This is a genomic window from Hydrogenophaga sp. SNF1 (assembly GCF_034421675.1).
GTDB classification, from domain to species: Bacteria; Pseudomonadota; Gammaproteobacteria; order Burkholderiales; family Burkholderiaceae_C; genus Hydrogenophaga; species Hydrogenophaga borbori.
Genome location: NZ_CP139793.1, coordinates 4,450,348 through 4,504,756, shown reverse-complemented (window position 1 = coordinate 4,504,756; position 54,409 = coordinate 4,450,348). Strand labels below are relative to the sequence as shown.

Here is a 54,409-nt window from a genome sequence, read left to right as displayed (position 1 = left end):
CCTGCTGTTCGAAACCCTGCACGGCCTCAACCGCGCGCTCATCACCGACAGCCTGTTCGCGCGCGAACGCCTGGGGTCCACCGGCCTGGGTCATGGCGTGGCCATTCCGCATGGCCGCATCAAGGGTCTCAAGCAGCCGTTGGCGGCGGTGTTCCAGCTCGCCAGTCCCATTGGCTTCGACGCCCCGGACGAGTTGCCGGTGCAGCTCATGATCTTCCTGCTGGTGCCCGAGGCGGCCACGCAGAAACACCTGGAAATCCTGTCGGAGATCGCCGAGCTGCTCAGCGACAGCGCCTTGCGCGAGCGCATGAAGTTTTCGTCCGACGCCGGTGCGCTGCACGGGCTGATTTCCAACTGGCAGTCCGCGCACGCCGCGGCCTGAACCCCGTTCTCCATTGAAACCCACCGTCGTCAGCGCCGACGTCCTCTTCGAGGACCACCGGGACACGCTGAAGTGGCAGTGGATCGCCGGCCTGGGGGCCTCCGAGCGCCGCTTCGACGAGGTGGCGATCCGCGCGGCGCGCTCGGGCGCCGACCTGGTCGGCTACCTCAACTACATCCACCCCTACCGCCTGCAGGTCATCGGCGAGCGTGAGGTGGCCTACCTCACCAGCCCCAGCACCGAGGACAACAAGCGCCGCGTGGCGCGCATCGTGACGCTGGAGCCGCCGGTGCTGGTGGTGGCCGACGACAAGCCCGCGCCCGACGAACTGCTCGCGATGTGCGAGCGCGCGCAGATCCCGATGTTCGCGACCCACGAGTCCGCGGCCTTCGTGATCGACGTGCTGCGCGCCTACCTGTCGCGCCATTTCGCCGACCGCGCCACCATGCACGGCGTGTTCATGGACATCCTGGGCATGGGGGTCCTGATCACGGGCGAATCGGGCCTGGGCAAGAGCGAACTGGGGCTGGAGCTCATCTCGCGCGGCCACGGCCTGGTGGCCGACGACGCGGTGGACCTGTACCGAATCAACCAGACCAGCGTGGAAGGCCGCTGCCCCGAGCTGCTGCAGAACCTGCTGGAGGTGCGCGGCATCGGCCTGCTCGACATCAAGGCGATCTTTGGCGAGACGGCGGTGCGCCGCAAGATGCGGCTGCAGCTCATCGTGCACCTGGTGCGCCGCGAGACCATGGAGCGCGACTACGAGCGCATGCCCTATGAGCCGCTGTACCAGGATGTGTTGGGCGTGCCCGTGCGCAAGGCCGTGATTCAGGTGGTGGCGGGGCGCAACATCGCCGTGCTGGTGGAGGCCGCCGTGCGCAACACCATCCTGCAGCTGCGCGGCATCGACACCTACCAGGAGTTCGTGCAGCGCCACCGCGCCGCGATGTCGCGCGACGAGTGACGAACGCCGCGCCTAGCGGTGGCCGCCGGGGACCTTGCCGGCGCCGCGGTGCGGGCAGTCGCCCTTGGTGCAGTTCGCGTAGAGCGACAGCGCGTGCTCCTGCAGCGCGAAGCCGCGCGACTTGGCCACCATCTGCTGGCGCTTCTCGATCTCCGCATCGAAGAATTCCTCGACGCGCCCGCAGTCCAGGCAGACCAGGTGGTCGTGGTGCTGGCCCTCGTTGAGTTCGTAGACGGCCTTGCCCGACTCGAAATTGCTGCGCGTGAGCAGGCCAGCCTGTTCGAACTGCATCAGCACGCGGTAGACGGTGGCCAGGCCGATGTCGCTGCGCTCGTCGAGCAGCACGCGGAACACGTCCTCGGCCGTCATGTGGCGCTGCGTGGCGTTCTGAAAGACCTCCAGGATCTTCAGGCGCGGCAGCGTGGCCTTCAGGCCGGTGCTCTTGAGGTCTTCGATGTTGGACATGGCGCTCGCTTCGGGCTCACTACAATGGCCGACCGATTATCGTCCGCCTTGCGCCGGCCGCGCCAGTGCAGGGCCAGCAGGCCCCCACCCCGGGTTTTCGCCATGTCCTTCTCCAAGTTCCGAATCTCGCTCGCGCTGGTTGCCCTGCTGGCGCTGGGCGGTTGTGGCAGCGTGGCCAACTGGGTCACGCCATACAAGATCGACATCCTTCAAGGCAATGTGATCACCCGCGAGCAGGTCGAGGCGCTCAAGCCCGGCATGCCGCGCGAACAGGTGCGCGATATCCTGGGCTCGCCGCTGCTGGCCAGCGTGTTCCACGCCGACCGCTGGGACTACGTCTTCACCCTGCAGCGCCGGGGCCAGGAGCCGCTGCGCCGCCGAGTGACCGTGTTCTTCAAGGACGGCGTGCTCGAGCGCCACGAGGCCGACGAGCTGCCCACCGAGGCCGAGTTCGTGGCCTCGCTGGACGTACGCCGCGACAAAAAGGCCAAGCCGCCCGTGCTCGAGGCCACCGAGCAGCAGCTCAAGGACTTCGCCGAGCGCAACAAGCCGCAGGCCCCGCCGCTGCCCGCCAGCGCCGCGCCCGCACCCGCCACCACCAACTTCCCGCCGCTGGAGTCGGGCCGATGAGCGTTGCAACCACCCCCCACCGCGTCTGTGTCGCGGGGGCCAGCGGCCGCATGGGCCGCATGCTGATCGAGGCCGTGCGCGACAGCGGCGACTGCCGGCTCAGCGGCGCGCTCGACGTGGCCGCCAGCCCCGCCATCGGGCAGGACGCCGGCGCCTACGCCGGCCAGCCGACCGGTGTGCCGATCACCGCCGATCTCGCCCAGGGCCTGCAGGGCAGCGACTGCCTGATCGATTTCACCCGCCCCGAGGGCACCATGGACCACCTGGACGCCTGTGTGGCGCAGGGCGTCAATCTGGTCATCGGCACCACCGGCTTCAGCGAGGCGCAGAAGGCCCGCATCGCCGAGGCCTCCCAGCGCATCGCCATCGTGATGGCGCCCAACATGAGCGTGGGCGTGAACGTCACGCTCAAGCTGCTGGAAATGGCGGCCAAGGCCCTGTCCACCGGCTACGACATCGAGATCATCGAGGCCCACCACCGCCACAAGGTGGACGCGCCCAGCGGCACCGCGCTCAAGATGGGCGAGGTCATCGCCGATGCCCTGGGCCGCGACCTCAAGGACTGCGCGGTCTACGCGCGCGAGGGCGTCACCGGCGAGCGCGACCCGTCCAGCATTGGCTTCGCCACCATCCGCGGCGGTGACATCGTGGGCGACCACACCGTGCTGTTCGCGGGCACCGGCGAGCGCATCGAGATCACGCACAAGTCCGCCAGCCGCAGCACCTACGCCCAGGGCAGCCTGCGCGCGGTGCGCTTCCTCGCCGGCCGCCGCGCCGGGCTGTTCGACATGTTCGACGTGCTGGGGCTGCGCCAGACGTAGCCGGCCGGTGGCGGTTCACCGACGAGGGCGCGCGCCGGCGGCGCCCGCCGGGCGCGCGGCCTAAAATCCCCGCTCCCACGGGCGAGCCGCGCCCGTCCGGCTTCCCTGGTCTTCCCCGTTCCCATGCAAGACAAATACGCCCACCAAGACGTCGAGCGCGCCGCGCAGGCCCACTGGACCGCCCGCGACGCCTACCGCGTCACCGAAGACGCCGGCAAGCCCAAGTTCTATGCCTGCTCCATGCTGCCCTACCCGAGCGGCAAGCTGCACATGGGCCACGTGCGCAACTACACGATCAACGACATGCTCACGCGCCAGCTGCGCATGAAGGGCTACAACGTCCTCATGCCCATGGGCTGGGACGCCTTCGGCCTGCCGGCCGAGAACGCGGCGATCAAGAACAAGGTGCCGCCCGCGAAGTGGACCTACGACAACATCGCCTACATGAAGCGGCAGATGCAGGCCATGGGCCTGGCCATCGACTGGAGCCGCGAGGTCGCCACCTGCTCGCCCGACTACTACCACTGGAACCAGTGGCTGTTCCTCAAGATGCTGGAAAAGGGCATCGCCTACCGCAAGACCCAGGTGGTGAACTGGGACCCGGTGGACCACACCGTGCTCGCCAACGAACAGGTCATCGACGGCCGCGGTTGGCGCACCGGCGCGCTGGTCGAGAAGCGCGAGATCCCGGGCTACTACCTCAACATCACCTCGTACGCGGGCGAGCTGCTCGACCACGTGCAGATCGGCAACCCCAAGGCCACGCTCAGTGGCTGGCCCGACAAGGTGCGCCTGATGCAGGAGAACTGGATCGGCAGGAGCGAGGGCCTGCGTTTCGCCTTTCCGCACCAGATCCAGGACGCCAGCGGCGCCCTCATCGGCGACGGCCGCCTCTACGTCTTCACCACGCGCGCGGACACCATCATGGGCGTCACCTTCTGCGCCGTGGCGCCCGAGCACCCGCTGGCCACGCACGCGGCCGCCAGCGACCCGGCGCTCGCCGCCTTCATCGAGGAATGCAAGAAGGGCGGCACCACCGAGGCCGAGCTGGCGCTGAAAGACAAGGAAGGTCTGCCCACCGGCCTGAGCGTCACCCACCCCATCACCGGCGCGGCCGTGCCGGTGTGGGTCGGCAACTACGTGCTCATGGGCTACGGCGACGGCGCCGTCATGGGCGTGCCCGCCCACGATGAGCGCGACTTCGCCTTCGCCAGGAAGTACGGCCTGGCGATCCCGCAGGTGGTGGCGGTCGAAGGCGAAACCTTCAGCGCCGACGCCTGGCAGGAGTGGTACGGCGACAAGCAGCGCGGCGTCTGCGTCAACAGCGGCTTCCTCGATGGCCTGGGCCACCAGGCCGCCGTCGACAAGGTCGCCGAGGCGCTGGCCGCCCAGGGCCTGGGCGAGAAGAAAACCACCTGGCGCCTGCGCGACTGGGGCATCAGCCGCCAGCGCTACTGGGGCACGCCCATCCCCATCATTCACTGCCCCGAACACGGCGCCGTGCCCGTGCCCGAGAAAGACCTGCCCGTGGTCCTGCCCGAGGACTGCGTGCCCGATGGCAGTGGCAACCCGCTCAACCACCACGAGGGCTTCCACGCCGGCGTGGTCTGCCCGGTGTGCGGCGCGGCGGCGCGGCGCGAGACCGACACCATGGACACCTTCGTGGACTCGTCCTGGTACTTCATGCGCTACTGCGACCCGAAGAACAGCGAGCGCATGGTGGCCGAGGGCACGGCCTACTGGATGCGCGACCAGAAGCTGGCCACCGGCGGCAGCGGCATGGACCAGTACATCGGCGGCATCGAGCACGCCATCCTGCACCTGCTGTACGCGCGCTTCTGGACCAAGGTCATGCGCGACCTCGGCCTGGTCACGGTGGACGAGCCCTTCACCCACCTGCTCACGCAGGGCATGGTGCTCAACCACATCTACAGCCGCCGCACCGACAAGGGCGCCAAGGAGTACTTCTGGCCGCACGACGTGGACAACGTGCTCGACGAGGGCGGCAAGATCGTCGGCGCGAAGCTGAAGAACGCCGTCGGTGACCTGCCCGTGGGCACGCCCATCGACTACGAGGGCGTGGGCACCATGTCCAAGTCCAAGAACAACGGCGTCGACCCGCAGGACCTGATCGAGAAGTACGGCGCCGACACCGCGCGCCTGTACACCATGTTCACCGCGCCGCCCGAGGCCACGCTGGAGTGGAACGACGCCGCGGTGGAGGGCAGCTACCGCTTCCTGCGCCGGGTCTGGGGCTACGGCCACAAGCGCCGGGCGCAGGGCCCATCCGGTGCGTCGCAGGGCGCGCTGGCCGCGGGCGTGGGCCAGGCCACGCTGTCCCAGGCCGCCAAGGCGCTGCGACTGGAGATCCACACCGTGCTCAAGCAGGTGGACTACGACTACCAGCGCATGCAATACAACACCGTGGTCTCGGGCGCCATGAAGATGCTCAATGCGCTGGAGGGCTTCACGCCCGAGGGCGCGGGCGACGAGGCCGCCGCCGCCGAGGGCTTCGGCATCCTGCTGCGCTGCCTGTACCCGGCCACGCCGCACATCGCGCACACGCTCTGGAACGAGCTCGGCTACGCCGCGCAGGCCGGCGAGCTGCTGGACGCGCCCTGGCCGCAGGCCGACGCGTCCGCGCTGCAGCGCGATCAGATCGAACTGGTGCTGCAGATCAATGGCAAGCACCGCGGCAGCGTCACCGTGCCGGCCAGTGCCGACAAGGCCGCCATCGAGGCCGCCGCGCTCGCCAGCGAGGCCTTCGTCAAGCAGGCGGCCGGCGCCGCGCCCAAGAAGGTCGTGGTGGTGCCGGGCCGCCTCGTCAACGTGGTGGTGTGACCATGAACAGGCGTCTCCTGCTCGGCGGTGCGGCGGCCCTGGCCTTGCCGGCCTGCGGCTTCAAGCTGCGCGAGGCGCCGCACTTCGCGTTCGATGCCGTGCAGCTCACCGGCGTGGCCGGCTACGTGACCGTGCAGCTGCGCCGCGAGATGCAGGTCAACGGACTGCGTGTGGACGGCAACCCGCTGCCGCCGGTGATCCTCACCGCCCAGGTGGACCAGCGCGAGCGCGTGGTCGTGGGCCAGACGGCCGCCGGCCAGGTGCGCGAACTGCAGCTGCGCGTGCGCTTCCGCTTCAACCTGCGCACGCGCGAAGATCGCATGCTGATCGACGACAGCGAGCTGCTGCTCGAACGCGACCTGAGCTTCAACGAAACCGTGGTGCTCGCCAAGGACGCCGAAGAACAGATGCTCTACCGCGACATGACCACCGACATCGCGCAGCAGGTGATCCGCCGCCTCGCGTCGGTGCGCCAGCTCTGACGGCATGCAGCTCGCCGCGAACCAGCTCCAGGCCCAGCTCCAGAAGGGCCTGCGCAGCCTCTACACCCTGCACGGCGACGAGCCGCTGCTGATCCAGGAAGCGGGCGACGCCATCCGCGCCGCCGCGCGCGCCCAGGGCCACACCGAGCGCACCGTGCACACCATGGCCGGCGCGCACGCCGACTGGTCGGCCGTGCTGGCCAGTGGCGCCTCGTTGAGCCTGTTCGCCGACAAGCAGATCGTCGAGGTGCGCGTGCCCTCGGGCAAGCCCGGCAAAGACGGCTCGGCCGCCCTGCAGCAGCTGGCCGAGTCCGCCGACGGCAATGACAGCACGCTCACCCTGGTGGTGCTGCCGCGCCTGGACATGGCCACGCAGAAGAGCGCCTGGTTCGCCGCGCTCGACGCCCACGGCGTGACCGTGCGCGTCGACCCGGTGGACCGCAAGGCCCTGCCGCAGTGGATCGCCACGCGCCTGCAGGCCCAGGGCCAGCGCGTGGCCGCGGGCGAGGAAGGCCAGCGCACCCTGGCCTTCTTCGCCGACCGCGTGGAAGGCAACCTGCTGGCCGCGCACCAGGAGATCCAGAAGCTCGCGCTGCTGCACCCACAGGGCGAGCTGGGCTTCGAGCAGGTCGAGTCGGCCGTGCTCAACGTGGCGCGCTTCGACGCCTTCAAGCTGGCCGAGGCCGTGCTGGCCGGCCAGGTGGCGCGTGTGCAGCGCATGCTCGACGGTTTGCAGGCGGAGGGCGAGGCGCCCGTGCTGGTGCACTGGGCGCTGGCCGAGGACATCCGCACGCTCAACCGCGTGCGCGGCGCGGTGGACGACGGCCGCCCGCTGCCCATCGCCCTGCGCGAAAGCCGCGTCTGGGGCGTGAAGGAAAAGCTGGTCGAGCGCGTGCTGCCCACGCTGGGCACGGCGCAGCTGGCGCGCTGGCTGGACGACGCCCACACCGTGGACGGCATCGTCAAGGGCCTGAAGTTCCCCGACTGGCCCGCCGAGCCCTGGCAGGCCCTGCACCAGCTGGCGATGAAGGTGGCGCGCGCCTGCGCGGCGCGCTGAGGCCGCGGTTCGGGCCCCGGCGGCGCGAAGCCCGCTTCACCAGCGCGCGCTTCAGCGCGCCGCGCCGCCGGTCTGGGCCTGTTCCCGGTAGGCCGACGGCGTCTGCCCGGTGTGCTCGCGGAACACGCGGCTGAAGTGCGCGGTGTTGTTGAAGCCCCAGGAAAACGCGATCTCGGTGATGGTGCGCGTGGCGCTGGCCGCGTCGCCCAGCTCGCGCATGCAGCCCTGCAGGCGCTGGCGCAGGATGTACTGCGCCAGCGTGTCGTCCTCGGCGCTGAAGGCCTTGTGCAGGTGGCGCTTGCTGCAGTTCATGGCGCTGGCAATGTGGTCCAGCGACAGGCCGGGGTCGCGCAGGTGGCGGCCGATGTGCACGCGGATGCGGTCGCGGAACGCCTCCAGCTGCGTGCGCCCGTCGCCGCGCCCGGCCAGCTCCAGCAGCGACAGCCGCACCAGCTCCACGATGGCTTCGCCCGCGCCGCGCGCGGCCGACTCGCTCATGCCGGGCAGCTCCTGGTAGGTGGTGCGCATGGTCTCCAGCGCCACGCGCGCGATGCCCGAGACGCCGCCGATCTGCCGCGCCATCAGCGGCTCCAGCGCCAGGCCGCGCTCGGCCAGCTGGGCCTTGGGCAGCATCACGATCAGGTGCTCCACCTGCTCGGGGTTGGCCACGGCGTAAGCGTCGGTGGTGTCGTAGATGGCCCAGCCGCCGGGCCGCACCCAGGCCTCGCGGCCCGATTGCTGCACGCCCGCGCTGCCGCGCCAGGGCGCCACGATCTTGAGGTAGGGCCGCTCGCCCGCGCGCGCCTGGCGGTCGCTCTTGATCACACGGTGCCGGTTGGCCTCCAGCCGCGTCAGCACCACGTCGCCCGCCTGCGAGGCGCTCATGTGGCCCTCGAAGTCGGTGTCGCCGTAGAGGTCGGAGTCCAGGCCGCCGAAGTGCGTCCACACCCACTCGCGCCAGATCGCCGCGCGCTCGGCGGGCGCCACGGCGTCGGTGCTCATCGGGGTGGGCTTGCTCACGGGGCTTGGGGGGTGGCGGGGCGGGGCTGCCATTGTTGCGTGATGTCCCCGCCTGCGCGAGGGCGTGGCATTGCGGGTAAACCCGCATCGCCATGCGCGATTGGTCAAGCGGACCGTGCACCCACGGTACAGCGGCGCGCGGGGGCTTTTCCTACCATGGCCGCGTCCGAGGACACCCCCCAACACCAGGAGACGAGCATGGCCATGAGCAACCGCCGAGTGATGATCCAGCAGACCGCCGCCGCCGTGGGCGCCATGGCGGTCGCCCCGCAGCTGATGGCGCAGAGCGCGCCGGTGCGCGTGGGCTACAGCATGTCGCGCACCGGCCCGTGGACGGGCGGCGCCCAGACCAGCCAGGAGCCCAACTTCCTGCTCTGGGCCGAGCAGCAGAACGCCGCCGGCGGCCTGGACGTGAAAGGCGTGCGCCGCAAGATCGAGCTCATCAGCAGCGACGACCGCAGCGACGTCGAGACCGTGGTGCGCACCTACGAAAAACTCATGGGCAGCGACAAGGTCGACCTCATCCTGCCGCCCTGGGGCTCCAACGCCAACTTCGCCGTCGCGCCGCTGGCCAACCGCTTCGGTTACCCCTTCCTGGCGCCCACCGCGCTGTCCAAGCGGCTGGTGGACCTGAAGCTGCCCTACTTCTTCCTGCTGCTGCAGCAGCCCAAGCCCATGTGCGACGCCCTGGTCGACATGCTCAAGGCCAGCGGCGCCAAGACCGTGGCCTGCATCTACGTGGACGACCTGTTCGGCCTGGAGAACTACGCTGCCCTCAAGGTGGCGCTGCAGGGCAGCGGCATCAGCCTGGTGCAGGACACCAGCTACCCCGGCGGCGTGAAGGACCTCAGCCCCACGCTGCGCGCCATCAAGGACAAGAACCCCGACGCGTTCGTGGGCTTCACCTACCCGCCCGACACCATCCTCGCCAGCCGCCAGGCCAAGGAGATCGGCTTCAACCCGAAGTTCTTCTACGCCTCGGTGGGCACGGCCTTCCCGCTCTACAAGAACGTCATCACCGCGGCCGGCGCCGAAGGCGTGCTGGGCATGGGCTCCTGGAACAGCAAGACCAGCCCCGGCGCCAAGGCCTACTTCGACGCCCACGTGGCCAGCCAGAAGAAGGAGCCCGACCGCTGGGCCAGCGGCGCCTGCTGGGCCGGCATGGAGATCCTCACCAATGCCGTCAAGCAGCACGGCCTGGACCGCAAGGCCATCCGCGACTACGTGGCCAACACCACGCACAAAACCATCCTCGGCGACATCAGGTTCCAGGGCAGCGAGAACGTGGGCACGCCCGGCACCGTGGGCCAGTGGCAGAACGGTGAGTTCGAGGTGGTGTGGCCGCAGCAGGTGGCCACGGCCAAGCTGAACCCGAACAAGCCCGCCTGGAAGTGATGTCGTTTTCCGCCTGGATCGAGCTGATCGCCTCCGGTCTCATCACCGGGGGCATCTACGCGCTCGTCGCGCTGGGCCTGAACCTGCAGTACGGGCTCATGCGCATCCTCAACATCGCGCACGGCGAGTTCCTGATGGTGGGCGCCTTCATCACCTGGATGGCGGCCGCCACCTTCGGCCTCTCGCCGCTGTGGATGATCCCGGTGTCCTTCGCGCTGCTCATGGCTATCGGCGTGGCCGTGCACTGGCTGTGCTTTCGCCGCCTCACCGCCACCTCGCCCAACCTCGACGTGTTCGAGGCGCGCGGCCTCATGGTCGCCTTCGGCCTCATGTTCTTCGTGCAGAACGCCATCTCCTGGATCTGGGGCGGCGACCTGCGCGGCTACGACTATCTCACCCAGCCCTTCGCCATTCCCCTGCCTGGCGGGCAGGCGCAGTTCGCGGTGAACAAGCTGCTGGTCTTCGGTCTGGCCCTGCTGTTCGCGGGCGCGCTCATCGTGCTGCTGCGCACCACCCTGCTGGGCAAGGGCGTGCGCGCGCTCATGCAGTCGCCCACCGGCGCGATGCTCGTGGGCATCGACACCAAGCGCCTGCACCCGCTCATGTTCGGCATCGGCCTGGGCCTGTCGGGCGTGGCCGGCTGCCTGCTGTCCATGGCCTACACCATCAGCCCGTCCATGGGCGAGCCCTACACCGTGACGGCGCTCATCGTCATCACCCTCGGCGGCTTCGGCAGCATGGGCGGCGCGCTCGCGGGCGGCCTGCTGCTGGGCGTGATCGAAGCCATCGGCATGCACTTCACCAACCCCTCGCTCAAGGCCTTGCTGAGCTACATCGTGTTCATCGGCGTGCTGTTGCTGCGCCCCGAAGGGCTGTTCTCGCGCAAGACGCGAAAGGCCTGACCCGTCATGACCTCCCGACAGTTCCTCATCCGCGACCTGCTCGTGCTCTTCGGCCTGACCGGCTGGGCCGTGGCCCTGCCCGGCTTCGGCAGCGACTTCGTGATCTCCATGGCGCTCACCTGCCTGATGTACATCGCGCTGTCCTCGAGCTGGGCGCTGTTCTGCGGCAGCACGCGCTACCTCTCGCTCGCCACCTCGGCCTTCTTCGGCATCGGCGCCTACACCAGCGCCATCGGCCTGGAGACCTTGAGCTGGCCCGTGGCCATCGCGGCCGGTGCGGGTCTCGCGGCCGTGGTGGCGGTGGTCATGGGCCTGGCCGTTCTGCACCTGCGCGGCACCTACTTCGCCGTGCTCACCTTCGGCATGACGGAACTCATCCGCCACGCCATCAGCTACTTCGAGAAAAGCGTCACCGGCACCGTGGGCCGCGTGCTCATGGTGGTGCCCGAGCGCGACACCATCTACTTCACCGTGCTGCTGCTGGCGGTGCTGGCGGTGTTCCTGTCGATCGGGATCCGTCGCACGCGCTTCGGCCTGGCCATGCAAGGCATCGGCGCCGACGAGCAGCGCGCCCAGACCCTGGGCGTGAACACGCGCCTGGTCAAGACCGCCGGCTTCGCGCTCACCGCCGCCATCGCCGGCGCCGTGGGCGCGGCCATGAGCGTGCGCTGGACCTACATCGACCCGCACACGGTCTTCAACCCCTTCATCGGCTTCCAGACCGTGCTCATCGCGCTCATCGGCGGCGCCATGACCCTGTGGGGCCCGCTGATCGCGGCCATCGTCTTCAGTGTGCTGGCCGAAACCCTGCGCCTGCAGGTGCCGCAGGTTTACATGATGTCGCTGGGCCTCTTGCTCATTCTCTCGGTGCTCTACCTGCCGGGCGGGCTGGCCTCGGTGCGCGCCGACACCTTCAAGGGCTGGTGGCGTGACCTGAAGGCCTGGTGGAAGCAAACCAAAGACGACCTGAGTGGCGAGACCGCGCGCCGCAAGCGGCGCGAGAAGCAGCAGCGGGAGGCGCGCCATGTCTACTGAGGCCAACATGGAGCCCCCACGCGCCGCCGCTGCGCGGGTCGCTGCCCCCCAAGGGGGCGCGGCCGAGCTTGGGGCGGCCCGGCGCTCGACCCAGCCCCTGCTGGTGGCGCAGGACATCACCGTGCGCTTCGGCGGCCTCACCGCCGTCGACCAGGTCAGCGCCAGCTTCATGCCCGGCGAGCTGGTCGGCATCATCGGCCCCAACGGGGCCGGCAAGACGACCTTCTTCAACGCCATCTCCGGCGTCACCCAGCCCACCAGCGGCCGGCTGGCGCTGCACGGCCGCTCCCTCGCGGGCCAGGCGCCGCACCGCTTCGCGGCCCGGGGCCTGGCGCGCACCTTTCAAACGCCGCGCACCTTCGGCGACATGCGGGTGCGCGACAACATCGCCTTCGGCCTGAAGTTCGCCGGCCGGCGCCGGCGCGAGTACCTGTTCTGGGGCGACGAGGTCGGCGTGCCCTGGGTGCTGCGCACGGCCGACAGCATCCTCGGCCTCATCGGCCTGGGCGCGCAGGCCGAGCTGCCCGCCGCCGCCATCACGCCCTCGCAGCAGCGCCTGCTCGAAATCGGCATGGCCCTGGCCACGCGCCCGCAATTGCTGCTGCTCGACGAAGTGGCCGCCGGCCTCACCGAGAACGAGGTGGAGGACATGGCCCGCCTGATCCGCCGCCTGCGCGACGAGCTGGACCTTACCGTGGTCTGGATCGAACACGCCGTGAGCACCCTGCTGCGCCACGTGGAGCGCGTCATCGTGCTGCACCAGGGCCGCAAGATCGCCGACGACGTGCCGCGCGCCGTCATCCGAAACCCCGAGGTCATCGAGGCCTACCTGGGCGACGAGATGGGCGACGCCGAAGCCGAAGGGGCCGCCGCATGATGTGGTACCGCCAAGACCCCTTCCGCCTGGGTGGTGCGAACCAGGCCCAGCTCAAGATCGACGGCCTGAGCGCCGGCTACGGCGCCTTCCTGGTGCTGCGCGATTTGAAGCTCGAAGCCCGGCCCGGCCTCACCGTGGTGCTGGGCCCCAACGGCGCCGGCAAGACCACGCTGCTCAAGGCCATCAACGGCCTCATCCCGCGCCAGGGCGCGGTGCTGCTGAACGGCGAAGAGCTGCCCGAAAAAGCGCATGAGATCGTGCAGGCCGGCGTGGCTTTGGTGGCCGAGGGCCGCCAGCTCTTTCCGCAGATGAGCGTGACCGAGAACCTGGAACTCGGCGGCTGGCTGGTGCCCAAGGCCGAGCGCGCGCGCCGCATCGAACAGGCCTTCAGCGACTTTCCCAAGCTGCGCGAGCGCGCCCACCAGCTGGCCGGCACCATGAGCGGTGGCGAACAGCAGATGGTGGCCGTGGCGCGCGCCATGATGTGCGCGCCGCGCCTGCTCATGCTCGACGAGCCCTCGCTGGGCCTGGCGCCCAGGATGGTGGACGAGCTGCTCGGCATCGCGCGCCGCATCGCCGACGCCGGCACCACCGTGCTGATGGTGGAACAGAACGTGAAGAAGGCCCTGGCCGTGGCCGACCGCGGCTACGTGCTGGAGCGCGGCGCCATCGTCGCCAGCGGACCCGCGAAATTGCTGGCGCGCTCCACCGTCATCCGCGAGGCCTACCTGGGCGCCGACAAAGACCCGGCCACGGGCACCACCAACGCCGCCGACGCCGTGCAGCGCCGCAAGGCCGTCGCCGCCTGATCGAACCCCACACACGCCAACCCACGACCGCACACGCTCAAGGAGAACCCATGTCCGACCTGTCCATGCTCATCAACGGCCTGAAGGTCACCGCCGAAAAAGGCGCCACCTTCGAACGCCGCAACCCGCTCGACGGCAGCGTGGCCACGCGCGCGCCCGCCGCCAGCCCGGCCGACGCCGTGATGGCCGTTGAAGCCGCCGCCGAGGCCTTCAAGACCTGGAGCGAAACCGGCCCCGGCGAACGCCGCGCCCTGCTGCTGAAAGCCGCCGACGCGCTGGAGGCCAAGACGCCGAAGTTCATCGAAGCCGTGGCCGCCGAAACCGGCGGCACCGGTATGTGGGCCGGCTTCAACTGCATGCTCGCCGCCGGCATGATCCGCGAGGCCGCCGGCCTCACCACGCAGATCTCGGGCGAGCTGATTCCCTCCGACGTGCCCGGCTCGCTCGCCATGGGCGTGCGCCAGCCGGCCGGCGTGGTGCTCGGCATCGCGCCCTGGAACGCACCCATCATCCTGGGCGTGCGCGCCATCTGCGTGCCCCTGGCCTGCGGCAACACCGTGGTGTTCAAAGGCAGCGAGAACTGCCCGCGCACCCACCAGCTCATCGTCGAAGCCTTCCAGGACGCGGGCTTCCCGCCCGGCGTGGTGAACTACATCACCAACGCCCCGGCCGACGCGGGCGCCGTGGTGGAAGCCATCGTGGCCCACCCGGCCGTGCGGCGCGTGAACTTCACCGGCTCCACCAAGGTCGGCAAGATCATCGCCATGACCTGCGCCAAGTACCTCAAGCCCGTGGTGCTGGAACTGGGCGGCAAGGCGCCCATGGTCATCCTCGACGACGCCGACATCGACGACGCGGTGAACGGCGCGGCCTTCGGTGCCTTCGCCAACAGCGGCCAGATCTGCATGAGCACCGAACGCCTCATCGTGGACAACAAGATCGCCGATGCCTTCGTGAAGAAGTTCGGCGACAAGGCCAGCAAGCTGCCCGTGGGCGACCCGCGCAAACCCGAGCCCGTGGTGCTGGGCTCGGTCATCGGCATGAACACGGTGAACTTCTGCAACGAGCTCATCGACGACGCCCTGGCCAAGGGCGCCAAGCTGGTGTGCGGCGGCAAAAGCACCGACACCCTGATGCCCGCCACCGTGCTCGACCACGTGACGCCCGACATGCGCATCTACCGCGAAGAAACCTTCGGCCCGGTGAAGTGCGTCGTGCGCGTGAAGAGCACCGAGGAAGCCATTGCCTGCGCCAACGACAACGAATACGGCCTGAGCGCATCCGTCTTTGGCAAGGACATCGCGCGCGCCTACAACGTGGCCCGCAAGATCGACAGCGGCATCTGCCACGTCAACGGACCCACGGTGCACGACGAAGCGCAGATGCCCTTTGGTGGGGTGAAGGGCTCGGGCATCGGGCGCTTTGGTGGCAAGGCCGGCATCGCCGAGTTCACCGAGCTGCGCTGGATCACGGTGCAGACCACGCCGCGGCACTATCCGTTCTGATTGGGGTACTGCGGAGGGGGAGGGCAAAGGCCCTGGAGGCGGGAGCTTCCAGGGCCTTTGTTTTGGTGGGTGATTCCGTCTTCACACAAAGGATGTCAGCGGTGTGCCTCAAACACCGCCACCGGTCCACCGCTCAACTCAATACTCACTCCCTTCACATCACCCGGGAGTTGAGCGATGAGCCTATCCAGACATGTCATCAAGGCGAGCTTTCAGTCGCTGCACGAGTACCGAGAGAAGGCCTCCGCCCTGGCCAATGCCGCGCTGACGGTGATGCGCGAACAACGCGAGAACCAGCCGCCGTCCGATGGAGAGTTGATCGTTGGGGTTCTTCTGGGTTTGTTGGAGCGGAGGGACGATCTTCTCGACGCCGAGGCCGGCTTGGGCAGCATGTTGGATCGGGTGGCATCGGGGGCTTGAGATCGGGTCGCGAAGGCGAGGGTGGCTGTACGACGGCTTGAGACTGGACGTGGTCACTCAATCTCTGAGTCTGGCGGACCGCTTCGCAGCGGGTGCGCCCGGTCGATCTGCTGCGCTGAATGTGCGCTCTACGCCACGTTCCGGTCGTTCGCCCTCGATACGACTAGATCGACGACTCGCAGTTGGCTTGGTGAGGGCTAGACTGCCGCAATCGGCCAGATGCGGACATTGCGAAGAGGTATTGGTGACTACCCACGAACTCGTTCTACCTGAAAATTTCTGTGAATACGCCAGCGAGGTCGAGTCGAAGGGCTGGTTTCCCGGCGCAGTGTTGGTTCATCTAGACAAGCGCTACCACCTAACGTTCTACGCACCGGTCAGGCTGGGACAGACCATTGAGGATGAACTGCAAAAACGCCCCTGCTTCGCCGAGCCGAATCTGCTCGTTGTTGGTTCCGTGACCAAGGGCGCAATGCGGGCAGCTGCCGACTACGCAGTCACTTCTGGCCTTGTGGAGACGTTCGTTCCTGAGAAATAGAGAATGCCCGCTTTGGGCCCGAAGCCGACATCGCTCAGTACGTAAAGCGGACGTCGTACTTCCACTGTTCGTTGGAATCTTGCGCGACGTTGTAGACCAGCGAGGACCAGACTTCGCTGTCGGCACGGAACAGGTTAGAGAGCTTTGCAAGCAACTCGAACACCTCATCCGGCGGGCGAATCGGTTCAGGGTGCCCTTCAGGAGAGCTGATGACGATACTCATCCTCTCTTGACCGCTTACCTCGTCACGCTCGACATGCATGGTCGCTGACCGCCAATGCTCAGGCGTTGCAGCGACGATTGCACGAGCGACCTCGCCGTCGATGGCCGCTTGCTTCTCAAGACGGGTGTTCTCAAGGTTGTTCATGTTGCGGTTCGCGCTCCGAGCGGAAGCAGATTGTCAAAGTCCGCTTATGGCCGATGGCCGCCATGCCAGGTGAGACTGAACTGAGCCCGAAGCGGCTGATGTGGGACCCAAATCCAGCAGGAGAGGCGTGGGCATCGCCCAGGAGGTTGCCGCTCCGCCCAAGCCTCCTAGCGCGTTGGTCAACCGCGTGACGCGAGACAATACTACCGATGGAACCCACCGACGCTGATGCCCGCCTCACCCATCTCGAGATCAAGGCGAGCTTCGCCGAAGACCTACTGGACACGCTCAACGAGATCGTCGCGCGCCAACAGGCCCAGATCAATCGCCTCACCGCTGAGCTCTCCACGCTGCGCAACCAGATGCCCACGGCTGACGGTGCCGCCGTCTTTCGCAGTCTGCGCGACGAACTGCCACCGCACTACTGAGCAAGCCCAGTAGCCCGCAAATACGGTTTTTGATGGCGATCTGCGGGCGCTCTAGACCGTTCAAGTTGCTCTTCGTTGCACACGCTGAACGACCGCTTGATGTCAGAGTTCGGTCGCTGCAGAAGCAGCCGCTTACCCCCTCAAACCTTCATCGCCCCCCAAGTCGTCGTCTTCGCAAACGCCGCAAACTCACGCTTCGTCGCCCCCACCTTGCTCTTGCGGCTCCAGGTTTCACCCGTGGGCAATTGGTAGGTCACACCAATCTCCGGTGCATTCCCTTCGCTGTCCAGATCGCCGCGCTCCTTGGCCCGTCGGGGGCTGGTGAAGCCCGCGCCTTCCGCCAGCTCGGCCAGCGTCTCCTCCGCCTCGTGGGACTTCATCATCTTGATGAGATGGATGACGGCGTCCTTCTTCGTCTTGCCCATCAGACTGAGCTTGTCCGACAGGAAGTTGAGCGTGGATTCGAATTCCTTCGTCGCCTGTTCCTCGGCCTGTTTCATCAAGCGCTCCGCGTATTCGCGGAGTTCGGTCGAGCTCATCTTGGACGTGTCTTTGTGGGGTGGGTTGGACACAGGCGCTCCTGCAAATGGGGGGGTGGTGGCGGTGGGGTGGGTTGCGCGCACCGGCCGTGGCATGGCGCTTCAGGCCGCGCGCGGTTCAGCGGCAGAGGTGAGAGTCTAGTGGTGTGGAGAAGGGCCGCCGCCATGGGCGCGGCCGACACGAAGCTAAGGCCCGCATCCTTGGCCACCTGTGGCACGCCCTTGGCACGGGCGATGCCGGCAGCGTCGTCGGGTGCTTCGGCGAGCCAGGCGTACGGGTAGGCGGCCATGTCTTCGGGGCTGCTGAGGTACGCCACCACGTCGTACGGCCTGGTTTTGGTCTTGCGCTTGTTGGCGGGTTCGGCTTTTCGCATGGCGTTCACGCCTCGTGGCCTTTGGCCAAGGCAATGGCCTGGGCGATGTCTTTTGCCTGGGTGGGTGGAACACCACCGATCCGGAACTCCAGCAGCACTTTGCCGGGCCTGCCCCTTGGTCTGAGAGCGGGGTATCCGGATGGTGCGTGTCATGGCGTTGCGACCGACCACGCCAACAGCACCTGCGCCCCAAAGTACGTGGGCCACCCCCACAGGTGGTTCGTCGGCGAGGACCGAACGAAGCGCTCCCGCCCCACCGCGATGTCGGAGATGGCGAACAGCACCGCCCCCAGCAGCACGATCCAGCGCCCCGTCGCCACCGCATGCCCCGTGGCCGCCACGCACATCGCCAGGATCACCCCCACATAGGCCAGCACCGGCCCCTTGAACGCGCCCGGCGTGTGCGGCAGCAGCCAGCGCAGCACCCCGAAGCCCGCCGCCACCGCGAGCAGCAGCGCCACGCCCATGGCCGGCCAGCTGAGCGGGCCGGCCGCAAAAGCCGTGGCGTACAAGCCGTGCGACAGCAGGAAGGCCGCCAGCCCGGCCATGAAGGCGGCCGATCGCTGCCCCAGCAGCAGCGCGTCCCCCAGCCAGCCCAGCAGCAGCGCGCCCAGCACCCATTGGCCGTAGCGCGATTCCATCGCACCCAAGGCAATCGCCAGCGCGACGAAGCACGTGCTGGCCCCCAGCTTGGTGATCATCCGCGCCAGCGGCCATTGCAGCCGGTCGGCCACCAGCTGGGCAATCACGAACATTGCGCAGGCAGCGGTCAGGGCGGTGGGCAGGGTCATGGGAAGCAGGTCGCCAGGCCAAGGGCGGTGCGAGCTTAGCCGCCCGCCGGCCACCCCATGCAAGGGCTGACCCTCAGTGCGTGGTGCCTGGCGATCAACGCACCGCCTTCGACATGGGTTGTCCGCGCAAGCCAAAGGCTTGAACGGCAGGCCCCGTCGGTAGGAAGCCGTTGCGGCGGTAGAAGGCTTCCGCGGTTCGGGTGCTGTCCAGGCGAAGCGTCGACAGGCCTTGCGCGGCGGCGCGCCGTTCGAGGGTTTGCAACAAGGCCTTGCCAAGGCCGGTGAAGCGCGCCTCCGGCGTCACATAGCAGAGCAGAATCTGGTCGCCGCGCGACATGCCGAATCCGTGGACCGCGCCGTCCCGCTCGCCCACGATGCAATGGGCCTCGTGGTCCCTCAGCCAGGCTTCAACGCTGGCCACGGTCTTGTTGCGAAGCCAGCTTCTCAACAACTCGGCGTCGCCTTGGTGGTCGTCGACGCAGCATTCGGTGATGGACCGTCGGATCACGGCGCAGATGTCGGCGGCGTCGTTGGTGGTTGCAGAGCGGATATGAGGGGCCATGGCGTGGTGAAGGATGGACAGACAGTTTGGTCCACCCGAATGATGGCCTCTGGTCCACCCGCGCGGCAGGGGCGGTATCGGAGCCCGCCCTCAGGCCTGCGGCCGCCGCACGATGCGGATGGGCTGCGCCACCACCGGCCGGCCCAGCGCGCCCGAGAGCTGTTTGCCCTGCGGGTCGGCCAGCGCGGCGAGACGGATCTCGCGCAGCCGCGGCGCCGGGGTGCCGGGCTGTGCCGCGTCGAGCAGGGCCGTGAGGTTGCGGTGCCCGCGCCGGTTCGTTTCACCGTAGCCCTTCACCAGGTTGCCGGCCCGCGCGATCTCCAGCGCCGCCGCCGGGTCGGGCAGGTGGCTTTCGATGGCGTCGAGCCAGCGCTGGATGGCGGCCTGTTCCTGCGCGTAGCGGAAGCCGTGGCGCCGAAAGACCTTGAACGAGCGCAGCGCGCACAGCACCAGGAAGCCGCGCAGCGTGTCGGTGCGCACCAGCAGGCCCCGGTGCCAGGCGCGGCCCTCGGTGGCCTTGAGCAGCGCACGGGCCAGCACCGGCGGCAGCAGCGAGGCGATCTCGTCGATGCCGGGCTTCAGGTACTCGGTGGTGCGCAGGGCGTCGCTGGGCTTGGCGCCCACCTCGCGGCGCACGCGCTCCAGGCGCTCGCGCCGGGTCTTGAGCTGGGCCACGCGCACCACGTCCTCGTAGCACATCCACAGGGCCAGGTAGCGCGCGGCCTCGCGCGTCACGGCCCAGTCGCTCTGGCCCAGGCGGCGCTGCGCGTCCAGCAGGCGCTCCACGGCGTCCAGGTACTGCTCGGCGTAGCGCGCATCCTGGTAGTGGGTGGTGAGCTCGACGCCCGAGGCCACCACCTCGTGCAGCGCGGCCGGCCAGGCGCGGGCGCGCGCGGGCAGGCGGTCGGTGCCCTGCAGGCGTTCGGCGAGTTGGGTGCTGGCCTGCACGCGGCCCGAGGCGGCCTCGAAACCGGCGGCGAAGCCGCGCAGGCTGGCCTGCACCGCCTTGCCGGAGCGCTCGATGGCCTGCTCGCATTGCTCGCGCGAGAAGGGCAGCACGCCCGAGCCGGCCATGGCGCCGAACAGCACGGTGTTGATGACGGTGCCGTGCTGCTGCGCCAGGGCGCGCATGTCCAGCAGCACGGCGGCGCGGGCCTGGGCCTGCGCGGCCTGCAGCACGCGCTCGCTGTCGAAGCGGCCGTCGCCCATGGCGGCCTTCTCGGACACCGCGTACTCGCGGTGGGTGGAGGCGATCAGCAGGGTCTTGGCCGGGTGCACGTAGCCGTTCTGGATGGCGCGGCCGGCCTCCACCAGTTCGGACGCCACCATCAGGTCCACCTGGCCCGCCGTGGGCGTGAGCGAGAGCACGGGCTCGCGCCCGCCGAGTTCGGCGCGGCGCTGGGGAAAGATCTCCACGTAGTAGGTGGTGGCGCCGGTGCGCTGGGCCACGCCGGGCACCGAGGTGCTTTGCACCGGGAAGCCGGCCTGCATGGCGGCGTCGACCAGCCAGTCGGACAGCACGCCGCCGCCTTCGCCACCCATGGCGCCGATGAGGATGCACAGGGCCTGTGTCATTGGATTTCCTTTCGTGCAGCGCACTGCAGGGCTGAGCGCCTGGGGAGCGGCCCGGCGGCGCTCATGCCGCCAGCCTTTCGATGAGGGCGCCGCGCACGCGGGCCATGAAGCGTTCGAACGCCGTGGGGTTCTGCACCACCTCGGCCTTGTAGAAAGACGGGCAGAGCACGGCGGCGTGCGCGTTTTCGCCGCACAGGCCGCAGCCCACGCAGGCGCTGTTGACGCTGGCCACCGGGTCGGTGCGCAGCGGGCTGGGGTTGGGCTTGATGGTGAGCGAGGGGCAGCCCGAGAGCCGGATGCAGGAGTGGTCGCCGGTGCAGGTGTCTTCGTCGATGCCGAAGCGCGTGCGCACCACGCGCTCGCCGCGCTTGAGCTGTTCGGCCTGCTTCGGCTTGAGGCGGCGCTGGCGCTCCAGCTGGCATTCGCCGTCGGCGATGATGACCTTGAGCCCACCCTCGGGCGTGGACATGGCCTCTTCCAGCGTGTCGCGCATTTCTTCCACGTGGTAGCTGCCCACCTTGCGGATCCACTTCACGCCCACGCCATGCAGGGCTTTCTCGATGTCCAGCGTGAGCGGCTTGGACAGCGGCTGCGAGGGCGAGGACGGGATCACCTGCGTGCCCGTGGCCGAGGTGTAGCCGTTCTGCAGGATGACCAGCACCGAGTCCTGGCCGTTGTAGACCGCGTTGACCACGCCGCTGGTGAAGCCGTTGTGCCAGAAGCCCCCGTCGCCCATGATGCTGAGGGTGCGATTGGGCAGCAGCGGGCCCACGCCCGATGAGCTGGCCAGGCCCAGGCCGTAGCCCAGCACGGTGCTGCCCACGTTGAACGGCGGCAGGGTGCCGAAAGTGTGGCAGCCGATGTCCGCGTTCACGTGCACCTGGCCCAGCTTCTCCTGCATCTGCTTGATGGCCGAGAACACCGGCCGCTCGGGGCAGCCGATGCAAAAGCCCGGCGGGCGCGTGGGCACGGGCGCGCCGATGGCCTGGCTGGCCTGGGCCTTGTGCTCGCGCAGGGCCTTGGCCATCGCGGCGATGGGCGCGGCGACGAGGCCGGCGGGCGCGGCCTGTTCGACGAAGCGCGCCAGGGCCTCGACCATCACGTCGCCGGTGTACTCGCCGGCCATGGGGAAGATGTCCTTGCCGTGCAGGCGCGTGTCGACGCCGGCCTTGCGCAGCACGGCGTGCAGCGCGTCCTCGATGTAGTTGGGCTGGCCCTCTTCGACCAGCAGCACGGCCTTCTTGTCGCGGCAGAAGTCCAGCACCTCGTCGGGCACCAGCGGGTAGACCACGTTGAGCGCGTAGATCGGCAGGCGCGAGGCGCCGAAGGCGTCGGCCAGGCCCAGGCTCTGCAGGCCGCGGATTACGCCGTTGTACAGGCCGCCCGGCACGATCAGGCCGACGTCGGACAGGTCGCCGTCGAAGCGCTCGTTCAGGCCGGCCTCCTGGATGTAGCGCAGGGCGGCGGGCCAGCGCTGCTCCACCTTCTGGCGCTCGTGCTGGTAGATGGAGGGCGGCAGGTTGATGCGGCCGTAGTCGTAGGCGGGCTGTTCGATGGGCTGGCGCATGGACACCGCCGGCGAGCGGTTGTCCTTGCAGGCGAAGCTGCCGTGCACGTGGCAGGCGCGGATGCGCAGCTGCAGCAGCACCGGCGTGCTGCTGGCCTCCGACAGCTCGAAGCCGCGCTCCACCGCGTCCACGATGGAGCCCAGGTTGGGGCGCGGGTCCAGCAGCCACATCTGCGACTTCATGGCGAAGGCGTGGGTGCGCTCCTGGATGATGCTGGAGCCCTCGCCGTAGTCCTCGCCCAGGATCACCAGGGCGCCACCGGTGACGCCGGCCGAGGCCAGGTTGGACAGCGCGTCCGAGGCCACGTTGGTGCCCACCGTGCTTTTCCAGGTGACGGCGCCGCGCACCGGGTAGTGGATGGACGCGCCCAGCATGGCGGCGGCGCCGGCCTCGGAGGCGCTGGCCTCGAAGTACACGCCCAGCTCGTCGAGCAGGCCGCGCGCGTCGCCCAGCACGTCGATCAGGTGCGACACGGGCGCGCCCTGGTAGCCGCCGATGTAGCTGACGCCGGACTGCAGCAGGGCCTTGGTGACGGCGAGAATGCCCTCGCCGTGAAAAGTCTCGCCGGCGCCCAGCCGCAGGGACCGGACTTCGGCAGCGAACGATCGTTCCATTCTTGAATGCCTCCAGGGGTGGCGCGCGGGCGCCGGACAATCCCGGGATGCTAGGGAGCGGCCACCGGAAGACCTATCCATGGCATCCTTGTTACATATCGACGGACAAGATGGACCACCACCCCACGCGCTTCGACCTGAACCTGATCCGGGCCCTCGTTGCCATCTACGAGACCCGCAGCGTGACCCAGGCCGCCGAACGCCTGGGCCTCACGCAGCCCACCATCAGCCATTCGCTGGCGCGGCTGCGCGAGGTCTATGGCGACCGGCTGTTCTCGCGCGGCAGCGCCGGCCTGGTGCCCACGGCGGTGGCCGAGCGGCTGTACGAGCAGCTCAGTGTGGCCCTGCACGCCATCGAGGGCACGCTGGACGCGAACGCGGCCTTCGACCCGTTCAGCTCCACGCGGCGGTTTCGCATCGCGCTGTCGGACATCGGCTCGCTGTTCTTCACGCCGCCGCTGCTGCGGCGGTTCCAGACCATCGCGCCGCGCATCCAGGTGGAATTCGTGCAGCTGTCCGGCGGCCTGCAGGACGACCTGGCGCGCGGCACCCTGGACCTGGCCATTGGCAACCTGCCCAGCCTGCACACGCACACGCGCAATCAGCTGCTGTTCCATGAGCGCTACGTCTGCCTGATGGCGGACAACTACCCCGGCGTGGGCGAGTCCATCGACCTGGAGACCTTCAGCCGCGCGCGCCATGTGATGGTGAGCTCGCCGGCCTCGGGCCATGCGCTGGTCGACGGCGCGCTGGCCGAGCGCGGCGTGCAGCGCAATGTGGTGGCATTGGTGCCGCAGTTTTCGGTGCTGCCCAGCCTGCTGGAAGACAGCGACCTGGTGGTGGTGCTGCCCTCGCGCGTGGCCCAACTCTACGCGCGCGAGCGCCGGCTGCGCACCGTGGAGCTGCCGGTGCCGATCGCGGGCTTCGAGGTGCGGCTGCACTGGCACGCCCGCCAGGACGCCGCGCCCGCGCACCGCTGGCTGCGCGAGGAGGTGATGCGGGATCTGAGCGGGCTTTGAGGGACTGTTTGCATTGGGCCGGCCATGGTGGTTGGCGTGTCAGGGGCGGGCCCAGGGCCGTGGCGGCTTCAATGCGGCGCCCCTCGCTGCGCGCCCTCCAGGCGCTCCGCTCAGACAGCCGCCGCGAGTCAGTTCACCAAGCGCGCTGCGCGCGCCGCCGCAGTCCCTGCGCTTCTCGGCACCGCATAGGCGCCGCCAAGGCCCTGGGCCCACCCCTGACGGGTGGTACCTGGGTTCGCCTGCAAGGGAAGCGCATGTCCGCTTTCCTCTTCCTTCCTCCTTCTTCCCCTTTCGTTTGCCAGTCACGTCGCTGGCCGAGGGCCCGGGGTGCGCTGCGGCGGGCGCCTATGCGCAGGCGAGGAGCGCAGGGTGAGTGGCCCGCGCGCGCAGCGCGCTTCGTGAACTGACTGGCGGCGGCTGTTTGAGCGGAGTGGGCAAAGCCCACGCAGCGAGTTCCGCCGCGGGGCCGCTCACCCGAGCACCGCAGCGAACCCCTCGCGCAGCGAGGGGCTGTGCATTGAAGCCCGCCGCAGCGCACCCCGGGCCCTCGGCTCGCCCATCCGCTGCATCTGAAGCAAAAAAACCCGAGAGAGCCTCAGACAGTCAAGTGCGCCTCCAGCCGCTCGCGCCCCAGCTCCGCCATCGCCCCTTCGAGCACGCATTCCCCGCGGTCCAGCACCAGCACCTCGTCGGCCACGGCCTCCAGGAAGGACAGGTTCTGCTCCACGATGAGAAAGCCCGCGCCCTGGCGGCGGCGCTCGGCCACGCAGGCCGCCATGCGCTGAATGTTCTCGGGCTGCACGCCCTCGGTGGGCTCGTCCAGCACGCTCAGCGCCGCCGCCGCGCCCAGGGTGCGCACGAAGGACAGCAGCTTGCGCTCGCCCCCGCTGAGCGAGCCGGCGCGCTGGGCCCGGCGCTCCCGCAGGCGGGGAAAGGCGTCGAGATAGGCCTCGTAGGCCTCCAGGCCACGCGTGCGCCGGTGCAGCCAGAGGTTCTCCTCCACGCTCAGGTCGCCGAACACCACGTTCTCCTGCGGCGCCAGCGCGATGCCCAGGCCCCAGCGGGCGTGCGCCGGCACCCGCGCCAGGTCGCGGCCCTGCCAGTGGATCCGGCCTTCGCGCAGCGGCAGCTGGCCCGCCAGCGCGCGCACCAGCGTGGTCTTGCCCACGCCGTTGCGGCCCAGCACGCCCAGCACCTGGCCCGGCCGCACGCGGCCGCTCGGGCCGCGCACCACCATGGTGTCGCCATAACCGCAGACCACGCCCTCGAAGCGCAGCCCCTCGCCCGCCGTCGCGCTCATTTGTGCCCTCCCGCGTACACCGCGCGAACCTGGGGATCGGCCTGCACCTCGCGCAGGCTGCCGCGCGCCAGCAGCCGCCCCTGGTGCAGCACAAAAACCTCGTCGGCCAGGGCCGCGACGGCGTCGATGTCGTGCTCGATCAGCAGCGCGGCCGCGCCCAGGCGCCGCACCGCCGCCTGGATGGCGTCCGCCATGTGCCGGGTCTCGGCGCTCGACAGGCCCGCGCAGGGCTCGTCCAGCAGCACCAGGCCGGGCTCGGGCAGCACGGTCATGAGGAACTCCAGCGCCTGCCGGTGGCCCTGCGACAGCGCGCCGGCCGGCACCCCCCACTGATCGAGCAGGGCGGGGAAGCGCGCCAGCAGCTCGTCCTGCAACGGGGTGGTCCATTGGTGCGGCGCCAGGCTCAGCGTGTCGCGCGCCGACAGCCGCCCGGCCCAGACCGCGATCAGCAGGTTGTCGCGCACGCTCAGCTCGCGGAACACGGTCGGCACCTGCATCTTGCGGCCCACGCCCTGCGCGGCCACGCGCCAGGTGGGCCAGCCGGTGACGTCTTCGCCGCCCAGCCGCAGGCGCCCGCCGCGCACCGGCAGGCGCCCGGTGAGCGCGTTGAAGCTGGAGGTCTTGCCCGCGCCGTTGGGGCCGATCACCGCGCGGATGCCCGGGCCTTGCAGGTCCAGCGAGAGGCCGTCGAGGATGCGCACGCCGTTCTGCGCCACCGACAGGTCCTCGAAGGCGAGCGACAGCCCCGGCGTGGGCGCGCGCCGCGCCGGCGCGGGCGTGCGCGGGCCCTCGGCCGGGGCGGCGGTGGCCCGGCGCGCGCGCCGCGCCGCCACCAGGCCGGCCAGGCCCTCGGGCAGGTAGCGCACCACGAGGATGAAGACCAGGGCCACCAGCACCTCCCAGAAGGCGATGCGGTCGCGCAGCTCGGACGAGGCGTAGCCCACCACCACCGCGCCCAGCAGCGCGCCCAGCGGGCTGAGCTTGCCGCCCACCGCGGCCCAGATGACGAACTCGGTGGCCAGCACGAAGCCCATGGCCACCGGCGTGACGATGCCCTGGTGCGCGGCGAACAGCCCGCCGGCCAGCGCCGCCAGAGCGGCCGCGAGCGCGAAGGCGGCGGCCTTCATGCGGTCGGTGGCGTAGCCGAACAGCTGCAGGCGCTCCTCGTCCTGCGCGATCGCGTGCCACAGCACGCCGATGGGCCGGCGCAGCAGCGCGCCCAGCAGCGCCGTGCTGGCCAGGGCCGCGGCCGCCACCACCCAGTAGAGCGTGCTGAATCGCTCGGTGCCGGGCAGGTCGGGCACGCCGGACAGGCCGTTGAAGCCGCCGGTGACCGAGGACCACTGCTGCGCCACCAGGAAGCCCAGCATCGATGCGGCCAGGGTGATGAGCGAGAAGTACGGCCCGCTGCGCTGGCTGCGCGCGAACACCAGCCGCGCCAGCACATAGGCCAGCAGCGCGGGCAGCAGCACCGCCAGCGGCAGGGCCAGGGTCCAGGCGGCCTGCGCCTCGGCGGCCTTGAGCGCGCCGCCCGCCAGGTAGGCGCCCAGGCCGAAGAACAGCGACTGCCCCAGCGGCAGGAAGCCCAGGCGCCCCCAGCACAGGGCCACGCCCTGGGTGGCGATGCCGTAGATCAGGAACAGCGCGACCTGGTAGGCCAGGAAGCCGTCGCCCAGCACCGGCACGGCGATCAGGCCCAGCGCGAGCAGGGCCAGGGGCGGCAGCGGGCGCGGGCCCGGGCGTGTCGTCGACGGCATGGCGGTGGGGGCGGCCTCAGCGGCGCGAGAAGAGTCCATTCGGTCGCAGCCACAGGAAGAGCATGGACAGCACCAGCACCACCGCGTAGCCGCTGGTCTGGCCCGAGACGCTGCTTACCACCGACTGCGTGCCGCCGATGACGCCCACGCCGCCGACCAGGCCGCCCAGCGAACCCAGGCCGCCCACCACGAGCACGAAGAAGGCGTCGAGCAGGTAGTCCACGCCGATGCCGGGCTCGATGCGGATCAGTGGCGCCAGCAGCACGCCTGAGAGCCCGGCCATGACCACGCCGACCACGAAGGCCTGCGAGGCCAGGCGGCGCGTGTCGATACCCAGGGCCTGGGCCAGCAGCGGGTTGCCGACCATGGCCCGCACGCGCAGCCCCACGGCGCTGCGCCGGTACCAGACGAACAGGAACAGGATCACCCCCACGCTGAAGGCGATCAGCCCCAGCCGGTAGGCGGGGTACTGCAGGCCGGCCAGGTTCATGGGCATGGCCAGCTCGCTCTCGACGTTGCGGTAGCCCTTGCCGAACACCGCTTCCACGCTCTTGCGCATCAGCATGGCCAGCGCCCAGGTGGCCAGCAGGGTGTCGAAGGGGCGCTGGTACAGCGGGCGGATCAGCCAGCGCTCCACGCCATAGCCCAGCGCGCCGCAGACCGCCATGGCCAGCGGCACCGCCGCCAGCAGCGGCCAGCCCCAGGACTGCACCGCGACCACGGCGTAGGCGCCGAGCATCACGAACTCGCCGTGCGCCATGTTCATCACCCCGAGCAGGCCGAACACCACGGCCAGGCCCAGCGTGGTCAGCGCCAGCGTGGCCAGTTCGTAGGCGATGTTGAGCAGGTGCAGCAGCAGGCCCGGGTCCATGCGCGGTCAGACCTTGCAGGTTTGGCCCGCGCCGATGCGCGGGAAGGTCTTGACGACGCGAAACCCCTTGTCGGTGACATCGGCGACGAACACGTCCTGCTCCACATGGCGCGCGCGCATGGTGACGGTGCCGCGCGGGCCCTGGTAGCTCGCGCCCTCGCTGGCGGCGTCCATCTTGGCCACGTCCAGCGACTTGGCCTTGGTGGCGATGGCCTGCAGCATCAGGAAGCCTTCGTAGACCGATTCGGTGAGCGTGCTCAGTCCCGGGGCCTGGGCGCTGAAGCGCTGGTTGAAGCGGTCCAGGAAGGCCTTGGCCGCGGGCGCGGTGGAGCTGGCGAAGTAGCCGGTGCTGGCGTACAGGTTGCGCGCGTTGGCGGCGCCGATGCCGGCCAGCGTGTTCTCCTCGATCAGCGTGCCCAGTCGCAGGGCGCGATCGCTCATGCCCAGGCCGGCGAAGGCCTTGTTGAAGCTGACCGAGGCGCCGCCCACCAGCGAGACCAGCACCGCGTCGGCGCCGCTGTCGCGGATGCGCGCCAGGCTGGAGTCGAAGTTGTCGACGGTGAACGGCAGGTACTCGTCGCCCACCACCTCGGCGCCGGTCTTCTGGATGTAGCCCTTGGCGGCGGCGTTGGTGTTGCGGCCCCAGACGTAGTCGTTGCCGATCAGGTACCACTTCTTGGGCTTGCGCTCGGCGGCGATCCAGGGGATGACCGGCTCCAGCTGCTGCGAGGGCGTCTCGCCGTTCATGTAGGTGCCCTTGGCGCACTCGCCGCCTTCGTAGACCGGCGTGTAGAAGTAGGGCACCTGGCCCTTGAAGAGGTTGACCAGCGCGCCGCGCACCGCGCTGTCGTGCATGCCGATGACGGCGCCCGCGCCCGCGCCGCGCCACAGCTTGAGTGCCGACTGCGCGGCCTCGGCCGGCGCGGCGCCGGCGTCGCCGAAGGCCAGCTTGAGCGGGCGACCCAGCACCCCGCCCTGGGCGTTGATGACCTCGGCGGCGAGCTCGGCGCAGGCCTTGGCGGTGGGGCCGAAGAGGCCGGCGGGGCCGCTCTGCGGGATCATGACGGCCACCGTCAGGGGGCTGGCGGCCATGGCCGCGCGGCCCAGGCCCAGGGTGGCGGCCAGGCCGGCGGTGGCTTGCAGGAGGGCGCGACGGTCCATGGGGAACTCCTCGGAAGAATGGGATGGGACGGTGGGGTGGGGAAGCGCCCGGGCGTTCAGGGCGCCGGGGACGCGATGGGGCGCGCTGGCGGGAACAGGTCCTCGACCGACGCCGCGATCGCCAGCAGCGCGCGGTCCGCGCCGATGGGCGCGTCCAGCGCCAGGCCGATGGGCAGGCGGCCGTCGAAGCCGATCGGCAGCGTCACGCCGGGCAGGCTGGCGTTGCTGCCGGGGTCGGTGTTGCGGATGAAAGTGGGGAAGGTCGGCAGGCGCTGGCCGTTGAGTTCGACGGTCTCGTCCTCGCCGATGGGGGCGGCGGTGCGCGGCGTGGTGGGGAACACCAGGGCCTGCACGCGCGCGGCGCGCCAGGCCTCGGCGTAGAGGGACTGCAGGCGCCGGCGCGAGGCCAGCGCCTGTTCGTACAGCGCGGGTGGGATGGCGCCGCCGGCCAGCAGCGGCTGGCAGGCCGCCGCCACGTCGGGGCTGGCGATGGCGGCCACCAGCGCCTCCAGGCCCACGCCGCGCTGCGTGGTCTCCAGGTAGGCGCGCATGTCGCGCACGAATTCGTACAGGGCGATGGGGAAGCCGGCCGCGTCATTGGCTTCGCCGAGGCCGGGCAGGGCCACGTCGACCAGCTCCACGCCGGCCTCGGCCAGGGCCTGCAGGGCCTGCTCGGCGCAGGCCCGCACGGCGGGCTGCAGGTCGTCCCAGAAGCGCTCGCGCGGCACGCCCAGGCGCAGGCCGCGCAGTGGCGTGGGCACCAGCCCGGGGTCGGTGCCGGTGAGCACCGCGTCCAGCGTGGCGCAGTCGCGGATGTTCAGCGCCAGCGGCCCGGCGGTGTCGCGCGTGCTGGAGATCGGTGCCAGGCCCTGGCCGGGCACGCGGCCCACCGTGGGCCGCAGGCCGGCCACGCCGCACAGCGCGGCCGGCACCCGCACCGAGCCGCCGGTGTCGGTGCCGATGGCCGCCGGCACCACGCCCGCCGCCACCGCCGCGCCGCTGCCGCCGCTGCTGCCGCCGGGGATGCGGGACGGGTCGCGCGGGTTGTGCACCGCCTGCGTGACGGCGTTGTTGTTGGTGATGCCGAAGGCCAGCTCGTGCATGCCGACCTTGCCGGCGATGAGCGCGCCGGCTCCGCGCAGGCGCGCCACCAGCGCGGCGTCCTGGCGCGGGTGCTGGCCGTGCAGCGCGCGCGTGCCGGCGCCGCAGGCGAAGCCCAGGGCGTCGATGTTGTCCTTCAGCGCCACGGGGATGCCGAGCAGCGGCAGGCGCTCGCCCGCGCGCAGCCGCCGGTCCGCCGCGTCGGCCTGCGCCAGCAGCGCGGCCTCGTCGAAGTCCACGTAGATGTTCAGGGCGCGCGTGGCCTGTGTGCGCGCGATGCAGGCCTGCGCCAGCTCGCGGCTCGACAGTTCGCGGGCGTCGAGCGCGCGCCGCAGCGCGTCCAGGGATTGACCGATGGGTTCCATGCCTACTCTCCAACGATGGCCCGAGGCTACGTGGCACCGCCGCGGGCCGCACCTAACAGGATTGCTAGGCCGGCGGGTCGGTGGGCGGGCCGACCCTCGGGTCAACCACGATGACGCCGGCCCCGGGCGCCGCTAGGCTTGCGCATGCTTCTTGCATGAGCGCGCGCCATGTTCCTGTCCTCGTCCCAGACCAAAGCCCTGTCCCAGGTGATGTGCCTCGCGGCCGAAGCCACGGACGCCGACCTGCTGCGCGAGCAGCTGGCGCTGCCCATGCTGTCGCTGCTGAACGCCGACACCTACGTCTCCATGGCCTGGAACACCGGCATGCGCCGCTTCGAGCGCGCCAAGGCCTTGAACATGTCGCTGGAGCACCTGCGCTCCTGGGACGACTACTACCGCTTCATCGACCCGCTGACCCAGCCCATGATGCAGCGGCGCCGCCCCACGGTGGCCACGCAGGTGATGCCGCAGTCCGAGCTCTCGCGCACGGAGTTCTTCAACGACTTCCTGCAGCGCGACCGCATGCATTGGGGCGTGAACGTGTACTTCCACGCGGGCGACACCTGCGTGGGCGATTTCCGCATCTGGCGCCACAAGGACCGCGGCAATTTCACCAGCCACGAGATCGAGGCGCTGCGGCTGGTGGAGCCGGCGGTGACGGCCGCGCTGGCGCGCACGCGCGTCGAGGCACCCGAGGAGCCGGCGCCGCGCCTGGCCGACCAGATCGAACGCCTGATGCGCCAGCCCGCGCAGCTGAGCCGGCGCGAGGCGGAGGTGGCCTGGCTGGTGAGCAGCGGCTGCCCCGACAAGGAGATCGCGCGCCAGCTCAAGGTGCAGTTCCCCACGGTGCGTTACCACCTGGGCAACGCCTTTCGCAAGCTGCAGGCCGACAACCGCGCCGGCCTGGCCGCGCGGGTGCAGTGCCTGCTGGACGGCGACCCGCTCGCGCACGCGGGCTGGGAGCCGCGCTGAGCGCGGGTTTCCTTTTGTTGGCCAACCCAGGTATCACATGTCGGGGGTGGGTCCAGGGCAGAGGGCCTGGAAGGGGGACGGATTCCAGGGGAGGCTGAGGTTGGCGGGGCCCAGGTCCCGCAGCGAGGCGGCGCCCATCAGGGTCAGCGTGCGTTCGATCTCGGTGCCGATCAGGTCCAGTGAGCGCGCCGCGCCGGCCTCGCCGTCGGCGGCCAGGCCCCACACGGCGGGGCGGCCCACGAACACGCCGCGCGCGCCCAGCGACAAGGCCTTCACCGCGTCGCTGCCGCGACGGAACCCGCTGTCCACGAACACCGGCAGGCGGCCGTCGACGGCCTGCACGATGCCCGGCAGCACCGAGATGGTGGAGGGCGCCGCGTCCAGCTGGCGCCCGCCGTGGTTGGAGACGATGAGGCCGTCCACGCCCTCGCGCGCGGCGCGCGCCGCGTCGTCCCGGTGCAGCACGCCCTTGATCAGCAGCGGCCCCTGCCAGAGGCGGCGCAGCCAGGCCAGGCTGTCCCACACCAGGCTGCGGTCCATGGCGCGCGCCAGCAGGGCCGCCTGCACCTGGGCCGACGCGGCGCCGCCGGTGCTTTCCGACAGGTTGACGAAGCCCGGCGCGCCGTGGCGCGCCATGCCCAGGGACCAGCGCGGGTGGCTGGCCAGGTCCCACAGCGTGCGCGGGCCGGGGCGAAAAGGCAGCTTGAAGCCGTTGCGCACGTCGCGCTCGCGCATCCCGCTCACGGGCACGTCGACGGTGAGCACCAAGGCCTCGAAGCCGGCGGCGGCGGCGCGGCGCACGATCTGTTCGGCGATGGCGCGGTCGGACATCACGTACAGCTGCATCCACTGCGCGGCCTCGGGCGCGGCGGCGCGCACCGTCTCCAGGCGCGCGTTGGAGGCGGTGGACAGCACGAAGGGCAGGCCCTGCGAGGCCGCGGCGCGCGCCAGCAGCACGTCGCCATTCGGCCGCACCAGGCCGTTGAAGCCCACCGGCGCCACGCCCAGCGGGCGCTTCCAGGTGCGCCCGAAGACCTCCACCGAGGTGTCGACGGCGCGGGTGTCGCGCAGGCAGTGGGGCACCAGGCGCAGCGCGGCCAGGTCGCGGGCGTTGTGGTCCAGGCAGCGCTCGTCCTCGGCGCCGCCGTCCACGTAATCGGCAACGAAGCGCGGCAGGTAGCGCCGCGCGCGCTCGCGGACATCGTCCATGCGCAACCAGCTCATTCTTGTTCTCCTCGAATCCCGGGCCCAGTCGGCCGGCGGCGCGATGGTACGGAGCCGCCGCGCGCCGCCGTATCGATGGCTCAGCTGTTGCACATCGACGCGGGCCATGGGCACGGCGCACAATGCGGCGCACCCCCACCCTGCGAAAGCCCCGCGTGCGACGCCTTGTTCTGCTGCTCCTTCTCGCGCCACTCGCCACCGCCGCCGCGGCCGACGAGATCGGCTCCGTCGACACCGTGTTCAAGTTCATCGGCCCCGACCACAAGATCGTGGTCGAGGCGCACGACGACCCCGGCGTCCAGGGCGTGACCTGCTACATCTCGCGCGCCCGCACGGGCGGCATCAGCGGCGCCCTGGGCCTGGCCGAGGACAAGTCCGAGGCCTCCATCGCCTGCCGACAGGTCGGGCCGATCGCCATTCCCAAGCCGATCAAGGCGCAGGAAGAAATCTTCAGCGAGCGAACCAGCCTGGTCTTCAAGCGCCTGCGCATCGTGCGCATGGTGGACCCGAAGCGGCACTCGCTGGTGTACCTCACCTACTCGGACCGCCTGATCGAGGGCTCGCCCCAGAACTCGGTGGCGGTGGTGGCGGTGGACCGCGGCACGGCGATTCCGCTGCGCTGAGCGCGGTCCCGCGCGCCGCTACAGCAGGCCCGGGTTGCGCTGCCAGACCGAGAAGCTGAGCGCGGCGGCGAAACAGACCCAGGCCAGGTAAGGCGTCAGCAGCACGGCCGCCAGCGGCCGGATGCGCGCGAAGACCGTCATGGTGGCGACGATGAGCGCGACGAGGAGCAGGATCTCGATGAAGGCCCACTGGCCTTGCCGCCAGCCGAAGAAGAGCCAGGTCCACGCCGCGTTGGCGACGAGCTGGGCGAAGAACAGCACGTAGGGCGTCGCGCCCGCGTCAAGGCGGCGTGCGCGCCACACCAGCCAGGCCGACAAGCCCATCAGGACGTAGAGCAGCGTCCAGACCGGACCGAACAGCCAGGGCGGTGGCGCCCAGGCGGGGCGATCCAGGCTGAGGTAGAAGGCCGGCGCGCTGGCCGAGGCGATGGCGCCGACGCCGCCCGCCGCCAGGGTCAGCAGCAGCCAGAAGGCCAGGCTGGGCAGGCGGGAGCCGGTATCCGGGGCGGTGGTGTTCATGGGGGTTGGGGGCAATCGGCGTGCCGGCTTTGGGGGCTCACACCGAGCCGGCGTGTTCCACCACCAGGATGCGCGCGGCGCCGCGCGGATGCGCCACGTGCTCGCAGCCCACGTCGGCGAAGAACACGTCGCCCGTCTCCAGCACCGCCACGGATTCGGCGCCATCGACGCGGTAGTGCATGTCCACCACGCCATCGAGCACGGCGAAGACCTCCTGCCCGTCGTTGACGTGCCAGCGGTAGGGCTGGTCCGTCCAGTGCAGGCGGGTGGTGATGCCGTTCATGCAGGCGATGTCAAGCGCGCCCCAGGCGCGCTCGGCGCGGAATTCTCTTGCGCGGACGATCTTCATGTGGGGCTGCTCCTTCAGGCGCCAGGGGCGGATTCTGGCGGAGCCTGTCCGCCGGCCACAGACCGGGGCGATTTGTCCGAGCGCCCCGCCGGGGTGATGGGAGAAATTGTTCGACACTGCGGGGTCCATGCCCACGCCACCGCACCCGCCCACCGTTCTGGCCCGCATCGGCGGATTCATCCTGGACGCCGCGCAGGCGCGCGGGGTGGAGCTGCCTGTGCTGCAGGCGCGCACGGGCTTCGATCCGGCCGTGCTGCGCGATGCCGACGCGCGCATCCCGCTCGCGCAGGAGAACGCGCTGTGGGACACGGCGGCCGAACTGGCGGGCGATGCCTGCTTTGGTCTGTGGGCGGCCACGCGCATCCGCCCTGGCGCCTTCGACGCGCTCGACTACGCCGTGCGCACCGCCCCGGACCTGCTGAGCGCCCTGCAGCGCCTGGCGCGCTACAACCGCCTGGCGCGCTACAACCGCCTGGTGCATGACCTGGCGAGCTTTCGCGTGATCGACGAGGGCACGCGCGTGGCGGTGGAGCACGGCTTTGCCGCGCCGGGCCAGGTGCCGGGCTGGCAGGCCGGTGACTTCACCCTGGCCTCGCTGCCGGTCGTGGCCTCGCAGATGCTCGGCCAGCGCGTGGGCGCGCTGGCGGTGGAGGTGGCGCACGCGGCGCCGATCGATGCGCGGCCCTATGTGCAGGCGTTCGGCGTGACGCCCCGGTTCGGCGCACCGGTGTCGACGCTGGTCTTCGACACCGCCCTGCTGCGCCGGCCGCTGCCCGACGCGGACCCGGGCCTCTCGCGCATCGTCACGGCGCACGCCGATCGCCTGCTGGCCGAGCGCGCGCCCGGCGGTATGGACGGCGGCGTGGTGGCGCAGGTGGGCCAACTGATCGGCGAGCGAATCGCCAACGGGCCGCCCAGCCTGGGCGAGATCGCGCGCGCCCTGCACACCAGCGAGCGCGGCCTGCAGCGGCAACTCGAGGCGCAGGGCACGCGGTTTTCCGAACTGGTAGACCGGGTCCGGCATGAGCTGGCCTGGCGTTACCTGGCCGACCATCGCCTGGCCTTGGGCGAGGTGGCCTACCTGCTGGGCTATGCCGAGCCCAGCCCGTTCCACCGGGCATTCAAGCGATGGACCGGCATGACGCCGGCCGCGGCGCGGCGGGAAGGCCCGCGGCGACGCTGAGGGCCCGCGCATGGCTCAGCGGGCGCGCGCGGCCAGGCGGGCGCGCACGAAGTCCAGCACGCGCGGGGCGACCTGGGCGGCGCATTCCAGGTGCGGGTAGTGCCCCGCGCCCTCGACGAGCATCAGCTCGGCGCCGATGCCCTGGGCAAGCCAGCGCGCCTCGGCCGTGGCGTCGGCGAAGTCGGGGTCGCGTGTGCCCATCACCACCAGGGCGGGCACGCGGCTGCTGGGCAGCATCGCCTCGGTGTCGGCCTTGGACAGGGCCACCATGGCGCGCAGCGCGTCCATGCGGCCGGGTTCGCGCAGGTTGCGGCGCAGGGCCGCCTGGGCTTCGGCATGGTCTGGCGGGCGGCGCAGCGGGAACAGGCTGTTCCAGTAGGCCATCCAGAAGGCCACGCGCCAGGGTCCGGCGAAGCCGATGCGCAGCACGGCCCGCATCAGCGGATTCGGCGGCGCATCGCGCACGATGGGGCCGAGCAGCACCACGCCGTCCACGCGTTGCGGCGCCTGCCGCGCGGCCCACAGCGCGGCACCGGCCGCGAAGGAGTTGCCCAGCACGATCGCCGCATCGACCTGCAGGTGCTCGATGAGCCGCACCACGTCGCGGCCGACGGCGCGGGCCGACAGCTCGGACCAGTCGGCGGAGGATTCGCCGAAGCCGCGCACGTCCAGGGTGAGCACGCGGCAGCCCGCGGCCACCAGGGCGGGGCGCAGCGCGCGGTACTCGCCGCGCAGGTCGCCCATGCCGGGCACGCAGACCACCACGGGGCCCGCGCCACCGGTGTCGTCATAGGCCAGGCGCCCACCTTCGGTGTCGAGAAAGCGGGTGGGCCGCGTGGGGTCGGCGCTCGCCGCCGGGGCGTCCATCGTCGGGGCCAGGGTGCTGCGGGAAAGCATGTCGATCTCGGTGTGTGTCTGGAGGGCCCCAGTGTGAGGCGCGGCGGCCCGCCCGGCGATGACCTCGGGCGCCAGACCCTTGACGCGAGACGACAAGGCGCGGCCTTGGCCTACACGGCCGGGGCCCGGCGGTGCCCGACAATCCCCCCATTCAAGCGCTCAGGAGATTGCCGATGGACGAGACCACCCCCCGGATGACCAACCTGTTCCTGCAGCTGGGGCTCGACGCCGGCGAGCGGGAGATCGCGGGCTTCATCCAGGCCCACCAGCTGGCGGCGGATGTGGCCCTGTGCGACGCGCCGTACTGGAACGAGGCCCAGCGCCAGTTCCTGAGCGAACAGATCAAGGCCGACGCACCCTGGGCCCTGGTGGTGGACCAGCTGAACGAAGCGCTGCACGAAGACGCTGTCCAGCGCCGGGCCGAGCGCGGCTGAGGCGCGCCGCTCAGCCCACCTGGATAGCGGCCTTCACGTTCAGGGCCCGCCGCAGCGCATCGCCCACCGGCGAGTGGGCCTCGGCCCAGTGCACCAGCTCGCGCAGCGTGGCCTCGGGCACGCCCGGCGCGGCGATGCGCACGCTGAGCATCACGTCCAGCGGCCCCGCCGCCACGCCCTCGGCGCCGAGCAGGCCGCGGTTGTCCGAGCGGCTGCCCACGGTCACTTCCAGCTGGTCCAGCTCGATGCCGAGCTGGGCCGCGCGCAGGGCGATCATGGTGGCGTCGCAGTTCGCGAGCGCGGCCCGCAGGTACCAGCCTGGCGTGGGCGCGCTGCCGCCGCCGCCGATGGGCGCCGGCATGTCGGTGATGAGCGTTTCACCCTTGGGGCCCACGGCCTTGCAGCGCAGGCCCGACTCGAGCGTGGCCACGGCCGGTTTGTCCTGGGACAGCGCGTCCTGCGGGCGGTCCGCGAAGTGCTTCGCGAGCTGTTCCACGGACTGGCGGATGTGTGCTGCGCTCATGGGTCCACTCCTGGCGGCGCGGCGGCCGGTTGGGGAACGTGCGGGGAGAGCCGGCCCGGATGATGGCAGCAAGCGGCGGGCGGGCCAAGCCCGCTTGCCGGCGCATGGCCTCGCCCGCGCTCAGTGCGCGCCCGCCGCCGCTTCCGCCGCGGCCGCCGAGGGCGCGCCGTCGCGCCGGGGCACGCGCGTCAGCCACACCAGGGGGATCAGCGCCAGGAACAGCATGGACGACAGCCAGAAGATGTCGTTGGCGGCCATGGTGAAGGCCTGTTGCTGCAGCAGCCGGTCGATGGCGGCCAGGGCCTGCGGCTGCGTCATGCCGCCATTGGCCAGGCCGGCCAGCGCCGCCTGCGCGGCCGGGCTGCCGTGGTTGATGGCCTCGGCCAGGTGCGCATGGTGCAGGGCGGCGCGGCTTTCCCACACCGTGGTGGCCACCGAGGTGCCCACCGCGCCGAAGGTGATGCGCACGAAGTTCGACAGGCCCGCCGCGGCCGGGATGCGGTCGGGCGTGAGGCCCGAGAGCGTGAGCGTGTTCAGCGGAATGAAGAAGAAGGCCACCGCCACGCCCTGCACGATGGTGGGGATGAGGATGGTGTTGAAGTCCGCCTGCGTGGAGAAGTGCGAGCGCATCAGCATCACCACCGCGAACACGGCGAAGGAGAAGGTCACGTAGCGGCGCGCGTCCACCTTCGCGATGGTGCGGCCCACGAAGGGCGAGAGCACGATGGCCAGCAGGCCCACGGGCGCGGTCACCATGCCGGCGTCGGTGGCGGTGTAGCCCATGAACTGCTGCAGCCACAGCGGCAGCAGCACGACGTTGCCGAAGAACAGCCCGTAGGCCACCGACACGGCCATGGTGCCGGCCCAGAAGTTGCGGCCCTTGAACAGCTTCAGGTCCACCACCGGGTGTTCGTCGGTCAGCTCCCAGGCGATGAAGAAGGCGAAGCCGACGATGGCCGTGAGCGCCAGGCCCACGATCAGCGGCGAGGCGAACCAGTCGTGCTCCTTGCCCAGGTCCAGCACCATCTGCAGGGCGGCGATCCACACGATGAGCAGCGCCAGGCCGATGCGGTCGATGGGCAGCTTGCGCACCACGCTTTCGCGGCGGTGGTAGATGCGCCAGATGAAGAAGGCCGCCAGCAGGCCCACCGGCACGTTGATGTAGAAGATCCAGGGCCAGGCGATGTTGTCGGTGATCCAGCCGCCCATCAGCGGGCCCATCACCGGCGCCACCAGCGTGGTCATGGCCCAGGCGGCCATGGCGCGGCCGGCCTGCGCACGCGGGTAGCTTTGCAGCAGCAGGGCCTGCGACAGCGGGATCATGGGGCCGGCCACGAAACCCTGCAGCACGCGGAACGCGATCAGCGTGGGCATGTTGGGCGCCAGGCCGCACAGCAGCGAGGCCAGAACGAACAGCAGCACGCTGGCCACCATCAGCCGCACCTGCCCCAGGCGTTGCGTGAGCCAGCCGGTGAGTGGCACGGCGATGGCGTTGGCCACCGCGAAGCTGGTGATGACCCAGGTGCCCTGGTTGGGGCTGACGCCCAGGTCGCCGGCGATGGCGGGCAGCGAGACGTTGGCGATGGACGTGTCGAGCACGTTCATGAACGTGGCCGCCGAGATGGCCAGCGTGCCCCACAGGCGCGCGCTGCCCTCGAGCGGCGGGTGCGCGCCCGCGGGCGGCGTGCCCGGCTTCGCGGGGGCCGCGCCGGGCGCGGCGGCGGTGTCGGCCATGGTCAGAGCGCGCGCTGGGCGAGGGTGGAGGCGCCGAGGTTGGCCTGGATGATGCGCCGCACCAGCGCGTCGGCGTCGGCGCCGGTGTGCTCGAAGGCCTGGGTGGTGGCGTGCGCGGCGGTGGGCGCGCTGGCCAGGGTCTTGCCGTCCTGCTGGCGCACGTTCACCGTCGCTTCCATCGACAGGCCCACGCGCAGCGGGTGCTGGTCGAGCTGGCCGGGGTCGAGCGCGATGCGCACCGGCACGCGCTGCACCACCTTGATCCAGTTGCCAGTGGCGTTCTGCGCCGGCAGCAGGGCGAAGGTGGAGCCGGTGCCCACGCCCAGGCCCACCACCTGGCCTGTGTAGCGCACGTCCTTGCCGTAGACGTCGGCGGTGAGCTCGACGGGCTGGCCGAGGCGGATGTGGCGCAGCTGCACCTCCTTGAAGTTCGCGTCCACCCACACCTGCTGCAGCGGCACCACGGCCATCAGCGGCGTGCCGGCGGCCACGCGCTGGCCGAGCTGCACGGTGCGCTTGGCGACGTAGCCGTCCACCGGCGCGGGCAGCGTCAGGCGCTGGGTGGCGAGCCAGGCCTCGCGCACCTTGGCGGCGGCGGTCTGCACCTGCGGGTGCTGCTCGACCGAGGTGCCCTCGGTCATGGCGCGGTTGCTGGCGAGCTGTTCGCGCGCGGCGGCCAGGGCGGCCTCGGCGGCTGACTGCACGCTGCGCGCGGCCGCGAGCTGGGCCTCGGCGTGCTGCAGCTCTTCCTTGGAGACGGCGCCGTTGCCAGCCAGCGACTGGCGGCGGTTCAGGTCGTCGCCGGCGCGCGCCACCTCGTTGCGGGCCTTGGCCACGTCGGCCTGGCGTGCCGCCACCTGGGCGTCGAAGGCGCCGTTGTCGGCGTAGAGCTTGCGCACCTGGCGCACGGTCTGCGCGAGCTGCGCCTCGGCCTGTTCGAGCGCCAGCGTGGCGTCGGCCGGGTCGAGTTTGACCAGGGGCTGGCCGGCTTTCACGAAGTCGGTCTCGTCGGCCAGGATGGCCTGCACGGTGCCGCCGATCTGCGGTGTGATCTGCACCACGTCGCCCTGCACGTAGGCGTTGTCGGTGGTTTCGTAGTGGCTGGCGATCAGCCACTCGTAGGCGCCGGCGGCCAGGCCGCCCAGCACCACCACGGCGGCGATGGCGAGCAGGGCTTTCTTGCGGCGCGGGTTGCCGGCGGGGGCGTTCGGGGCCGTTGCGGTGTTCGTGCTCATGGTGAAAGAGGGGTGTTGGGCTTCAGGGTTGTTCGGTGGACGCGCGCCAGCCGCCGCCCAGGGCCTGGGCCAGGTTCACCTGGGCCTGCAGGGCGCGCGTGCGCAGGTCGACGTCGAGGCGGCGCTGGGCCAGCACGGCGGTTTCGGCGCTCAGCAGCTGCAGGTGGTTGGACAGGCCGGCGCGGTAGCGCTGCTCGGCGATGGAATAGGCCGATTCGGCCGATTGCAGGGCCTGCTGCTGCTGGGTGCGTTGCAGGGCCACCGAGCGCGCGGAGGCGAGCTGGTCGGCCACCTCGTGCACGGCCTCGATGACGGCGGCGTTGTAGCTCTCGATGGCGGTGTCGAGCTCGGCGTTCTTGCCGCTCAGGTTGGCGCGCAGGCGCCCGCCGTCGAAGATCGGCAGCCGCACGGCCGGGCCGATGCCCCACTGCCGGGCGCCGCCGCTGAAGAGCTGGTCGAGCCCGATGCTGGACAGGCCGACATAGGCCACCAGGTTGATGTTGGGATAGAACTGCGCGCGCGCGCTGTCCACCTCGCCGCGCGAGGCCTGTACGCGCCAGCGCGCGGCGGCCACGTCGGGGCGGCGGCCGAGCAGGTCGGTGGGGATGGCTTGGGGCTCGGGCAGCGGGCGCAGGCCGGCCAGGCGCGGCGCCTGGGGCGCCGGGTCCTGCGTGGGCTGGCCGCTCAGCGCGGCCAACGCGTGGCGCGTGAGCTGCATCTGCTCGCCGATGGCCTCGATCTGTTGGCGCGCCTCGGGCACGGCGCCCTCGCTCTGGCGCTGTTCGAGCACGCCGTCCAGCCCGGCCGACACGCGCTGCCTGACCAGGGCCAGCATGCCCTCGCGCTGCGCGAGCGCGCGCTGCGCCAGTTCGTACTGGTCCTGCAGGCGCGCCAGCTGCACGTAGCCGCGCACCACGTTGGTGGCCAGCAGCGTGCGCGCGGCGGCGGCCTCGGCCTGCGCGGCCTGGGCCGTGCCCAGGGCGGCGTCGAGCGCGGCGCGGTGCTTGCCGAAGAAGTCGATTTCCCAGGAGCCGTTGAGCTGCAGCGTGGCGGTGTCCTCGACGCTGCCGGCCAGCGGCGGGGGCACCATGCCCTTGGCGGTGAAGCGCTGGTGCGTGGCGTCGAACTGGCCATTGAGCTGCGGGCCGCTGGTGGCGTCGACGCTGTCGGCGGCGGCCATGGCCCGGGCCACGCGCGCCTGCGCCACGCGCAGGTTCGGGTTGCCCTGCAGGGCCTGCTCCACCAGGCGGTCGAGCTGCGGATCGCCGAGCGCGCGCCACCACTGGGGCTCCACCGGCGCCACCTCGGCGGCGGCGCGCGATTCGCTCAGGCCCAGCGAGGCGGCGTCGCGCAGCTGCGCGCTGGACGGCGTGGTGCCCTGCATGCTGGCGCAGCCCGCGAGCGCGGCGGCGGCCAGGGGCGCGAGCAGCCAGCGGCTCTTGAAAGCACGGTTCATGCGCGCTCCTTCGTGGCCGCCAGCGCCTGGGCGTTGGCCAGCATGCGCCGCAGCAGCGCCTTCAGCGTGTCGAACTCCTCGCGCGTGAAGCCGGCCAGCAGCTCGTTCTGCACCTTGCACAGCGCGGTGGGGATGTGTCCGGCGGTGGCGCGCCCTTCGGGCGTGAGCTCCAGCTTCACCACGCGGCGGTCGGCGGCCGAGCGCTCGCGCTGGATGAAGCCCTTCTCTTCGAGCCGGTCGATCATGCGCGTGGTAGCGCCGGTGTCGATGCGGCATTCGCGCGCCAGCTCGGACGAGGTGCTGGCCATGGCCATGTGCAGCTTGAACAGCGGCATCCACTGGGCCTCGGTCAGGCCCAGGGGGGCGAGTTCGCGCTCCACCTCGTTCGCGCTGGCGACGAGGATCTGCCGCATCAGCCGGCCCACGGAGTCGTCCGGGCGCAGGGTGTCGGGGTGGTAGAAGGCCGTGGCGCCGGCCGGGGAGGGGGAGGGGTGTGTCATGGCAGGGCGGGAATTTAACTGCCTAGGCAGTTATTGACCAGGCATTAAATCACTGTGACCAGGGTTTTTCCGGCCGGCGGGCGGCAATGACGGCCTTGCGATCAGGGGCTTTCTCGGCTACTTAATGGCTGGCGCGCGGCCGGCACGCGCCTTGCCGGCCGCCACGCCAGCCGGGGGAGGCCCTCAACACCGCCACAGGAGACGCCCATGCCCATCGACACCTTCGATGCCATCGTCGTCGGCGCCGGCCAGGCCGGTCCGGCCATCGCCGCGCGCTGCCACCGCGAAGGCCTGCGCACCGCCGTCATCGAGCGCGCCGAATTCGGCGGCACCTGCGTGAACGACGGCTGCATCCCCACCAAGACGCTGGTGGCCAGCGCGCGCGCCATCCACCTGGCGCGGCGCGGCGAGGAGTTCGGCTTCGCCACCGGCCGGCTGCGGGTGGACTTCGCGCGCGTGATGGCGCGCAAGGAAGCGGTGGTGGCCCAGTCGCGCGAGGGCGTGGAGCAGTGGATGCGGGGCCTGGACAAGGTCGAGGCGATCCTGGGCGAGGCCCGCTTCGTGGCGCCCGGCCGCCTGCGCGTGGGCGAGCGCGAGCTGCGGGCGCCGCGCATCTTCCTCAACGTCGGCGCGCGCGCCGCGCGCCCGCCGCTGGACGGCATCGACCGCGTGCCCACGCTGGACAACCACTCCATCCTGCGGCTGGACACGCTGCCCCGGCACCTGGTGATCATCGGCGGCAGCTACATCGGCCTGGAGTTCGCGCAGGTGATGCGCCGCTTCGGCGCCAAGGTGACGGTGGTGGAGAAGTCCGCGCGCCTGCTGCCGCGCGAGGACGAGGACGTGGCCCAGGCGATCCGGGAGATCCTGGAGCGCGAGGGCGTGCGCTTCGAGCTGGGCGCGGAGTGCATCGCGCTGGCGCCGCGCCAGAGCGGCATCGCGGTGGGCGCGCGCTGCGAGCGCCGGCCGCCGCGCCTGGTGGGCAGCCACGTGCTGCTGGCCGTGGGGCGCCAGCCCAACACCGAGGGGCTGAACCTTGGCGTGGCCGGCATCGAGACGGACCCGCGCGGTTACATCCGCGTGGACGAGCAATGCCGCACCAGCGCGGAAGGCGTGTGGGCGGTGGGCGAATGCAATGGCCGAGGCGCCTTCACGCACACCGCCTGGAACGACCACGAGGTGGTGGTGGCCAACCTGTTCGACCAGGACCCGCGCCGGCTGTCGGACCGGGTCGAGGCCTACGCGCTCTACACCGACCCCCCGCTGGGCCGCGTGGGCCTGGCCGAGGCGAAGGCGCGCGAGAGCGGGCGGCCGCTGCTGCGGGCCACCCTGCCCATGCACCGCGTGGGCCGCGCGCGCGAGGCCGGCGAAACGCAGGGCCTGATGAAGGCGGTGGTGGACGCGCAGACCCGCCAGCTGCTGGGCGCCAGCCTGTTGGGCTACCGCTGCGACGAGGCCGTGCACGGCCTGCTGGACCTGATGAGCCTGAAGCAGCCGGTGGACGGCCTCATCCGTTCGATGCCGATTCACCCCACGGTGTCGGAGCTGCTGCCGACGCTGCTGCAGGCGCTGCAGCCGGTGAAGGACTGAGCGCCCGGGGCCTCAGGCCAGGCCGCGGCGCAGCGCCCCGGTCAGGGCGTCCACCTCGTCCGCGCGCAGGGCGATCAGCTCCAGGGTGAGCACGCCCTCGGCCACGCCGTGTTCCATCACCCAGACCGGCGGGTCCTGCCGCCGCAGCGCCTGCGCGGCGCGGCGCGCCGCCTCGGCGCCGCCCGCGAAGCGCAGCCGCACGCGGGGGACGGGCGCGCCCAGCGGGTCGGGCACGCGCAGGGCCTGCACGCCGGCCAGGCCGCCCAGGGCGTCCACCGCCTGGCGCACCTTGGCTTCCTGCTCGCGCGACCAGGCGCCCAGGTCCAGCGCGCGCCGCTCGTGCAAGGCCGCGAGCACGCCCACCAAGGCTTCCTTGCTCGGCTTCATGGCGCGGCCGATGCCCTTTTGCTGCGCGCGCACCGCCTCGATGAAACCGGCCTCGCCCACCACCAGGCCCGCCGTCGGCGCGGCCAGGTACTTCTGCGCGCTCAGCACCACGGCGGCCGGCTGCAGCGCCACCAGCTCGCGCACGCGCAGGTCCTGCGCGGCGCCGTCGATGACCACGGGCACGCCGGCCGCGCGCGCGGCCTCGGCCGCGGCGGCGAAGTCGAACGCCGGGTCGCGCGTGAGGCGCGAGGACACCAGCAGCAGGCAGCCCACCTCGGGCGCCGCCAGCGCGGGCAGCAAGTCGTCACCCGTGCAGCGCTCGGGCCGGCCGCAGGCGCGCACCGTGCCGCCGGCCAGGCGGATGTCGGTGGCCAGCGGGTGGCCGTAGTCGATCAGGTGCGGCGCGGGCACCACCACCACGCGGCGCAGGCCCTCGCTGTCGGGCAGTTGCGCGATGCGCTGCGGGTCCGTGCCCGCCATGGCCGCCGCCACGCTCAGCGTCAGGCCCGCCGCCGCGCAGTGCACCACCGTGCCTGCCGCCGCGCCGCTGAACGCGGCAAGCTCGCGCGAGGCCAGGTCTTGCCATTCGTCGATGACCAGGAAACGCTGCAAGGCCCAGGCCGTGGCCTCGGCCACCGCGGGCGAGGCGCGCGACACGCCCACGGGCGTGAAGGTGCCGGCGGCGTTGAGGGGCTGGCGGAATGGCGGCCGTCCGTGGAGAAAGGCGGGGGTGGTGGTCATGGCAGCTAGGGGATTCCCCAAGAACGATTCGCTTTGTCAATCATTCTGACAAGCCTAGATTGCGCGGTTCCCCTCAATTCACCGGAGACCCGCCATGACCCCCCGCCCCTCCACCGCGCTGCGCCGACTCGGCCAGTGGCTGATGCCGCTGCTGGCCCTCGGCGGCGCCATGCCCCTGGCCGCGCAGACCTGGCCCTCCCGCCCAGTGACGCTGGTGGTGGGCACGCCGGCGGGCGGCGCGGTGGACGTCTATGCCCGCACGCTCGGCGACCAACTGGCGCGCCAGACCGGCGGCACCTTCGTGGTGGAGAACCGCGCCGGCGCCAACGGCAACCTCAGCGCCGAGCAGGTGCGAAAGGCCGCGCCCGACGGGCACACGCTGTGGATCAGCACGCAGGCCATGTTCACCATCAACCCCTCGGCCTACCCGTCGCTGCCGTGGAAGCCATCGGACTTCAAGCCCATCGCCAAGGGCGTGGAGAGCCCGCTGGTGCTGGTCGTGCACCCCTCGGTGCCGGTGGACCGGTTGGCCGATCTGGGCCCCTGGCTCAAGGCCCACGCGGACAAGGCCGCCTACGCCTCGTTCAGCCCGGGCACGCCGTCGCATTTTCTGGGCTTTCAGTTCAGCGAGCGCCTGAAGGTGCCCATGGTCCACATCCCGTACAAGGGCTCGGCACCGCAGATCACCGACCTGCTGGGTGGCCAGGTGCCGCTGGGCTTCACGCAGCTGCAGAGCGCCCTGCCGCACGTGCAGAGCGGCAAGCTCAAGGCCCTGGCGGTCACCTCCGCCCAGCGCTCGCGTTTCCTGCCGCAGGTGCCCACGCTCGCGGAACTGGGCCACGGTGACCTGAACACCACGGTGTGGTTCGGCCTGATGGCGCCCGCCGGCACGCCCCCGGCGGTGACCGACGCGATCATGGCGGCGGCGGTGAAGGCGCAGGCCGACCCCGGCTACAAGGGCAAGCTCGAGGCCCAGGGCTTCGACGTGCCGACCGAGAGCGGCGCGGCGTTCGAGAAGACCATCGCCGCGGAAACCGCGCGCTGGGCGCAGGTGGTCAAGGCGACGGGGTTCAAGGCGAATGACTGAGCGCGTGCACAACGCCGCCCCGGCCGCCCCGGGGCTCGACTTTTTTGCGCAGCTCAGCGTGCAGGTGGGGCCGGTGCACGAGATCGGCCCCACGCCGGCCGGCAACCGGCGCGTCATTCCCATCACGGGCGGAACGGTGAGCGGCGACGGCTGGACGGGGCGCGTGCTGCCGGGCGGGGCCGATTTCCAGGCCATCGTGACGCCCTCGCTGGCGCGGCTGGACGCGCGCTACGTGCTCGAGACCGACGGCGGTGACCTCATCTACGTCAGCAACCAGGCGATCCGCGTGGCGCCGCCAGCGGTGACGGCGAAGCTGGTGCGTGGCGAGCCGGTCGATCCCTCTCAGGTGTACTTCCGCTGCGTGCCCGCGTTCGAGACCTCGTCGGCCGCGCTGGGCTGGATCAACGAGCGCCTCTTCGTCGGCAGCGGCGTGCGCCACCCGGACCGCGTGGACATCGCCTGCTTCGCGCTGCGCTAGGCTCACGCGCGGCGCGCCGCGCCGGACCAAGGACCGCCGATGGACATCCGCCAGCTCAAGTACTTCGTCGGCATCGCCGAGGCCGGCAGCCTGACCGAAGCCTCGCGGCGCCTGCACGTCGTGCAGCCCGCGCTGAGCCAGCGCCTGGGCGACCTGGAGCGTGGGCTGGGCGTGAAGCTGGTGGTGCGCGGCCGCGTGGGCACCGCGCTCACGCCGGCGGGCACCGAACTGTACGAACGCGCCAAGCGCATCCTGCGGCAGATCGACTACGCGGCCGCGGCCACGCGCGAGAAGGCCGGCGTGGTGGAAGGCGTGCTCAGCATCGGCCTGCTGCGCAGCCTCTCGCCCCTGCTCAGCGCGCGGCTGTTCGGGGCCATCCGCGAAGCGATGCCGGGCGTGCAGCCGCAGCTCCGCGTGGGCTACTCGGCCGAACTGGAACGCCTGCTGCACAAGGGCGAACTGGACATGGCCACGCTGGTGTCGGCCACGGCCGTCGAGGGCGCGCGGGGCACGGTTTTTTCGGAGCGCTTGTCCCTCGTGGGCTCGCGCGAGCGGCTGCGCGCGCTGCCGCGCCGGCCGCGGCTTCAGGACGCGCTGGCGGTTGAGCTGCTGCTGTCGCCCATGCAGCCGGCGCACCGCCTGGTCATGGACGCGTCCGAGCGCCTGGGCCTGTCCCTGCGCATCCTCGGCGGCATCGAGGACCTGTCGTCGATGCTGGAGCTGTGCGAGCAGGGCGTGGGCGCGACCATTCTCTCGACCTTCGCCGCGCGCCGCGCCGTGCAGCGCCCGGGGCTGATCGCGCTGCCCATCGCCGAGGGGGGGCTGGAGCGGCACGTGCGCATCGCCATGGCGCCCGAGGCCGGCTGGTCCGAGGCCATGCTGGTGGGCGAGTCCCTGCTCGCGCGCCTGTTGTCCGAGGCCGTCAAGCGCTCCTGATGCTCTCATTCGGGTAGCAAGACGTCCCTTGGCGGCAAGGCCCCCGGTCGATCCATTGCGCAACGCAATGGCGGCCTCATGACAAAGTATTGGCCGCGCGGACACCGCGCTGACACAGTGCGAGTTTCCGATCACCCAGAGGAGACACTGTGAAGCACCCCATCCGCCAGGCCCTGACGCTGGGCCTTCTGGCCGCCCCGGGCCTGAGCGCCCTGGCCCAGGACGTCGGCCTCTATGGCATCGCCGACCTCTACGTCGGCAGCATCCGCGGCAGCGACTCGCGCACCGTGGTGAACGAAGGCGGCAACGCGGTCTCGCGGCTGGGCTTTCGCGGCCGGGAGGACCTGGGCGGGGGGCTGTCGGCCCACTTCGTTCTGGAGATGGGCCTCACCATGGACAACGGCACCATCCCCCTGGGCGGCGGTTTTGGCCGCCAGTCCTTCGTGGGCCTGCAGGGTCCGTGGGGCACCGTCGAGGCCGGGCGCCAGTACACGCCGCTGTTTTTCAACCTGCTGGCCACCGTGCCGTTCGGCATGAACGCGAACTGGGCGCCGGTGCAGCTCGCGGGCAGCGTGGACGGCCAGCCCGCGGCCGCGCGCACGGTGGGCCTGGCGATGCGCCAGTCCAACCTGCTGCGCTACCGCTACGGCGGCGGCCCCCGGGCCAAGGGGCTGCGCGTGGACGTCGCGGTGGCGCCGGACGAAGGCGCCGCCGGTGTGGGCGGCATCCTGGCCTTCGGCGCCAGCTACCGCGGCGAGCGCTACTTCATCGGCTACGCGGCCCAGCGCCTGGACAGCGGCAGCGCCGCGGCCACGCCCTTCCACAACCAGACCCAGGGCCTGAACGGCAGCTACGCGATCGGCGGCCTCACCTTGTCGGCCGCCTACCTGGTGTCGGACAGCACCGCCCCCGGCGCGCGCCGCGCGGCGCACACCGTGCTGGGCGCCGCCTACGACCTGGGCCCGCACCGCTGGATGGCCGAGCTCAATCGCCGCGACCTGCGCAACAGCCCGAACGACGCCCAGGTCATGGCGGTGGGCTACGACTACCGGCTGAGCAAGCGCACCACGCTGTACGGCCGTCTGCTGCGCCTGAACAACCAGGGCACGGCCGCGAACACGCTGGCGCTGGCCCCGGTCACCGCCGGCAGCGGCGACGACGTGCGCGCCCTGGCACTGGGCATCCGCCACAACTTCTGAGCCCATGCGCCGGCCCAATTTCCTGGTCATCGTCACCGACCAGCACCGCGCCGACCACCTGGGCTGCTACGGCCACCCGGTGCTGCGCACGCCGCACATCGACGCGCTGGCCGCACGCGGCACGCGCTTCGAGCGCTTCCATGCCGCCAGCCCGGTGTGCATGCCCAACCGCGCCTCGCTGCTCACGGGGCGTTACCCCTCGGCGCACGGGCTGCGCGTCAACGGCGCGGCGCTGTCGGTGCGTGCCACCACCTTCGTCGAGCAGCTGCGGCGCGCCGGCTACCGCACGGCCAGCATCGGCAAGAGCCATGTGCAGCCCATGACGGACCGGCCGGCCGAAGGCGGCGCGGCGGCGCCCGCCGTCGACGCCTGGAAAGACGACGGCGGCGACTACACGCAGGAACAGCCGGGCCACTACGCGGGCCTGGAGCGCCACCCGTTGCGCACGCCGTACTACGGCTACGACGAGGTCGACCTGGTGACCTTCCATGGCGACCAGGCGGGTGGCCATTACCTGCAGTGGCTGCGCCGCCACCTGCCAGAGGCCGATCGGCTGCGTGATCGTTCGAGCCAGTTGCCGCACGGCTACGTGTGCCCGCAGGCCCACCGCACCGCGATCCCCGAGGCCTTCTACCCGACGAGCTACATCCGCGACCGCGCGGTCGACTTCCTGCGCGGCACGCGCGGGCAGGAACAGCCCTTCTTCGCCTTCGTGTCCTTCCCCGACCCGCACCACCCCTTCACCCCGCCCGGCCGCTATTGGGGACTGTACGACCCGGCGGACTTCGGGCTGCGGCTGCCCTACGAGGCGCACCACAACCCGCCGCCGCCGATCGCCTGGTGCCGCGAGCGCTTCCTGGACGGCAGCCGCCAGCGCCAGGGCCCGCACGACGCGTTCTTCGCCACCGAGCGCGAGATCCGTGAGGCGATGGCGCTGAGCGCCGGCATGATCGCCATGATCGACGACGCGGTCGGCGACATCGTGCGCGCGCTCGACGACAGTGGCCAGCGCGAGGACACGGTGATCGTCTTCACCTCGGACCATGGCGACTACCTGGGCGACTTCAACCTGATGCTCAAGGGCGCGCTGGCTTCGCGCGGCATCACGCGCGTGCCCTTCATCTGGTGCGATCCGCGACAGGGCGAGCCGGCGGTCAGCCAGGCGCTCGCCTCCACCATCGACATTGCGCCCAGCGTGCTGGCGCGCGCGGCCGTCGAGGCCTACGGCGGGCTGCAGGGCCGCTCCCTGCTCGACTGCCTCGACGGCCGGGGCCGCGGGTGGGACGCGCTGCTGATCGAGTACCAGGACAGCCGCACGCGCCAGGGCTTCCAGCGCCCGGCCTGCGTGCGCAGCCTGCTGACCGAGCGCCACCGCCTCAGCGTTTACCAGGGCGAGTCCTGGGGCGAGCTGTACGACCACCACCAGGACCCCGGCGAAACCCACAACCTCTGGGAGGCGCCCGGGCACCGCGACACCCAGTCCCAACTGATGCAACAACTGCTGCGCAAGATGCTCGCCGCCGTGGACACCAGTCCACCGGCGCGCTACGCGGCCTGAAGGAGACAGCCAGCATGCAACGCCGCCATTTCATCGCCGCCTCGGCCCTGGGCCTGGCCAGCATTCCATCCGCCTGGGCCAGCGATTGGCCTTCGCGCCCGGTCCGCGTCATCGTGCCCGGCGGCCCGGGCTCACCCGCCGACGTGGCCATCCGCGCCCTGCAGGACGTGCTCGCCCGCCAGCTCGGCCAGGCCATCGTGGTGGACAACCGCCCCGGCGGCCAGGGGATCATCGGCGTGGAGGCCCTCGCCAAGGCGGCGCCGGACGGCTACACCGTCGGCCTCATCAACCTGCAGTCGGCGGTCACGCCGGCCCTGCGCGCGAAGACGCCCTTCGACCTGCAGCGCGACTTCGTGGCCGTGACCCAGCTGACCACCGAGTCGCCCGTGCTGCTGGCGCGCCAGGGCCTGGGCGTGACGACCCTGGCCGAGCTGGTGGCCCTGGCCAGGCGCCAGCCCGGGCAGCTCACGCTGGGCAGCGCGGGCGCGGGCACACCGTCGCACCTGGGCATGGCGCTGCTGCAGCGGGCCGCCGGCATCGAGCTGCGGCACGTGCCGTACCGCACCATCGCCGCGGCCGTCACCGACCTGACGGGCGGCACGGTGGACGTGGTGCTCTCCGGCTCGGCCGCGGCGCAGCAGGGCCTGAACGCGGGGCGGGTGGTGGCGCTGGCCATTGCCGCGCCGCAGCGCAAGAAGGCCTTCCCCGGCCTGCTCACGCTGGCCGAGGCAGGCTACCCCGGCATCGACCTGCGCGGCTGGACCGGCGTGGCCGCGCCCGCCGGCACGCCCGCGCCCATCGTGGCGCGGCTGGAGCGCGCCCTGGTCGCGGCCCTGGCCGACCCGCACGTGGCCTCGCGCATCGAGACCTCGGGCGCGGAGCCCGGTGGCGCGCAAGGCGCCGCCTTCGGTGCCTTCGTGGCCAGTGAGTCGAAGCGCTGGCGCAAGGTGGTGCTGGACGAGAAGATCACCCAGGATTGAGGGCGCCGGGCGCCGGGCGCCGGGCGCCGGGCGCCGGGCCGCGCCTCGCCGAGGACGGCCCAGGCCCATGACCCCGGCGGCCTGGGTGCATGGCGCGGGCGCCCGGGCGGTTGTCGGCCCCCGGTGCGAAAATCCCGTCCATGAACGCCAGCAACACCACCGAACTCATGCACACCCTGGGCCAGCAGGCCCTGGCGGCGTCGCGGCTCATGGCCAAGGCCAGCGTCGCGGCCAAGGCGCAGGCGCTGCGCCGCCTGGCCGCGCTGCTGCGCGAGGCCGGTGAACCGCTGGCGCTGGAGAACGCCAAGGACCTCGAGCGCGCCCGCGCCAACGGCCTGGCCGAGCCCATGGTGGACCGCCTGAAGCTCACGCCCAAGGTGATCGAGACCGCCGCCCAGGGCTGCGAGCAGCTCGCCGCCATGCCCGACATCATCGGCGAGCTGATGGGCATGCGGCAGATGCCCAGCGGCATCCGCGTGGGCCAGATGCGCGTGCCCATCGGCGTCTTCGGCATGATCTACGAGAGCCGCCCCAACGTGACGATCGAGGCCGCCTCGCTCGCCATCAAGAGCGGCAACGCCGCCATCCTGCGCGGCGGCTCCGAGGCCATCGACTCCAACCGCGCCCTGGCCGCCCTGGTGCAGCGCGCGCTGATCGACGCCGGCCTGCCGGCCGACGCGGTGCAGCTGGTGCCCACCACCGACCGCGCGGCCGTGGGCCAGCTCATCGCCATGCCGCAGTACGTGGACGTGATCATCCCGCGCGGCGGCAAGGGCCTGATCGAGCGCATCAGCGCCGAGGCCAAGGTGCCCGTCATCAAGCACCTGGACGGCAACTGCCACACCTATGTGGACGACCCTTGCGACATCGCGCTCGCGGTGAAGGTCACCGACAACGCCAAGACGCAGAAGTACAGCCCCTGCAACGCCACCGAAAGCCTGCTGGTGGCGCGCGGCGTGGCGAAGGACTTCCTGCCGAAGATCGGTGCCGTCTTCGCGGCCAAGGGCGTGGAGATGCGCGCCTGCCCCGAGAGCAAGGCCCTGCTGGCCGGCGTGGCCGGCGCGACCCTGGTGGACGCCAGCGAGCAGGACTGGTTCGAGGAGTACCTCGCGCCCGTCATCAGCGTCAAGCTGGTGGACGGGGTGGACGAGGCCATCGCCCACATCAACCGCTACAGCAGCCACCACACCGACGCCATCCTCACCACCGACCACGGGCACGCCCAGCGCTTCTTGCGCGAGGTCGATTCGGCCAGCGTGATGGTGAACGCCAGCACCCGCTTCGCGGACGGCTTCGAGTACGGCCTGGGCGCCGAAATCGGCATCAGCACCGACAAATTCCACGCGCGCGGCCCGGTGGGCGTGGAAGGCCTGACCTCGCTCAAGTACGTGGTGCTGGGCGAGGGCGAGGTGCGCGGCTGAGCGCCGCCCCCCAGGCGCGGCGCGGTTTGCGCGCCCGGGCCTGAACCGGCTACGCTGTCGCCGGTCCACGGAACCGGAGACAGCCATGGCGATCAGGGTGGTGCGGCTCGGCAGCCCGCGAGCGAACAACGAGGGCCTGCGCATCGGCACGGTGCGGCGTCCACCGCGCGGCGTGCCCAAGAGCGAGTTCGCCCGCCAGGACTGGTACGACGTCTGGTTCCCCAACCTCGCGCCCAGCCTGCAGACCATGAAGCAGGCCCAGCAGGCCAAGACGGCGGCCGAGTGGACCGCGTTCACACGCCGTTACCGCGCCGAGATGGCCACGCCCGAGAATGCCCATGCGATCGCGCTGCTGGCGGCGATGTCGCACGGCAGCGACTTCTCGGTGGGCTGCTACTGCGAGCACGAGTCGCACTGCCACCGCTCCGTGCTGCGCGAGCTGCTGGCCGCGGCCGGCGCGGACCTGGCCCACTGACCCCCCCGTCTGGAGACACCGCCCATGAGCGAATTCCTGCTGCTGTCCCGAGGCCGATGGGACGCCGACCGGTCCCCCGAACAGATCCAGGGCGCCATCGACGCCTTCTACGCCTGGTTCGACGAACAGGCCGCGGCCGGTGTGCTCCGGGCCGGCAGCCGCCTGGGCACGGGCTGCCGGCTGGTGACGCGCGAGCGCGTGCTCGACGGCCCCTTCACCGAGGCCAAGGAGATCATCGGCGGCTACTGGTTCATCACCGCCGCCAGCCTGGACGAGGCCGCGCGCATCGCCTCGCGCAACCCCTGCCTGGCCTTCGGGCTGAGCTTCGAGATCCGGCCGCTGGAAGCCGAGCGCGCGAGCGCGTTCCGCGAGGGCAACGAAACGCCCACCGGGCGGGCCGCGGCGGCGCGCTGAGCCCGGAGGCGTCGGGGTTTACCCGGGGCGCGTCGACCACCGGGGGTCTCGGCCGTCGTTTGGGTTTCCCCCGCCCCAGAAAGGAGCTGTCCATGAGCACCCCACCGCAACGCCTGAACCGCCGCACGCACCTCCACGCCCCCCTCGAAGCGCCCGCGGCGCGCGCCTGAGCGGTCCCATGGTCACGCTGCTGCAAGGGATCGCCATCGCCGCCATCGTGGGCGGGGGCCTCGTCACCGGCCTGCTCTACGCCTTCTCCCTGGTGACCATGCGCGCCCTGCTCGAACAGCCGGCCGAGGCCGGCATGAGCACCATGCAAAGCATCAACCGGCTGATCATCCGCCCGCTGTTCCTGCTGCCCTTCCTGGGCACGGCCGTGCTGTGCCTGCTGCTGCTGATCGGCGCGCTGTGGCAGGGCGGCGCCGGGGCGATCGCCTGGTGCGCGGGCGCGCTGACCTACCTGATCGGCCCGCTGGGCGTGACCATGGCCTGCAACGTGCCGCTCAACGACCGCCTGGCGCGCACCGACCTGCGCGAGGCGCCGGTGCTGTGGCCGCGCTACGTGCGCGACTGGCTGCGCTGGAACCATGTGCGCTGCGCGCTCGGCACCGCGTCGCTGGCGCTGTTGGCGCTGGGCCTGGCGCTGAAGGCATGAGCGCGCTCTCGCCACGGCTCGCCGCGATCGTCGACGCGCTGCCGCTGCGCCCGGGCCTGCGGGTGCTGGAGATCGGCTGCGGCCCGGGCGTGGCCGCGCGCGCGGTGGCCGAGCGCCTGGGGCCTTCGGGGCACGTGCTGGGCATCGACCGCTCGGCCAAGGCCATCGCGCAGGCCCTCGCGGGCTCGCGCGAGGCGCTGGCCTCGGGGCGCCTGGCGTTTCGCGAGGTGGCGGTGGAGGACTTCGCGCTCGCGCCCGGCGAAGCGCGCTATGACATCGCCTTTGCCGTTCGCGTGGGCGCCCT

The 54,409-nt window shown here is 71.3% G+C and carries 57 protein-coding genes (2 of these 57 running past the window's edge); 33 read left to right on the top strand and 24 right to left on the bottom strand.

What is annotated here, in order from left to right; genetic code table 11:
• A protein-coding gene (locus tag SOM08_RS21670) for a PTS sugar transporter subunit IIA (protein ID WP_116960023.1) crosses the window boundary here: on the top strand, positions 1-382 show its 3' portion. The gene continues 89 nt to the left of window position 1, outside the view; the window shows 382 of its 471 coding nt (coding positions 90-471); the start codon falls outside the window, past its left edge; its stop codon occupies positions 380-382.
• Between the two features lie 13 nt (positions 383-395).
• A complete protein-coding gene (hprK, locus tag SOM08_RS21665) occupies positions 396-1,346 on the top strand; it encodes an HPr(Ser) kinase/phosphatase (RefSeq protein ID WP_070399825.1) in 951 nt (316 codons plus the stop codon).
• Positions 1,347-1,358: 12 nt separating this feature from the next.
• On the opposite strand, the gene fur is transcribed toward hprK, so the two are convergent.
• Positions 1,359-1,811 (bottom strand): ferric iron uptake transcriptional regulator, encoded by a 453-nt coding sequence (fur, locus tag SOM08_RS21660; RefSeq protein ID WP_070399826.1) that lies wholly within the window; start codon positions 1,809-1,811, stop codon positions 1,359-1,361.
• Positions 1,812-1,913: 102 nt separating this feature from the next.
• On the opposite strand from fur, the gene SOM08_RS21655 reads away from it, so the two are divergent.
• The 5 genes from SOM08_RS21655 (at position 1,914) to holA (ending at position 7,642) form a co-directional block, all read left to right on the top strand.
• Positions 1,914-2,441 carry an outer membrane protein assembly factor BamE gene (locus SOM08_RS21655; RefSeq protein ID WP_116960022.1) on the top strand — a complete coding sequence of 176 codons (528 nt, stop codon included), beginning with the start codon at positions 1,914-1,916 and terminating at the stop codon, positions 2,439-2,441.
• Positions 2,438-3,262 carry a 4-hydroxy-tetrahydrodipicolinate reductase gene (dapB, locus tag SOM08_RS21650; protein WP_322469730.1) on the top strand — a complete coding sequence of 275 codons (825 nt, stop codon included), beginning with the start codon at positions 2,438-2,440 and terminating at the stop codon, positions 3,260-3,262. The genes SOM08_RS21655 and dapB overlap by 4 nt, the downstream gene beginning before the upstream one ends.
• A gap of 123 nt (positions 3,263-3,385) precedes the next feature.
• Positions 3,386-6,103, top strand: coding sequence for a leucine--tRNA ligase (gene leuS / locus SOM08_RS21645; protein ID WP_322469729.1), 2,718 nt, complete (start codon positions 3,386-3,388; stop codon positions 6,101-6,103).
• A gap of 2 nt (positions 6,104-6,105) precedes the next feature.
• Positions 6,106-6,585 (top strand): LPS assembly lipoprotein LptE, encoded by a 480-nt coding sequence (lptE, locus tag SOM08_RS21640; RefSeq protein WP_116960019.1) that lies wholly within the window; start codon positions 6,106-6,108, stop codon positions 6,583-6,585.
• A gap of 4 nt (positions 6,586-6,589) precedes the next feature.
• Positions 6,590-7,642: a DNA polymerase III subunit delta gene (gene holA / locus SOM08_RS21635; RefSeq protein WP_322469728.1), complete on the top strand. Its 1,053-nt coding sequence runs from the start codon at positions 6,590-6,592 to the stop codon at positions 7,640-7,642.
• Positions 7,643-7,693: 51 nt separating this feature from the next.
• Here the strand turns inward: holA and SOM08_RS21630 are convergent, their stop codons facing one another.
• Positions 7,694-8,662, bottom strand: a complete 969-nt coding sequence (locus tag SOM08_RS21630) for a helix-turn-helix domain-containing protein (RefSeq protein WP_416186979.1) — start codon at positions 8,660-8,662, stop codon at positions 7,694-7,696.
• A 198-nt stretch (positions 8,663-8,860) separates the two neighbouring features.
• On the opposite strand from SOM08_RS21630, the gene SOM08_RS21625 reads away from it, so the two are divergent.
• From SOM08_RS21625 to SOM08_RS21590, 8 genes are all read left to right on the top strand, one after another.
• The gene (locus SOM08_RS21625) at positions 8,861-10,057 is read left to right on the top strand and encodes an amino acid ABC transporter substrate-binding protein (RefSeq protein WP_116960016.1); all 1,197 of its coding nucleotides are present in this window, start codon (positions 8,861-8,863) and stop codon (positions 10,055-10,057) included.
• On the top strand, positions 10,057-10,959 hold the full coding sequence (locus tag SOM08_RS21620) for a branched-chain amino acid ABC transporter permease (protein ID WP_116960015.1): 903 nt from the start codon (positions 10,057-10,059) through the stop codon (positions 10,957-10,959). The genes SOM08_RS21625 and SOM08_RS21620 overlap by 1 nt, the downstream gene beginning before the upstream one ends.
• A gap of 6 nt (positions 10,960-10,965) precedes the next feature.
• The gene (locus SOM08_RS21615; protein WP_116960014.1) at positions 10,966-11,994 is read left to right on the top strand and encodes a branched-chain amino acid ABC transporter permease; all 1,029 of its coding nucleotides are present in this window, start codon (positions 10,966-10,968) and stop codon (positions 11,992-11,994) included.
• Positions 11,984-12,871: an ABC transporter ATP-binding protein gene (locus tag SOM08_RS21610; RefSeq protein WP_322469727.1), complete on the top strand. Its 888-nt coding sequence runs from the start codon at positions 11,984-11,986 to the stop codon at positions 12,869-12,871. The genes SOM08_RS21615 and SOM08_RS21610 overlap by 11 nt, the downstream gene beginning before the upstream one ends.
• A complete protein-coding gene (locus SOM08_RS21605; protein WP_322469726.1) occupies positions 12,868-13,680 on the top strand; it encodes an ABC transporter ATP-binding protein in 813 nt (270 codons plus the stop codon). Before SOM08_RS21610 ends, SOM08_RS21605 begins: the two co-directional genes overlap by 4 nt.
• 50 nt (positions 13,681-13,730) lie before the next feature.
• Positions 13,731-15,185, top strand: a complete 1,455-nt coding sequence (locus tag SOM08_RS21600; protein WP_322469725.1) for an aldehyde dehydrogenase — start codon at positions 13,731-13,733, stop codon at positions 15,183-15,185.
• Positions 15,186-15,362: 177 nt separating this feature from the next.
• Positions 15,363-15,605: a hypothetical protein gene (locus SOM08_RS21595; protein WP_116960011.1), complete on the top strand. Its 243-nt coding sequence runs from the start codon at positions 15,363-15,365 to the stop codon at positions 15,603-15,605.
• A 244-nt stretch (positions 15,606-15,849) separates the two neighbouring features.
• Positions 15,850-16,143, top strand: coding sequence for a hypothetical protein (locus SOM08_RS21590; protein WP_322469724.1), 294 nt, complete (start codon positions 15,850-15,852; stop codon positions 16,141-16,143).
• Between the two features lie 34 nt (positions 16,144-16,177).
• On the opposite strand, the gene SOM08_RS21585 is transcribed toward SOM08_RS21590, so the two are convergent.
• Positions 16,178-16,510, bottom strand: a complete 333-nt coding sequence (locus SOM08_RS21585; RefSeq protein ID WP_322469723.1) for a hypothetical protein — start codon at positions 16,508-16,510, stop codon at positions 16,178-16,180.
• 209 nt (positions 16,511-16,719) lie between these two features.
• Here SOM08_RS21585 and SOM08_RS21580 point away from each other — a divergent pair, with 209 nt between their 5' ends.
• Positions 16,720-16,938 (top strand): SlyX family protein, encoded by a 219-nt coding sequence (locus SOM08_RS21580; protein WP_322469722.1) that lies wholly within the window; start codon positions 16,720-16,722, stop codon positions 16,936-16,938.
• A gap of 140 nt (positions 16,939-17,078) precedes the next feature.
• Here the strand turns inward: SOM08_RS21580 and SOM08_RS21575 are convergent, their stop codons facing one another.
• The 6 genes from SOM08_RS21575 to SOM08_RS21550 all read right to left on the bottom strand — a co-directional run bounded on the left by SOM08_RS21575 (position 17,079) and on the right by SOM08_RS21550 (position 22,961).
• On the bottom strand, positions 17,079-17,477 hold the full coding sequence (locus SOM08_RS21575; protein ID WP_181936526.1) for a hypothetical protein: 399 nt from the start codon (positions 17,475-17,477) through the stop codon (positions 17,079-17,081).
• Positions 17,474-17,851 (bottom strand): hypothetical protein, encoded by a 378-nt coding sequence (locus SOM08_RS21570; RefSeq protein WP_322469721.1) that lies wholly within the window; start codon positions 17,849-17,851, stop codon positions 17,474-17,476. The genes SOM08_RS21575 and SOM08_RS21570 overlap by 4 nt, the downstream gene beginning before the upstream one ends.
• A gap of 149 nt (positions 17,852-18,000) precedes the next feature.
• Positions 18,001-18,642, bottom strand: coding sequence for a lysoplasmalogenase (locus SOM08_RS21565; RefSeq protein WP_322469720.1), 642 nt, complete (start codon positions 18,640-18,642; stop codon positions 18,001-18,003).
• 94 nt (positions 18,643-18,736) lie between these two features.
• Positions 18,737-19,204, bottom strand: a complete 468-nt coding sequence (locus SOM08_RS21560; RefSeq protein WP_322469719.1) for a GNAT family N-acetyltransferase — start codon at positions 19,202-19,204, stop codon at positions 18,737-18,739.
• Between the two features lie 90 nt (positions 19,205-19,294).
• On the bottom strand, positions 19,295-20,779 hold the full coding sequence (locus SOM08_RS21555) for an indolepyruvate oxidoreductase subunit beta family protein (protein ID WP_322469718.1): 1,485 nt from the start codon (positions 20,777-20,779) through the stop codon (positions 19,295-19,297).
• 61 nt (positions 20,780-20,840) lie between these two features.
• Positions 20,841-22,961, bottom strand: a complete 2,121-nt coding sequence (locus SOM08_RS21550) for an indolepyruvate ferredoxin oxidoreductase subunit alpha (protein ID WP_116960005.1) — start codon at positions 22,959-22,961, stop codon at positions 20,841-20,843.
• A 110-nt stretch (positions 22,962-23,071) separates the two neighbouring features.
• Here SOM08_RS21550 and SOM08_RS21545 point away from each other — a divergent pair, with 110 nt between their 5' ends.
• Positions 23,072-23,980, top strand: a complete 909-nt coding sequence (locus SOM08_RS21545) for a LysR family transcriptional regulator (RefSeq protein WP_181936525.1) — start codon at positions 23,072-23,074, stop codon at positions 23,978-23,980.
• A gap of 595 nt (positions 23,981-24,575) precedes the next feature.
• Here the strand turns inward: SOM08_RS21545 and SOM08_RS21540 are convergent.
• The 5 genes from SOM08_RS21540 to iaaH are packed head-to-tail and all read right to left on the bottom strand — an operon-like array spanning position 24,576 to position 30,535.
• Complete coding sequence (locus tag SOM08_RS21540) at positions 24,576-25,280, bottom strand: ABC transporter ATP-binding protein (protein ID WP_322469717.1); 705 nt, start codon at positions 25,278-25,280, stop codon at positions 24,576-24,578.
• Positions 25,277-27,037: an ABC transporter permease subunit gene (locus SOM08_RS21535; RefSeq protein ID WP_322469716.1), complete on the bottom strand. Its 1,761-nt coding sequence runs from the start codon at positions 27,035-27,037 to the stop codon at positions 25,277-25,279. The genes SOM08_RS21540 and SOM08_RS21535 overlap by 4 nt, the downstream gene beginning before the upstream one ends.
• Before the next feature lie 16 nt (positions 27,038-27,053).
• A complete protein-coding gene (locus SOM08_RS21530; protein WP_070400900.1) occupies positions 27,054-27,908 on the bottom strand; it encodes a branched-chain amino acid ABC transporter permease in 855 nt (284 codons plus the stop codon).
• Positions 27,909-27,914: 6 nt separating this feature from the next.
• Positions 27,915-29,069: a substrate-binding domain-containing protein gene (locus SOM08_RS21525; protein ID WP_116960001.1), complete on the bottom strand. Its 1,155-nt coding sequence runs from the start codon at positions 29,067-29,069 to the stop codon at positions 27,915-27,917.
• Between the two features lie 56 nt (positions 29,070-29,125).
• Positions 29,126-30,535 (bottom strand): indoleacetamide hydrolase, encoded by a 1,410-nt coding sequence (gene iaaH / locus SOM08_RS21520; RefSeq protein WP_322469715.1) that lies wholly within the window; start codon positions 30,533-30,535, stop codon positions 29,126-29,128.
• A 168-nt stretch (positions 30,536-30,703) separates the two neighbouring features.
• On the opposite strand from iaaH, the gene SOM08_RS21515 reads away from it, so the two are divergent.
• Complete coding sequence (locus SOM08_RS21515; RefSeq protein ID WP_322469714.1) at positions 30,704-31,507, top strand: helix-turn-helix transcriptional regulator; 804 nt, start codon at positions 30,704-30,706, stop codon at positions 31,505-31,507.
• Between the two features lie 33 nt (positions 31,508-31,540).
• Here the strand turns inward: SOM08_RS21515 and SOM08_RS21510 are convergent, their stop codons facing one another.
• Positions 31,541-32,731, bottom strand: coding sequence for an alpha-hydroxy acid oxidase (locus tag SOM08_RS21510; protein WP_322469713.1), 1,191 nt, complete (start codon positions 32,729-32,731; stop codon positions 31,541-31,543).
• A gap of 122 nt (positions 32,732-32,853) precedes the next feature.
• Between SOM08_RS21510 and SOM08_RS21505 the strand changes: the two genes are divergently transcribed.
• Complete coding sequence (locus SOM08_RS21505) at positions 32,854-33,354, top strand: CreA family protein (protein ID WP_245981032.1); 501 nt, start codon at positions 32,854-32,856, stop codon at positions 33,352-33,354.
• Between the two features lie 18 nt (positions 33,355-33,372).
• Here the strand turns inward: SOM08_RS21505 and SOM08_RS21500 are convergent, their stop codons facing one another.
• The gene (locus tag SOM08_RS21500) at positions 33,373-33,873 is read right to left on the bottom strand and encodes a TspO/MBR family protein (protein ID WP_116959997.1); all 501 of its coding nucleotides are present in this window, start codon (positions 33,871-33,873) and stop codon (positions 33,373-33,375) included.
• Between the two features lie 37 nt (positions 33,874-33,910).
• Entirely contained in the window at positions 33,911-34,222 is a 312-nt protein-coding gene (locus tag SOM08_RS21495; RefSeq protein WP_116959996.1) for a cupin, read from the bottom strand.
• A 127-nt stretch (positions 34,223-34,349) separates the two neighbouring features.
• Between SOM08_RS21495 and SOM08_RS21490 the strand changes: the two genes are divergently transcribed.
• Complete coding sequence (locus SOM08_RS21490) at positions 34,350-35,405, top strand: AraC family transcriptional regulator (RefSeq protein WP_322469712.1); 1,056 nt, start codon at positions 34,350-34,352, stop codon at positions 35,403-35,405.
• A gap of 15 nt (positions 35,406-35,420) precedes the next feature.
• On the opposite strand, the gene SOM08_RS21485 is transcribed toward SOM08_RS21490, so the two are convergent.
• Entirely contained in the window at positions 35,421-36,302 is an 882-nt protein-coding gene (locus SOM08_RS21485; RefSeq protein ID WP_322469711.1) for an alpha/beta hydrolase, read from the bottom strand.
• A gap of 173 nt (positions 36,303-36,475) precedes the next feature.
• Here SOM08_RS21485 and SOM08_RS21480 point away from each other — a divergent pair, with 173 nt between their 5' ends.
• A complete protein-coding gene (locus SOM08_RS21480) occupies positions 36,476-36,736 on the top strand; it encodes a DUF2789 domain-containing protein (protein WP_116959993.1) in 261 nt (86 codons plus the stop codon).
• Positions 36,737-36,746: 10 nt separating this feature from the next.
• Here the strand turns inward: SOM08_RS21480 and SOM08_RS21475 are convergent, their stop codons facing one another.
• The 5 genes from SOM08_RS21475 to SOM08_RS21455 all read right to left on the bottom strand — a co-directional run bounded on the left by SOM08_RS21475 (position 36,747) and on the right by SOM08_RS21455 (position 42,184).
• The gene (locus SOM08_RS21475; RefSeq protein WP_116959992.1) at positions 36,747-37,259 is read right to left on the bottom strand and encodes an OsmC family protein; all 513 of its coding nucleotides are present in this window, start codon (positions 37,257-37,259) and stop codon (positions 36,747-36,749) included.
• 120 nt (positions 37,260-37,379) lie between these two features.
• Positions 37,380-38,993 carry a DHA2 family efflux MFS transporter permease subunit gene (locus tag SOM08_RS21470; protein WP_322469710.1) on the bottom strand — a complete coding sequence of 538 codons (1,614 nt, stop codon included), beginning with the start codon at positions 38,991-38,993 and terminating at the stop codon, positions 37,380-37,382.
• Between the two features lie 2 nt (positions 38,994-38,995).
• Positions 38,996-40,228, bottom strand: coding sequence for an efflux RND transporter periplasmic adaptor subunit (locus SOM08_RS21465; RefSeq protein WP_116959991.1), 1,233 nt, complete (start codon positions 40,226-40,228; stop codon positions 38,996-38,998).
• 22 nt (positions 40,229-40,250) lie between these two features.
• Positions 40,251-41,684: an efflux transporter outer membrane subunit gene (locus SOM08_RS21460; RefSeq protein WP_322469709.1), complete on the bottom strand. Its 1,434-nt coding sequence runs from the start codon at positions 41,682-41,684 to the stop codon at positions 40,251-40,253.
• On the bottom strand, positions 41,681-42,184 hold the full coding sequence (locus SOM08_RS21455) for a MarR family winged helix-turn-helix transcriptional regulator (RefSeq protein ID WP_116959989.1): 504 nt from the start codon (positions 42,182-42,184) through the stop codon (positions 41,681-41,683). The genes SOM08_RS21460 and SOM08_RS21455 overlap by 4 nt, the downstream gene beginning before the upstream one ends.
• 207 nt (positions 42,185-42,391) lie before the next feature.
• Here SOM08_RS21455 and SOM08_RS21450 point away from each other — a divergent pair, with 207 nt between their 5' ends.
• Entirely contained in the window at positions 42,392-43,774 is a 1,383-nt protein-coding gene (locus SOM08_RS21450) for an FAD-containing oxidoreductase (RefSeq protein WP_322469708.1), read from the top strand.
• A gap of 12 nt (positions 43,775-43,786) precedes the next feature.
• Here the strand turns inward: SOM08_RS21450 and SOM08_RS21445 are convergent, their stop codons facing one another.
• Positions 43,787-44,902: a hypothetical protein gene (locus SOM08_RS21445; protein WP_322469707.1), complete on the bottom strand. Its 1,116-nt coding sequence runs from the start codon at positions 44,900-44,902 to the stop codon at positions 43,787-43,789.
• A gap of 94 nt (positions 44,903-44,996) precedes the next feature.
• Here SOM08_RS21445 and SOM08_RS21440 point away from each other — a divergent pair, with 94 nt between their 5' ends.
• From SOM08_RS21440 to SOM08_RS21390, 11 genes are all read left to right on the top strand, one after another.
• Positions 44,997-45,989: a Bug family tripartite tricarboxylate transporter substrate binding protein gene (locus SOM08_RS21440; protein WP_116959986.1), complete on the top strand. Its 993-nt coding sequence runs from the start codon at positions 44,997-44,999 to the stop codon at positions 45,987-45,989.
• 4 nt (positions 45,990-45,993) lie between these two features.
• The gene (locus tag SOM08_RS21435; protein WP_416186978.1) at positions 45,994-46,467 is read left to right on the top strand and encodes a DUF3237 domain-containing protein; all 474 of its coding nucleotides are present in this window, start codon (positions 45,994-45,996) and stop codon (positions 46,465-46,467) included.
• Positions 46,468-46,506: 39 nt separating this feature from the next.
• Positions 46,507-47,403 (top strand): LysR family transcriptional regulator, encoded by an 897-nt coding sequence (locus tag SOM08_RS21430; protein ID WP_322469706.1) that lies wholly within the window; start codon positions 46,507-46,509, stop codon positions 47,401-47,403.
• 149 nt (positions 47,404-47,552) lie between these two features.
• Positions 47,553-48,602: a porin gene (locus tag SOM08_RS21425; protein ID WP_322469705.1), complete on the top strand. Its 1,050-nt coding sequence runs from the start codon at positions 47,553-47,555 to the stop codon at positions 48,600-48,602.
• 4 nt (positions 48,603-48,606) lie between these two features.
• Positions 48,607-50,160 carry a sulfatase gene (locus tag SOM08_RS21420; protein ID WP_322469704.1) on the top strand — a complete coding sequence of 518 codons (1,554 nt, stop codon included), beginning with the start codon at positions 48,607-48,609 and terminating at the stop codon, positions 50,158-50,160.
• A 14-nt stretch (positions 50,161-50,174) separates the two neighbouring features.
• Positions 50,175-51,140 carry a tripartite tricarboxylate transporter substrate binding protein gene (locus SOM08_RS21415; RefSeq protein ID WP_322469703.1) on the top strand — a complete coding sequence of 322 codons (966 nt, stop codon included), beginning with the start codon at positions 50,175-50,177 and terminating at the stop codon, positions 51,138-51,140.
• Between the two features lie 140 nt (positions 51,141-51,280).
• Positions 51,281-52,561: a glutamate-5-semialdehyde dehydrogenase gene (locus tag SOM08_RS21410; RefSeq protein ID WP_322469702.1), complete on the top strand. Its 1,281-nt coding sequence runs from the start codon at positions 51,281-51,283 to the stop codon at positions 52,559-52,561.
• 85 nt (positions 52,562-52,646) lie between these two features.
• Positions 52,647-53,036 carry a DUF488 domain-containing protein gene (locus tag SOM08_RS21405; protein ID WP_322469701.1) on the top strand — a complete coding sequence of 130 codons (390 nt, stop codon included), beginning with the start codon at positions 52,647-52,649 and terminating at the stop codon, positions 53,034-53,036.
• Between the two features lie 24 nt (positions 53,037-53,060).
• Entirely contained in the window at positions 53,061-53,450 is a 390-nt protein-coding gene (locus SOM08_RS21400; RefSeq protein WP_116959978.1) for a YciI family protein, read from the top strand.
• A 178-nt stretch (positions 53,451-53,628) separates the two neighbouring features.
• The gene (locus SOM08_RS21395; RefSeq protein ID WP_322469700.1) at positions 53,629-54,105 is read left to right on the top strand and encodes a DUF1772 domain-containing protein; all 477 of its coding nucleotides are present in this window, start codon (positions 53,629-53,631) and stop codon (positions 54,103-54,105) included.
• Positions 54,102-54,409: the 5' portion of an SAM-dependent methyltransferase gene (locus tag SOM08_RS21390; RefSeq protein WP_070400874.1), read on the top strand. It continues 142 nt past the right edge of the window; only the first 308 of its 450 coding nucleotides appear in the window; the start codon lies at positions 54,102-54,104; the stop codon falls past the right edge of the window. The genes SOM08_RS21395 and SOM08_RS21390 overlap by 4 nt, the downstream gene beginning before the upstream one ends.

Coding starts and splice junctions, on each gene's coding strand:
- fur (WP_070399826.1), bottom strand. CDS start 1,811: ATGTCCAACATCGAAGACCTCAAGAGCACCGGCCTGAAGGCCACGCTG.
- SOM08_RS21655 (WP_116960022.1), top strand. CDS start 1,914: ATGTCCTTCTCCAAGTTCCGAATCTCGCTCGCGCTGGTTGCCCTGCTG.
- dapB (WP_322469730.1), top strand. CDS start 2,438: ATGAGCGTTGCAACCACCCCCCACCGCGTCTGTGTCGCGGGGGCCAGC.
- leuS (WP_322469729.1), top strand. CDS start 3,386: ATGCAAGACAAATACGCCCACCAAGACGTCGAGCGCGCCGCGCAGGCC.
- lptE (WP_116960019.1), top strand. CDS start 6,106: ATGAACAGGCGTCTCCTGCTCGGCGGTGCGGCGGCCCTGGCCTTGCCG.
- holA (WP_322469728.1), top strand. CDS start 6,590: ATGCAGCTCGCCGCGAACCAGCTCCAGGCCCAGCTCCAGAAGGGCCTG.
- SOM08_RS21625 (WP_116960016.1), top strand. CDS start 8,861: ATGGCCATGAGCAACCGCCGAGTGATGATCCAGCAGACCGCCGCCGCC.
- SOM08_RS21620 (WP_116960015.1), top strand. CDS start 10,057: ATGTCGTTTTCCGCCTGGATCGAGCTGATCGCCTCCGGTCTCATCACC.
- SOM08_RS21615 (WP_116960014.1), top strand. CDS start 10,966: ATGACCTCCCGACAGTTCCTCATCCGCGACCTGCTCGTGCTCTTCGGC.
- SOM08_RS21610 (WP_322469727.1), top strand. CDS start 11,984: ATGTCTACTGAGGCCAACATGGAGCCCCCACGCGCCGCCGCTGCGCGG.
- SOM08_RS21605 (WP_322469726.1), top strand. CDS start 12,868: ATGATGTGGTACCGCCAAGACCCCTTCCGCCTGGGTGGTGCGAACCAG.
- SOM08_RS21600 (WP_322469725.1), top strand. CDS start 13,731: ATGTCCGACCTGTCCATGCTCATCAACGGCCTGAAGGTCACCGCCGAA.
- SOM08_RS21595 (WP_116960011.1), top strand. CDS start 15,363: ATGAGCCTATCCAGACATGTCATCAAGGCGAGCTTTCAGTCGCTGCAC.
- SOM08_RS21585 (WP_322469723.1), bottom strand. CDS start 16,510: ATGAACAACCTTGAGAACACCCGTCTTGAGAAGCAAGCGGCCATCGAC.
- SOM08_RS21580 (WP_322469722.1), top strand. CDS start 16,720: ATGGAACCCACCGACGCTGATGCCCGCCTCACCCATCTCGAGATCAAG.
- SOM08_RS21575 (WP_181936526.1), bottom strand. CDS start 17,477: ATGAGCTCGACCGAACTCCGCGAATACGCGGAGCGCTTGATGAAACAG.
- SOM08_RS21570 (WP_322469721.1), bottom strand. CDS start 17,851: ATGCGAAAAGCCGAACCCGCCAACAAGCGCAAGACCAAAACCAGGCCG.
- SOM08_RS21565 (WP_322469720.1), bottom strand. CDS start 18,642: ATGACCCTGCCCACCGCCCTGACCGCTGCCTGCGCAATGTTCGTGATT.
- SOM08_RS21560 (WP_322469719.1), bottom strand. CDS start 19,204: ATGGCCCCTCATATCCGCTCTGCAACCACCAACGACGCCGCCGACATC.
- SOM08_RS21555 (WP_322469718.1), bottom strand. CDS start 20,779: ATGACACAGGCCCTGTGCATCCTCATCGGCGCCATGGGTGGCGAAGGC.
- SOM08_RS21550 (WP_116960005.1), bottom strand. CDS start 22,961: ATGGAACGATCGTTCGCTGCCGAAGTCCGGTCCCTGCGGCTGGGCGCC.
- SOM08_RS21545 (WP_181936525.1), top strand. CDS start 23,072: ATGGACCACCACCCCACGCGCTTCGACCTGAACCTGATCCGGGCCCTC.
- SOM08_RS21540 (WP_322469717.1), bottom strand. CDS start 25,280: ATGAGCGCGACGGCGGGCGAGGGGCTGCGCTTCGAGGGCGTGGTCTGC.
- SOM08_RS21535 (WP_322469716.1), bottom strand. CDS start 27,037: ATGCCGTCGACGACACGCCCGGGCCCGCGCCCGCTGCCGCCCCTGGCC.
- SOM08_RS21530 (WP_070400900.1), bottom strand. CDS start 27,908: ATGGACCCGGGCCTGCTGCTGCACCTGCTCAACATCGCCTACGAACTG.
- SOM08_RS21525 (WP_116960001.1), bottom strand. CDS start 29,069: ATGGACCGTCGCGCCCTCCTGCAAGCCACCGCCGGCCTGGCCGCCACC.
- iaaH (WP_322469715.1), bottom strand. CDS start 30,535: ATGGAACCCATCGGTCAATCCCTGGACGCGCTGCGGCGCGCGCTCGAC.
- SOM08_RS21515 (WP_322469714.1), top strand. CDS start 30,704: ATGTTCCTGTCCTCGTCCCAGACCAAAGCCCTGTCCCAGGTGATGTGC.
- SOM08_RS21510 (WP_322469713.1), bottom strand. CDS start 32,731: ATGAGCTGGTTGCGCATGGACGATGTCCGCGAGCGCGCGCGGCGCTAC.
- SOM08_RS21505 (WP_245981032.1), top strand. CDS start 32,854: ATGCGGCGCACCCCCACCCTGCGAAAGCCCCGCGTGCGACGCCTTGTT.
- SOM08_RS21500 (WP_116959997.1), bottom strand. CDS start 33,873: ATGAACACCACCGCCCCGGATACCGGCTCCCGCCTGCCCAGCCTGGCC.
- SOM08_RS21495 (WP_116959996.1), bottom strand. CDS start 34,222: ATGAAGATCGTCCGCGCAAGAGAATTCCGCGCCGAGCGCGCCTGGGGC.
- SOM08_RS21490 (WP_322469712.1), top strand. CDS start 34,350: ATGCCCACGCCACCGCACCCGCCCACCGTTCTGGCCCGCATCGGCGGA.
- SOM08_RS21485 (WP_322469711.1), bottom strand. CDS start 36,302: ATGCTTTCCCGCAGCACCCTGGCCCCGACGATGGACGCCCCGGCGGCG.
- SOM08_RS21480 (WP_116959993.1), top strand. CDS start 36,476: ATGGACGAGACCACCCCCCGGATGACCAACCTGTTCCTGCAGCTGGGG.
- SOM08_RS21475 (WP_116959992.1), bottom strand. CDS start 37,259: ATGAGCGCAGCACACATCCGCCAGTCCGTGGAACAGCTCGCGAAGCAC.
- SOM08_RS21470 (WP_322469710.1), bottom strand. CDS start 38,993: ATGGCCGACACCGCCGCCGCGCCCGGCGCGGCCCCCGCGAAGCCGGGC.
- SOM08_RS21465 (WP_116959991.1), bottom strand. CDS start 40,228: ATGAGCACGAACACCGCAACGGCCCCGAACGCCCCCGCCGGCAACCCG.
- SOM08_RS21460 (WP_322469709.1), bottom strand. CDS start 41,684: ATGAACCGTGCTTTCAAGAGCCGCTGGCTGCTCGCGCCCCTGGCCGCC.
- SOM08_RS21455 (WP_116959989.1), bottom strand. CDS start 42,184: ATGACACACCCCTCCCCCTCCCCGGCCGGCGCCACGGCCTTCTACCAC.
- SOM08_RS21450 (WP_322469708.1), top strand. CDS start 42,392: ATGCCCATCGACACCTTCGATGCCATCGTCGTCGGCGCCGGCCAGGCC.
- SOM08_RS21445 (WP_322469707.1), bottom strand. CDS start 44,902: ATGACCACCACCCCCGCCTTTCTCCACGGACGGCCGCCATTCCGCCAG.
- SOM08_RS21440 (WP_116959986.1), top strand. CDS start 44,997: ATGACCCCCCGCCCCTCCACCGCGCTGCGCCGACTCGGCCAGTGGCTG.
- SOM08_RS21430 (WP_322469706.1), top strand. CDS start 46,507: ATGGACATCCGCCAGCTCAAGTACTTCGTCGGCATCGCCGAGGCCGGC.
- SOM08_RS21420 (WP_322469704.1), top strand. CDS start 48,607: ATGCGCCGGCCCAATTTCCTGGTCATCGTCACCGACCAGCACCGCGCC.
- SOM08_RS21415 (WP_322469703.1), top strand. CDS start 50,175: ATGCAACGCCGCCATTTCATCGCCGCCTCGGCCCTGGGCCTGGCCAGC.
- SOM08_RS21410 (WP_322469702.1), top strand. CDS start 51,281: ATGAACGCCAGCAACACCACCGAACTCATGCACACCCTGGGCCAGCAG.
- SOM08_RS21405 (WP_322469701.1), top strand. CDS start 52,647: ATGGCGATCAGGGTGGTGCGGCTCGGCAGCCCGCGAGCGAACAACGAG.
- SOM08_RS21400 (WP_116959978.1), top strand. CDS start 53,061: ATGAGCGAATTCCTGCTGCTGTCCCGAGGCCGATGGGACGCCGACCGG.
- SOM08_RS21395 (WP_322469700.1), top strand. CDS start 53,629: ATGGTCACGCTGCTGCAAGGGATCGCCATCGCCGCCATCGTGGGCGGG.